Origin of the sequence: Rubripirellula obstinata (genome assembly GCF_001642955.1) — a bacterium.
Lineage (GTDB): Bacteria > Planctomycetota > Planctomycetia > Pirellulales > Pirellulaceae > Rubripirellula > Rubripirellula obstinata.
The window spans coordinates 1-53,141 of record NZ_LWSK01000030.1 but is presented as its reverse complement, the minus strand read 5'-3'; the positions used below and the strand labels follow the sequence as shown (position 1 = coordinate 53,141).

At 55.0% G+C, this 53,141-nt stretch carries 15 protein-coding genes; 8 read left to right on the top strand and 7 right to left on the bottom strand.

Translation table 11 applies throughout. The features are described 5' to 3' along the window. The first annotated feature begins 257 nt into the window (after nt 1–257). On the top strand, nt 258–962 hold the full coding sequence (locus RC85_RS10000; protein ID WP_068261938.1) for an N-formylglutamate amidohydrolase: 705 nt from the start codon (nt 258–260) through the stop codon (nt 960–962). 1 nt (nt 963) lies between these two features. Here RC85_RS10000 and RC85_RS09995 read toward each other — a convergent pair whose 3' ends face one another. Both RC85_RS09995 and RC85_RS09990 read right to left on the bottom strand, forming a co-directional pair. After that, nucleotides 964–4,122 carry a protein kinase domain-containing protein gene (locus RC85_RS09995; RefSeq protein WP_068261937.1) on the bottom strand — a complete coding sequence of 1,053 codons (3,159 nt, stop codon included), beginning with the start codon at nt 4,120–4,122 and terminating at the stop codon, nt 964–966. A gap of 11 nt (nt 4,123–4,133) precedes the next feature. Continuing rightward, nucleotides 4,134–5,474: an AAA family ATPase gene (locus RC85_RS09990; protein WP_068261936.1), complete on the bottom strand. Its 1,341-nt coding sequence runs from the start codon at nt 5,472–5,474 to the stop codon at nt 4,134–4,136. Nucleotides 5,475–6,064: 590 nt separating this feature from the next. Between RC85_RS09990 and RC85_RS09985 the strand changes: the two genes are divergently transcribed. Next, nucleotides 6,065–7,186, top strand: a complete 1,122-nt coding sequence (locus RC85_RS09985; RefSeq protein ID WP_068261942.1) for an EAL domain-containing protein — start codon at nt 6,065–6,067, stop codon at nt 7,184–7,186. Nucleotides 7,187–7,204: 18 nt separating this feature from the next. On the opposite strand, the gene RC85_RS09980 is transcribed toward RC85_RS09985, so the two are convergent. The 3 genes from RC85_RS09980 to RC85_RS09970 all read right to left on the bottom strand — a co-directional run bounded on the left by RC85_RS09980 (nt 7,205) and on the right by RC85_RS09970 (nt 10,191). Then, a complete protein-coding gene (locus tag RC85_RS09980; protein WP_068261935.1) occupies nt 7,205–8,404 on the bottom strand; it encodes a GIY-YIG nuclease family protein in 1,200 nt (399 codons plus the stop codon). 165 nt (nt 8,405–8,569) lie between these two features. Next, on the bottom strand, nt 8,570–9,169 hold the full coding sequence (locus RC85_RS28435; protein WP_235033142.1) for a 4a-hydroxytetrahydrobiopterin dehydratase: 600 nt from the start codon (nt 9,167–9,169) through the stop codon (nt 8,570–8,572). Next, on the bottom strand, nt 9,166–10,191 hold the full coding sequence (locus tag RC85_RS09970) for a D-2-hydroxyacid dehydrogenase (RefSeq protein ID WP_068261933.1): 1,026 nt from the start codon (nt 10,189–10,191) through the stop codon (nt 9,166–9,168). Before RC85_RS09970 ends, RC85_RS28435 begins: the two co-directional genes overlap by 4 nt. Before the next feature lie 70 nt (nt 10,192–10,261). On the opposite strand from RC85_RS09970, the gene RC85_RS09965 reads away from it, so the two are divergent. After that, nucleotides 10,262–11,167, top strand: coding sequence for a GIY-YIG nuclease family protein (locus RC85_RS09965; RefSeq protein WP_068261930.1), 906 nt, complete (start codon nt 10,262–10,264; stop codon nt 11,165–11,167). A 10-nt stretch (nt 11,168–11,177) separates the two neighbouring features. Here the strand turns inward: RC85_RS09965 and RC85_RS09960 are convergent, their stop codons facing one another. Further along, the gene (locus RC85_RS09960; protein WP_235033141.1) at nt 11,178–11,627 is read right to left on the bottom strand and encodes a hypothetical protein; all 450 of its coding nucleotides are present in this window, start codon (nt 11,625–11,627) and stop codon (nt 11,178–11,180) included. Nucleotides 11,628–11,751: 124 nt separating this feature from the next. Continuing rightward, nucleotides 11,752–12,495, bottom strand: coding sequence for a hypothetical protein (locus RC85_RS09955; RefSeq protein WP_068261929.1), 744 nt, complete (start codon nt 12,493–12,495; stop codon nt 11,752–11,754). Between the two features lie 307 nt (nt 12,496–12,802). On the opposite strand from RC85_RS09955, the gene RC85_RS09950 reads away from it, so the two are divergent. The 5 genes from RC85_RS09950 (at nt 12,803) to RC85_RS09930 (ending at nt 52,713) form a co-directional block, all read left to right on the top strand. Next, complete coding sequence (locus RC85_RS09950) at nt 12,803–13,642, top strand: RDD family protein (RefSeq protein WP_084422530.1); 840 nt, start codon at nt 12,803–12,805, stop codon at nt 13,640–13,642. A 192-nt stretch (nt 13,643–13,834) separates the two neighbouring features. Beyond that, a complete protein-coding gene (locus RC85_RS09945; protein ID WP_068261923.1) occupies nt 13,835–14,848 on the top strand; it encodes a helix-turn-helix transcriptional regulator in 1,014 nt (337 codons plus the stop codon). Between the two features lie 570 nt (nt 14,849–15,418). Then, complete coding sequence (locus tag RC85_RS09940; protein ID WP_068261920.1) at nt 15,419–33,109, top strand: tandem-95 repeat protein; 17,691 nt, start codon at nt 15,419–15,421, stop codon at nt 33,107–33,109. Nucleotides 33,110–33,174: 65 nt separating this feature from the next. Beyond that, nucleotides 33,175–51,819 carry a tandem-95 repeat protein gene (locus RC85_RS09935; RefSeq protein WP_068261917.1) on the top strand — a complete coding sequence of 6,215 codons (18,645 nt, stop codon included), beginning with the start codon at nt 33,175–33,177 and terminating at the stop codon, nt 51,817–51,819. A gap of 189 nt (nt 51,820–52,008) precedes the next feature. Next, nucleotides 52,009–52,713, top strand: a complete 705-nt coding sequence (locus RC85_RS09930; RefSeq protein ID WP_068261914.1) for a spermidine synthase — start codon at nt 52,009–52,011, stop codon at nt 52,711–52,713. Nucleotides 52,714–53,141: the final 428 nt, after the last annotated feature.

Sequence of the window (53,141 nt, the reverse complement as noted above, 5' to 3'; positions counted from 1 at the left end):
AACAAGCCGTTGGCGAGTTCCGCTACCCGAAAATTGAGGTGACGCGGAATACTAGCGAACCTTGAAAGTAGGCCGTAGCGAGCCATAGCGAGTTACGGCGGTGCGCAAATTGCCGTAACTCGCTGGGGCTCGCTACGGCCTACTTTTTGTGCCCGCACTGCGAATGCTATCAATTCTGGAATCAAGGTTGTGTCGTGGCGTTTAGGCCTTCTAGACTTTGGGGCAATTCCGGGTGGTTTTTAGATTTCAGGATTTTCATGAGCGTTTTACTTAGTTGCGAACAAGGTGGGCAATCGATCCCGCCGGAACTAAGTTTTCGTGAAGACCTGGAAATCCCGGCTGTATGCCATGATCCGGCTTCAGAGGTTGCTGGCGAATTATCGCGTCTGCTTCGCGTTCCGCTGATTCAAAACAAACATGCGTCATCGCTGATCGATGTTCGGCTTTCCAGTCACCACCGTGACCTGTTTGGAAAGCAGACTCGAAAATGGAAACCTGATGATCGGCAACGGTTGTTGGACACGATCTATTTTCCGTATCGCGAAAAAGTCCGCAGCGCGATTTCGCATCAGCTTTCGCGTCAACCGTACGTGGTGCATTTGTCGGTTCAGACATTTGGACTTCGCAGCAAGTCAGGCAAGATACGACGCACCGACGTTGGACTTTCATACGATCCGTCGCATGACGATGAAGTCGATTTCTGCCTAGATTTGATCGACGAAATGTACGATGCGGCACCGATGCTGCGCGTTCGCCGCAACTATCCACGACGCGGGTCAAGCGATTCGATCACCAAGTCCATGCGATCGGAATTCCGGAACCAACCCTACATCGGCATCGAATTGATGCTCAATCGAGCTTGGTCAGAGCGAAAAACGGCACTGCGCGCCGAAGCGATCCGCGGGATAACGCTGGCGATTAGTCAGATTGTGAATATCACAGCCGTGGCAAACGCGGCATAAACTACCAAGCAACGTCGGTACGACTGGATAGCCGCGCGGTGACGTGTTCGTTTCCGCCATTGAGTGCACTGAGTCTGGACAGCACATTTTTGAGTTCAATTTGCTGAGCTTCATGAACCAGCTTGGGTGCTGCCCCCGGAATCACAGCCACGGTGACGGCTCCGTCATAGATCGCTCTTAGCTCTGACTCCATCCGTCCTCGTTCAATTTCATTGCTGACGACCAAAACCAATCGCTGCATTCCGCCTAGCGAAAGCAGTTCGGGACGCGCCAGTTCAAGTGCTTCTTCGATTGTTACCGGCGAGTCCGTTAAACGCTGACCAGAATCCGGCATCGTTTGCGTTGCATCGATCGAATGCTGCACCATTTTGGCTGTGTTGAACGCTTTTGTACCGTCGCTTTGCACAGAATCATGCTTCATTTCCTTCCCCAGTTCAACAACCAACAGGTTGTTGTGTTGCTGCACAACCGGGATGACCAAATCTGTTGCCTGACGCGATAATTCGGTGATCAAATATCGAGCGTCAACGTTGGAACTTTGGTCGTTCAGCGGTCGAACCAAATAGGAGTTCACAGCGGCATCGTGCAGGCAATTTTTTAGCTCTGGCAGGTAAGCCTTAATCTCATCAGGCATCGAAGCCCAGGGATTCTCTTCTCTTGAATTCTGTTTTGATTCATTGATCGCAATCGCCAAGATTGTCGAAAAGCGTTCGAGTCTTTCTTCCAGGAACTTAATGCTGCGTGACAAGTGATCAAACTGAACTGCAGTCACTGCACGCACGGTTCGACAAACAAAATCACGATCTGATTTGCTTTGCGGCCGCGAATTTCCAGATGTGTTTGGTAAGTCCGTCAAAGAATCGAAAGCGTGAGCTTTCATTTTCGCTGCTTGGTCTTTGATCAATTTAAGAGATTCAACCGCGGTCACTAAATCGACGCGGCGATCGGAAAGGCCAACTGAAATTTCACGATACAGATTGTTAATCCAACCCGCACACATCCAATCAAATCGACCTCCGTTGGCAAGAGCCTCGATTTGCAGCGTGACGGGATCGGGCTTGGCAACGCCAGCGTCGGAATCCTGCGAGCTGCCTTTTGATTCAACTGCAGCGTCGGTTGTGATTTGTTTTTCGGTGAGAAAGTTTTGGATTTGAGCCGTAATCGCGTCAGGCGACAATCCAATTCTTCGCATCAAACGTTGCACGACAAAGGACGCACGGTTTGACGCCGTGGCCGGATTGCCGATCCACGCCATCATCACTTCGCGAACCAATGCCGGTGCAAGTAATCCTTGTTCTAAGCGATGCGAATCGCCCAAAGGAACCACGCCGACGCTTCGGAATCCAAGCTTCGATACCGTTCCCTTTTCTTGCTTGGCGGGACTTCTTGCTTGTTCAAAAAGTTCGTCGCACTCGTTCACGTCTGCCCACAAGTATTCAACGATCGTATCGACTGGCGAAATTCCAAACCGGCTGTTCGACGCACCTGCGACAAGATAAATGTCATGCAGCGGCGTTCGTGCAGCAGGAACGCTGGGCCACCCCGCGCCTTCGTCGCCCGGGTATCCGTTGCCAGCTTTTAGAAAATGTTCGATTTCCACAAGTGCTGCTTGCGTGTCGTGCGCCGCAATTGGATTTCGTTGATCAACCAGTAACGGTGCCGAAGTCAACAAAGACAGAATTTTCGTGTCGGCCAGACCGGATTTGTCCATCAGATCGCGTAGTAAATGCACGACGTCGATGTACATTCCGCTGCATGTTCCACCCGCCAATGAACCGACCACATAAACGTCAACCGATTCTTGCCCGACTTCTTCAATCAATTGGTGGATCGATTCAGACAGTTTCTTGGTCACCATCTCGCCATGATCCACTAGCGCAAGTCGTCCCAAGGGACGCATACCCTCGGTCGCTCCGCTTCGAGGAACGTTGTAGATCCAACGACGCGAAATCGAACGCAGTTTCTCGGTTCCATTTTCGCGGTACTGGTGAGCTGTTTTCAACGGTGTGTGGATTAGATTGCACTTGGGCACGCGGTCGGATGCTTCGGCCAAACGCATCGAGTGAATGGTCCGCATGTCGGTATCAATCAACACGCTGTGCAGTTTCAATCCGCTGGACATTCTTGGGTCCGCTACCCGGCGGCGAAGTTCGCGAACACATTCTGCACCACTTCCGCCAATGGCGATCACGAGTGCATGCTTGGTTGCTGACTCCGTTTTAGCTTTTTCTGGCAGCAACCCACCGCCGTCGGCAAGCAGCGGCAAGTCGGCGACGTCGGCTTTTGCTTCCTGCTGGCCAAAGATTGGCGTGTCAGTAGAACTGGCGACCGAAACTGGACGCTTACGTGCATCACGAAGTGCTTCAACGAACTCGCGGCAACTCGGGAAACGCCGCTCTGGAGTCTTTTCAAAAGCCTTCGCCAAAACTGGTCGATCGCTGGGCGGCAGCGGTTCTAAATTTGGCGGGCTGTGAACATGTTGGCTTGCCAATTGGGCAATCGTACGACCGCTAAATGGACGAGTCCCGGTCAGCAATTCTTGATACATCACTGCCAGCGAATACTGATCGCTGTGGATGCTGGGGCGACCATCAAAAAGTTCCGGCGGCGCGTAAACGGGCGTCAAACCACCGACAACGCTGCATTCAACGTCACGAAGATCTTTCAGCAAACCAAAGTCGGCAACTTTGACGTGCCCACCCACCATCAACAGGTTGCCAGGCTTGATGTCCAGGTGCTGAAGCTTGTAGGAATCATGCAGATAGTCCAGCGCATCGGCTGAGTCATTCAAATACGACAGCAGCTTTTCGCGTGGAATTCCGCACGATCCGTTTTTACGATAACGGGCCTGCACATCTTCCAGCGATTCGTCGGCAAGCTCCGTCACAATCACCAATTGATCATCAATGATCTCGAATCGTTCGAGTGTCAGCAGAAAAGGGTGTCGGACACCTTTAATGCGTTCGAGCGATCGCATTTCTCGCGTCGCACGCGATTGGTCATGGCTGCCGAAGACAAACTTGATTGCCTTCTTCATTCCACCTGGCGAACCGGCTCTCCACACTTCACCAAAACCACCTTGGCCGATCCGTTTTTCTAAACGGTAACCAGGCAGCGGTTCGTATCCCGCTTGGATCTTCGGAGCTTGAAGTGTAGTCATCGAAGTGGTTTCTACAGTTGGCTAAAGTAACTACGGCAGGCTTGATCCAGGTACTCTGGTCGAACCGTCATCGGCATCTTGCGATAGCGACAGAAGTTGGCGACTTGCGTCATCAAGTCACGCGGGTGACAACGACGCAGCGGGCGCTCGGTTTCTTTGTAGTAGCGAAAGAGGTGTTCGGAAGCTTCGGGAGTCGATGGGAATCCGAGTTTTTCGCTTACTTCGTTCATCAACGCACGAAATTCGTCTTCGGTCGGATCGCCAACAAAAATCTTGTAAGGCACGCGGAGAAGAAAGGCTTCATCGACCAATTCGTCGGGATCCAAGTTGGTCGAAAAGATGATCAATTGCTCAAACGGAATTTGAATCTTCTTTCCCGTTGGCAGCGTCAGATAATCGCAACTGTTTTCAAGCGGCACGATCCAACGATTCAGCAATTCCTCGGGTGCAATGCGTTGTCTTCCAAAGTCATCGATCAACAGGCATCCGCAATTGCTCTTCATTTGCAACGGAGCTTCACAGATATTGGATCGTGGATCGTGACGAACTTCTAGGTTTTCCATTACCAATTCACCACCAACGACCACGGTGGGACGTTGAATTCGAAGCCATCGCTTGTCCCATTCCTGGGTCTTCAGGATATTGCCGCTGGACGAATCCGATCCGGCTTCTGAAATCGGTGCGGGACGGTGAAAGGCGTCGTCTTGAAGTTTGATCAGGTTTCCGTCATCCATGATCGCATGCGGAATCCAGATTTCTTGGCCCAGACATTGAGTCAGGCAGCGGGCGATCGTTGTTTTTCCGTTTCCGGGAGGCCCGAACAGGAACAAGCCCGTGTTGCTGTTGATCGCTGGTCCCAATTGGTCCAACAAATCGTCTTGGTAAGATATTCGCGACAGTGCTTGTTGCAGTTGATCGCGGTCGATGGGATCGAGTCCCGCTGCTTGTGCTTCGACGCTCAAAACGTAGTCGGCCAAAGGCACGGGTGCCGGGCCAACGTAGCTGCAGTTTTGCATGTGTGTTTGGGCGCGTTGCTGGCCGGCTTCGGTCAATGAGTAGTAATAGTCATTGAATGCGGCGGGACGCACATGCGACAACAATTTGCGTGTGCGTAGGACATCCATCAACGGTTCGATCACGCGAAACGCCAAACCGGTGCGATCAGAGATCGATCGGCCACTGACGGTTCCGGCAATCAGGACTGTTTTCAGCACGAGTGCTTCGATGAACGATTCACTTAGACCCGTTTCGCCAACGTTTTGCGGTTGCGAAGGCCAAAAGGTGTCGTCGGACAGCAGGCCGCCCAAAAGGCTTGGTTCGAATGAATGCGTTTCGTTAGCTAAAAGCGTCATGACGGTTTTGCAGCTTGTTCAGGTTATTCGATTTTTGTGATTCAAATTTTCACAGCGGATGATGCCCCGCGTCGGTGGATCTGGTTCTCCAGCCCGAACAAACCTAGCTCGCAATTAGTCAACGCAAGGAAAGTTCGTTGCATTTTTGCGTTTGACGCCTGTTGTAAGCGGAACAAGCGCAGCGCAGTTCCGGTAATCCAACCTAGCAACGTGCGACTTTTTATAGTCGCCTTTCGCTCCGCGAAAGCAGCGAATTCGCTACTTTCGCGGAGCGAAAGGCGACATTAATTTCCCGCTCGTTCCTTAGCACCTTGTCATTGCCGGAACTGCGATGCGCTTATTCCGGCCTACAACTTCGACCTAGCGATTGGCCGGTGGAAACCGAACCTGCCTATTTACAACGGTCATCTTGAAAAAAATTCGTCTGTTCACCAATTACTGACCTAGGTTTGCACGAAGGACTGATGAAAGGAAGCATTTTGCCGATTTGGCGTGACGTTTCAGCGACAGACCTTTTACCCAATCTCATTTACGTTTCAGAATTTTGTCTCAGAAGCAAACCACTTTTGAGATCCTCGGAAGAACCGACCATGCCAACTGTTGATAGCGCATCGATCGACCGTATTCGTCGCAGTACCGTCGTCACCGAAGACGTCTGGTTTTTGTCCGGCCCAACACAGCCAGGCGAGAGCGTTCTGCACGCGCACATTGACGGCAACCCTTACATCGTTGGTCGAAAGACTGGCGTGTCGATGAAGTTGCAATTCCGAACCGTCAGCGGCAATCACGCCGCGCTGTGGGTGGAATCGGGTGCGCTTTACTTGCGTGACCTGGGCAGCACCAATGGTACCTACATCAACGGTAACCGAATCGAACAAGGCGAAACCTGCAAGCTTTCCGAAGAAGACCTAATTCACTTTGCCGAAGCTCCGTTCCGCGTTCGTCGGCAATCGCCCACCGGAATGACCAACGGCACCATCGCTGAAAACGTCTGCGATCAAGCACTGGCGCTTGTCCAGTTTGATCGGCTGATGAGCGAACGTCTTGTTAAACCTCACTTTCAAGTCATCGTCGATGTTGCGGGTGCAAAGGGCGTCGGTTTTGAAATCCTTGGTCGCGGCAGTGTCTTTGGCCTCGAATCGGTCGGAGCAATGTTCCAAGCCGCCGAACAACTCAACCTAGAAGTCGAACTTAGCCGCCTGCTTCGCTGGGAAGGCATCCGAGTGGGCCGCGATTTGCCGGACCGACCATCGCTGTTCGTGAACACTCACCCACGCGAAATGGAAGACATCGCCGGTCTAATCGATTCGCTGGTCAAGGTGCGAGACATGACCGGTGGCACCGATTTGGTTTTGGAGATTCACGAATCATCGGTCACCAATCCAAAATCCATGAACACGCTTCATTCGGCGTTGCGAGATTTGAACATCCGATTGGCGTACGACGATTTTGGTTCCGGCCAAGCTCGATTGGCTGAATTGATCGAAGCCCGACCGGACTACGTCAAGTTTGACATCTCGCTGATTCGCGGAATCGACAAGGCGAGTGACGAACGACGTCGAATGCTAGAAACGCTGGTTCAAATGGTGCGAGATTTAGATATCGCCGCACTGGCCGAAGGCATCGAGACTCCCGAGGAAGCTTTGGCGTGTCGCGAACTCGGTTTCGATCTCGCGCAAGGCTTCTACTACGGTCGCCCATCACCGGCGTGAGCGGGCAGCGGCGGCGATTCAGGCCGTAATGCCGGATGTCGCTTTGGCTCCATTCGGCCTACTTTTCACAACATCGCCGGGCACAAAAGTTGACTCGGCTAGCTCTTCGCGATTCTTGCGAAACCACGACGCGACCAAAGACAACGTGTACGGATAAGTTCCGTGTCCGCGGTGAAGATGGTCGGCGGTTGTCTTCTGCCATCGTTTCAGTGTTGGCATCAACGCACGACGCTCCGGTGCATTGCGTGGTGCTGCGACGGCTTCTGCAATTTCGCCGCTGTGGATCAGGTACCAGATTCCGCATCCGTCGTATCCGGCGACGTTGTACACAAACGTGTATCTTCGTCGGGCCCGATTTAACATCGCCAATTTGCGATCCACGTATTCCAATGACTTGATCGCTGCATGATGCCGCTGAGCCAGTTCGTATTGGCGGTTCTGCATGGCTGAATCGAATTGCCGGCGAAGTTTGACCAGCGGTTCGTGGTTGAACCCGTCCAGAAAACTCTCGGCCGCCGATGTCGCCATCGCATACTCGTCTTGGCTGCATGCGGCCGCGCAAGGACCAAGGCAGGTGCCGACTTCTAATCGCAGGCAACCTGGTCGTAGTTCAAGATCAAACAATTGCATCTGTTCAGAGAACTGGAAAACCTGTTTCTGACCGCAATCACGCAGCTTGAACACTTTGTTCAGCGCATCGACCGCCGCGTTCATCCGATTCGCACCAAAGAACGGTCCTTCGATCGCTTGGCAATCCTGCGGAGGAACGGCTGATATGAAAAACGTCGCCGGACTTCGTCCTAAACACAAATAGACCGCTCGCTGCCGCTTGGGAACTTCTTTGACGTTCCAACGAGGCGAAAAACGGCGGATCAATTGCTGTTCGCGGACCAGCGACGCAAATTCACTCGGTTGAGTTTCCCATTGGATCGCACGCGTCCCTTCAATGATCCGACCGCCTTTTTCGCGAGCGTTTGAATCCGCAAAGTAACTTAGCAAACGCGACCGCAGCGATTTACTCTTGCCGACGTAGATCAATTCGCCCTTGGGGTTCAGCATCCCGTAGACGCCTGGAACGCGCGGGCAGGACTGAGTCAACTGGTCGCGAAGTTGCCGTTTGCATTTCCCACCAATGACATCGATCGGCCGCAGCGAATACGGGTACAGCGGATCGGTGCCGAAACCGAGTTGAGGATCTGTGTTGAAGATTGCGTCCATGCAAAACCGTCGAATGAGATTGTCGATCCTGTGAAAGACCCTAAGTGTGACAGATCTTTGTCTTTGCTTTTGATAGTAGCCGAGGTTGTCCCAACCTCGAAGCACCGACGAGTTTGGGACAAACTCGGCTACATTTTGCTGGAATGTTGGCTTTAACAAGAACCGCTACGCCAGCAGTGTATCAATTTTTGCTGCAACGACAAAATCGTTTTCACTCAAACCGCCGATCGCGTGGGTGGTCATCTCGATGGTTAGGGTTCGGTAGCCGGTCAAATGCAGGTCTGGATGATGCTGTTCTGATTCAGCCAAGTCGGCGATTTGCTGCATGATTGCCATCGCCTTTACAAAGTTGCCTGCGTTGACTTTGCGTGAAATCGTTTTTCCTTCGTCGTCGAGCGTCCAGCCCGTCAGCGAATTCAAGTACTGTTGCGCCGATTCGGCACTGATCAACGGCACTCCGCCTTCGCATGGCACGCACTTTTTTTCTCGCAACGATTCAGGTGTTATGTCAGTGTCCATCGCGGTCTTTTGGAGATTGAGATTTGAAACCAATGAACCAGAATTCTCGGCGACCTGCAGACTCAAACCAATCGACGCGTAGATGCGATTGAATCGGGCAACAAAGGACTCGGGATTTTTTAGCGGCAACCGCAGCGGTCCGACAGCAGAGCGAGTGGTCGCCGAAGATGTTGGATCAGCCGCACCGACACTCAACACGGCGTCGCATTGTCCCGGCGTTCGGTTGCTGCTGCTGGAGGAAATCATTCGCTTTGTCCTCGATACGCCTTGGACGGATGCGGAAACCCGAGTTGTTTGTCAACCAAATTGTAGGGCGACTTGCCCGCAAAGAAACGTTTCAAATTGATGCATGCCAAGTCGGTGGAATCATCGACTCTGCGATACGATTGTGCGCCGACATGCGGCGTAATGATCACTCGATCGTCGTCCCAAAGTTTGCTCGATTCGGAAAGCGGTTCGACTTCGGTCACGTCCAATCCGCATCCGGCAATTTGCCCGGCATCCAGTGCTTCCACCAGGGCCGATTCGACCACCACCGATCCGCGAGCCACATTGACCAGGTAGCTGCCGCATTTCATTTGGCGAAACACTTCGTCATCAAACAAGCCAAGCGTTTGCGAGTTGAGCGGCAAAGTCAAAATCACAATGTCGCTGTCGGCCAACAAGCGTTGCAACCGATCGGCAGGCCACAATTCGTCCACCGAATCAGGTTTTTCAACGGGGAAGTAATCGGTGGCGATGATGCGAACGTCCCAAGGCGACAACATGTCCGCAATCGCGCGGCCGTTGCCACCCATGCCAACGATCCCAACCGTCTTGCCTCGCAGATCGTCGGTGGGCAAACGAATGAATTCCCGTTTCGCTTCGGCTCGGAAGAACAAAGGCAACCGACGCAGCAATCCGAACAGCAACGCAAAGGTCTGTTCGGCGACTTGTGGAGCAAACAAGCCCGATGCACTGCTGACGATGATGTCCGAATCGATCACGCCCGGCACCAAGCAATGGTCCAAGCCAGCGGCGGACGATTGGATCCATTTCAATTTGCCGGCGGCCAACACTCGGTCCCAATCGACGGGGACTTTTGCGTGGCCGATAAACACATCGGCACTGGGCAACAGTTCGTCAATCCGTTCTTGACCGGCATCGATGATTTCGGCGTCAACGACTCCGGCGTCTGAAGCCGCGGCTTGGATCTGCTCAGTGTGATGAGGCAAGACGGGATAACAGAGAACGATACGCACTTGATTGCTATCCAGTTTATGTGTCATTCGGAGTTGAAAACAGTTAAGCTGCAAAGTGTAACGTTCTGTTTCCTAGTCGCGAAGTCGTCCCGTTTCTATGCCATGCAACCGCTTCGCTGTTAGTTCGTACGCTGTTTTTTCGTTCGGTGTTGCTTTTTCCTGCGCTGCGACAATCACCAACGCATTTGCGGTCGAGAAGATCGCCGCCAGTATTTCGCCCGCGGTTTTGGATCGGGCGCTCGGCGAATCGGCGGACGGTTACAGCACGGATGAGGTGATCCTGAGAGACGACTTGCGTTCGGCGTTTTTTGATTCGATCGCCGAGCAGACGGCGACTGAAATCTCGCTTGATGATCAGGCGGGGGTGTTGTTGGATCTGTTGAAGGCACGCAAAGCCGGAAAGCTGACCTACCGATCAGTTCGCCGTAGTCGGCGGATCAAAGACGACTGTTCAGCGGTGGCCGAAATTGCCGCTCGAGTCGTTTCGGATCGGCATCGGGTGACTGTTGACACGATGTTGGTGAATCCAACGCTGCGTGCTGAACTGCAACAAGAAGCGGAATTGATTTCGCCTGGTGTGGATGCTTATGCGGTTCGCAAGTCGATTTTGGGTCTAAGGAAGAAGCGTTCGTTGAAACCTGAACTGGTTTTGCAGGTCGCCGATTGGGATCGCGAAGTGATGACATGGTCGTTGGCGGAATTGCGTGCCAAGGTCGCTGCTGATGAAGTGCCACATCAACCGGGCATTTATCTGTTCCGAACCGACGAAGGCTATCTGTACATCGGCGAAGCGGTGGATCTGTCGGACCGGTTGGCACAGCACACCGCCGATAGCGACCGCATTGCACTTGCAGATCATTTGTCGAAGGCGGCCGCGGGCGAGGTTTCCGTCGAACTGCATGTCTTTCCGAAAAACAGTCCCGCGGCGAAGGTCGGAATGCGGCGAGCTTACGAAAGCGAGTTGATTCGAAGTCGCCATCCGAAGCTGAATGTGAGACCGTAGGGCGACGACGTCATCCTTCCATGACGGCTTCTTTGATCGCGGCGACCAGGGCGGCGCGGCCGAGTGATTGTTGTTGCAGCCTTCCCACGTCGATGCCTAACGATTCGCCTAGCTTGGCGGCCAAGTCAACGTCGCGAATGCCATGGAACTGGTTGGTTTTTTGTTCGTTGAAGTAGATCGTGTCGCGGTCGTGATCAAAGCTCGATTCGAACGCGTCGCTGAGTTCGTCGATCCACGGCTTCGGGATGGACTTGTCGATGCATAGGTCGATCGGCCAAATCGTTTCGCCGGTGCACTGGGTTAACAAGGCGAGTGCGCGGTCGCGTGCGATCATGTGAAAACGGGTTGGCGAAGTAACTTGATTGAGTAAGGCGCGGAGCGGTGCAACGCTGTGAAGTGTTTTTTCCGGCGTTGTGGGCGGTTTGACGTAGCGGAACTCGCCAAGAGTTTCGGCCTCCATTGGCATCACCGAAAGTCTTGGCGACTTCCGCTACAAAGTGCTCTGTCTACAAAGTGCTCAGGGCATTGCCCGCTGAGGCTTCACGACCTAGCGGCTCGCAGCCAATCGACCGCCCACCTTCCAACTACCGCATCGAAATGGCTTCTTGCAATGGGCGCAGGACCGCGGACACCAGATGCTCGTCGGCCAAGTCGCGGCATAAACTTGCTAGGCGGCGGAATTCTTTTGCGTAGTCTTCGTTCGGTCCCATGCTGTCGTAGCGACGGACCATTAGATAGACGCTGATTTGTTCCTCGCCAAACTCGCCGGTGCGAACTTGGAAAGCGTTGGTGCGAGATTCCAAACTGACTCGGCATTGAGTCTTGCAATCTTCGTCGAGCGAAAATTGGATCGCGGGTTCGTGGGACAACAGTTTGGCTTCGGGGACGTCGGCAAAGGCTTGAAATCCGGTCGGCACGCCAACGACTTCGGCGATGATTTCGTTGTGGTTGCCGGAATAGGCGAAGTCGAATCCCAACATCACGCTAAGCGATTCGCAATCCAGCGGCGTGATCGACAGATCGTAGGGCACTCGTTCCAGGACTTCAGCGTGCAGATCGACGGCGGCGTCGTAGCTTTCGGGGTTGATGACGCCGCTGTTGACTCGGCGGGGTTCCAGCGAGGTCCAACGGTAGGAACCGGCCTCCTTTTCTTCCTCCAGGACATATTCGCCTTTGTCCCGCGAGTAAAAATTGACCATTTTTGGGAACCGGCGACGCATCTGCTCAAAATAATGCAGCACCGATTCGCGGCCGGTCGGCAGGTCCATTTCGGTCGACAGATTCATATTCAAGTAATAATCGTCGCTGAATGCACCGTATTCACTCATCGTTTGTCCCAGGGTCCACCGGATTCGCAGAAAGTTCTCTCGCCATGATTTTAGGTGCAAAGAAGGCTCGGCGACAGGTCCACGCCAATTGATTAGGATTTAGTGGCACTGGAGCAAATTGTTTTTCAAGTTTTGAAGTGATCCTTTTGTGAGCCGTGACGCGTAAGCGGCCGGGCCAGCGTGGTTGCCCGAGAGCTCTGGTTGCCCGAGGCCTCACGGCCAGCGGCTCACAAGAATATCGCCACATCTGAAAAATTTGATTTGTCTTGTTACGGGCTCGCATCTTCCTTGGAATCGTTTTCGACTGATGAAAATTAAGTGTCCCGCCTGCTCGAACGTGCTCAGTATTCCTGATGCGGCTGCGGGCAAAGTGGTAAAATGCCCGTGCGGCAAACAATTGAGGGCTCCTGCGGCCGCCGGCCCGCCCGCTGCGGCAACACCTTCCGCGACCAGACCACCCGCCACCAGACCACCCTCACCAGCACGACGTCCCGCCGCGGCCCCATCCAATTTCGATGGCGATGGGTTTTTCGATGAGCTAACCGAATCGGATCTTCAGCCGGTCAAAGCCGTCAACAAGCCTGGCCGCGCCGAAGTGCGTGACCATTCGGCTGGCGCGAAATTACTGAACCAGTACTCGCCCGGTTCGGGCGGTGCAGCCGCGGCCGGCGGGCAACGCGTGGCCGACATGACCTTGGCGACGCCCGGAAGTCGAATTCTTGCAACGTTGCTGGATGGTTTGATGTACGCGGTCATCATCGGCGCAGGATTCGGAATCGGGATCGCGATTCTTGCGATCTTTGGTGCTGGTCCAAACGGCGAGCCCTCGGCAGGCGTCTTTTTGGCTTTCAACATTGTGACCTGGGCGTCGATCGCGATCGCTTACCTGATCAACATTGTCTTGATTTCAAAATCAGGAATGTCGGTCGGGAAAAAAGCGATGGGAATCCGAATGGTCAACAGTCAAACGGGCGTCACAGCGTCGTTCGCGGATGGCTGGTTTACTCGCAACGTCGTTTTTGGTTTCCTAACCGGGATACCGGTGATTGGCTTCATCATCGCGATCGTTGACCTCGTTTACCTATTCATGGACGGGCACGAAACGCTGCACGACAAATTGGCGAAAACGATGGTCGTACAAAACTAACACTCTAAGGAATTGTCCTGAAAAAACTTCACGAGATTGGATTTCCCAAAATCCCAACCCGAACGCGTTAGCGAGGGATTTACGGGGCAAGCAAGATCCCTCGCTTACGCGTTCGGGTTTGGAAAACGTAGAATTGTTTCGGGACAATTGCTAAAACAGCAACCACTTCACACGGATGGAAGACGTCACACGATGGCTCGTAACGAACAATTGATTCGCCAGCACAAGTTGCTGCAACTGCTGGAATTTTCGCGGTTTGGACGGACGCTGGAAGAATTGCGGTTGGACCTGATCGCCGATCTTGGATTGACGGCGCTGCATGAACGTACGGTTCGCCGGGATGTCGAAGCGTTGCAAGCGGCTGGTTTTGACATTCAAACCGACACCGTCGAACGCGGCAAAGTGTTGAAGCTGGGCCAAGCGACGACCGGCGTTCACGAGGTCGGGATTTCGGCGTCCGAAATGATCGCGTTGTCGATCGGTCGCGAATTGCTGTACCCGCTGGTCGGGACACAGTATTGGCGAGGCATCGAGTCGTTCTGGAACAAGGTCCAGGAAACGGTTCCCGATGGAGTGTTCGATCACTACGCCCGCTATCGCAAAACGTTGCACGTGTTTGGGACGCCCAGTAAGTCGTACGCCGAACACGAAGGCATGTTGAAGACGATCAACCGAGCGATCGTCGAACATCGCGTCGTTGAAATTCAGTACGAGTCGGTCGGCAAGCCGATGACCAAGCGGCTGATCGAACCGTACGGTTTGGCGGTTTACCAGAGCAGCATTTATGTGGTCGCGGCCGCGCACGAAATCGAAGACCCCAAGGAACGGCTGCGGAATTGGAAATTGGATCGTTTCCGCAAGGCGACGGCGCTGGACGAATACTTCAAGGCCGATGAATTGGACCTGTCCAAACATCTGGGCCGCAGTATCGGGATTTTCAGCGGTGACGAGGCGACGATGGTCAAAATTCGCCTGGGCGGACGAGCGGCTGCGTATGTCCGCGAAGACCCCTGGCACCCCGAACAAAAACTCGATCCGACCGACGATGGCGGGTCGATCCTGACGGTTCCCGTGTCCCATCCCCGCGAAGTCCTGCCGAAAGTCCTGTCCCTGGGCAGCGACGCCGAGGTTATCGAACCGGCGTCGTTCCGCGACGCGGTCAGCGAGGCGGTGGCCAAAATGGCGGCGAAATACCAGCAATCATGACGTTGGACCAGATTTACGTAGGCCGGAACAAGCGCAGCGAAGTTCCGGCAATCCGATGCGTCGGTCATGCCATTGCCGGAACTGCGCAGAGCTTGTTCCGGCCTACGTTTGCTTGCATTTTGCCCTATGTAAGGAACTTTTATCCCCTTCAACCGTCAAAAGTCCACGTAGGAATACGCTCCGAATCAGAAACCCCCTCTGTGGAATTCCGCAATCGGGGCGATGGGGACAGAGGTGGAGATGGCGATGGAAACGGAGATCAGGCCGATGTTACGACCGGCTTGTTCGTCAACATTGACACTGAAACGGTCCAATAAGAACAGAGAAAAGGAAGCAAAGTGCCAATTGTTTGCGGGTATTTTCGCCCCAACTATACTCGTGCCTCGACTGTCTTTGGGGCGGGCTGCGCGCCCACCACGACGGCTGACGCAGCAAAGACCCGATTTGAACTCGAAGCCAAGACAGTCTCAGAACCCCTTCAAGCGAACCGTCACCCTTCGTCTTGAAGCCCATTATTAATCATTAACCGCTTGGGCAAGTTGCCCGTTTAGCATTTCAAAGGTTTGGTCTATGACCTCTCGCCCGCGTCCTTCCAGCAAGCAAAAAGCTGACAAACGCTCCGCCAAGACGACTCGATCCAACAAGCCGAGTCATCAAAAGCGACGCCGCAACCTGCTGGAAACCTTGGAACCACGCCAATTATTGGCAGGGCCCCAATTGGTTGGCATCCAACCCAACGAAGGCGACCTGATTGTCGAAGGCAGCGTGCGGAATGAGGCACCGCGTGCGTTGACGTTCCGGTTCGACGAAGTCCAACAAATCGACGACGCAAACCTAAGCGGCATCCAGTTGCAACGAGCGGGCGGTGACGGCCTGTTCGGGACCGCCGATGATGTGACGATTCAACCCGGCTTGGTGACGCTGGGTGACAACGCACAAAACGAAGTCGTGGTTCGCTTCGCCGATTCGCTGCCTGATGATCTGTATCGCGCCACCGTTTTTGGCGTGGATAGCCCCAGCCAAGGCATCGAAGCGATTCGCAACGTCGACGGCGAATCATTCCAGCCCTCCATCGCGGGCCAGGGTGCCCAATCGGTTAATTTTGAACTTCGACTTGGTGCGTTGATCGAAGCCGTCGTTCCACAACCGGTCGTGCGAACCGAAGACGGATCGCTGGTGCAAAACCGCAACGAGATCGTTGTTTACTTCAACGAAGATCCGTTGTTTGTCGAAGACTCATCGGCCACCGGCACCATCACCGTCGGTGCTCAGCAGATCGCCGTGACCGGCAACCTGGTCGATGGCAGTTTCGACGATACGCAAATCAACTTTGCCCCCAGCACCACCGCAACCCGAGTCGCCGCGACGCTGGACCCGGCAACTCGCACGATCACGGTTTCGTACCCCACCGGCATTACCACTGTTTCAGCGATCGCGGTCGCGATTGATACGTTGGCCGATTTTAGTGCCAGCGTCGTTGCGGGCAATCCCAATGTGCCGTTTGTTGCACCCGCGGGCGGTGCCAAAGTCAGCGGCAGTCCCACCGCACGCTCCGCTGAAAACCCTCGCTTTTACCAACTGCTGTTAACGCAAGACACTGTTCGCACGACCGACGACGCGTTGTACTTCCCCGAAACCGTGGTCTACGACGAAGCCACGCATACCGCGCGATTGATCTTCGCCGACGACATCAACAACCTGGGGCCCGATGCCGACGGCAATGCAGGCGTTGGCATCGGCGGCGGAACATTCCGTCTGCGAATCGGCACCGCGGTTGACGATCGAATCGACTTGATCTTGCCACCAACAACGACCGATCTGACTGGCATTGATGCAGGCGAGACTTTGACGACGGCTTTTGACGTTGGCGTGTTGGACAATTCCAACGGAATCACCAGCTTGGTGCTTAGCGAATCGATTTCGCCGCAACCTTTCGACATTGAACTTCCCGGTGGCAATGACGATCCCGGTCGCCGCGAGATTCCTGAATTGGCTGGCGGTGGATTGGTTCAATTCGTCAACGCAGCCTTCGGCGATCCTAATTCCGAATCGGCTGCCGACGTGACCGATGGCATCACCGAAATCGCTTACAATTTCCAAGGAATCTTTGCTTCCAATGGCGGCAATTCGTTCCTGAACCAGATTACCCAGCGGCAACGAACTCGAGTTCGCGAAGCCTTGGATTTGTGGTCGCGCAGCGTCGGTGTTCAGTTCCGCGAAACCGTTGATTCAGGAATCACGTTTGCCGTCGGTGACCCATCGGTACTGCCAGCATTGCCCGACACTCGGCTGCAATCCTACCCCGTTTTGAACGCGTCACTGCGTATCGATCCGACCTTTGCTGAACCGGCGATTGTGTTCAGTAATCAAGCAAACTTTGGCACCGCGTTTGGCGAAGACTTCTCGCGTAAGACCGCGGCCGGAATCGGATTCCTGTTGGGATTGGAACAGGCCCCTGGTTTGCCGCTGCAAACGTTGATGACTCTGTCGCCCCAGTTCCTGAACGCATCGATCAACTCGGTCCAAAGCCGCGCGACACCGGAAGACATCAACGCCTTTGATCCGTTCTACCCCGATTTTGGTTTCCCGAACCCGTTTGAAATTCCGTCGGAACAGCAAGAACTGCAATTCTTGGAACCAACGTTCCCAGGCAACTATGACACGCTGCACGGTCAATTCATTCACCGTCCCGACAGCAACGATATCGACCTGTTTCGATTTGTGGTCGACTTGGATGACGCCGATCGATTGGGCACGCTGACCGCCGAAACGTTCGCCGAACGTCTGCCCGATTCAAGCTCGCTCGATTCAACATTAACACTGTTCCAAGAAACCAAAGCAACCGCCGTCACCAGCTTCGGTGTCGGAGTTGCTTTATCGGTTGAATTTGAATCGCTTCGCAACGGCAAGCTTGGCAACAACACGACGATTGAATTTGTCAGCAACGATGGTGGCGCTGTTTCGGTCACCCAGAAAATCGATGCACAAGGAAACGCGATCAGCAACGGTTTGATCGTCAACATTCCACGCAGCGGCGTGAGTGCTGATGCAGTTGTCGCGGCAATCAACAATAGCCCACTGTCCGCCGGCCTGTTGACCGGCACCGTGGTCCGAGGCGGCGGAGAAATCGTCGGCACGGCGGACCTGAACTTGCAACCAGTCCAATTGACCGGTGGTGATGTTGAACAACTGCGCCGCAACGATGATTACTTCAGCGAAGATTCACGCATCATCGCGTCGCTTGGCGAAGGCACCTACTACATTGGCGTCGCCGCCAGCGGCAATGACACCTACGACCCAACGATTCCAGAGAGCGGTTTTGGCGGACTGACTCAAGGTCGATACGACCTCAGTTTGCGTTTCGAGCCGCAAGTTGATGAAGTCAACGTGATCCGTGACACCGACGATCCACGCACCGGTGTGCCGGGCACTCCGATCGATGGCGACGGTGATGGACTAGCCGGTGGAGTTCACAATTTTTGGTTCCAAACGCGTCCCGAAAATCGATTGCTTTCCATCACCGGTGACGGAACCGCAATCACCAACGGTCAAACGTTGGCGGTAACCGGTGCAAACGGCGTCACGCAAACATTCCAGTTCGTTACGTCTGTGTCCATGCTGACGCCCGGCAACATTCCCGTCATCTTTGACGATGGATCCGTCGGCGCTGTCGCCACGCCCGCAGACGGTTTGGTGGAAGAACTTCGCACGGCAATCAACAGCCGACCGATCTCCGAAACCGGCGTTCGCGTTTTGGTTTCCGGTCAAACACTTGAATTCACCGGAGAACAAACGATCGCGTTGTCCGGCGATTTCCAAGGCGGCGAAGCGTTCGGACGCAACATCTTCGTGGACAAGACCGCTGGCCCCAACGCCGATGGCAGCCTCGATAATCCGTTCAACAACATCGCCGGAATCACCACCGCCAACGCGTTCGGATCAGCAATCTCCGGTGACATCGTGCGAATCGTCGGTAACGGCGGTTTGGACGGCGACATCACGACCGAAGAAGACAATTTCAGCTACCAAGTCGGCGTGTCCAACTTTGGCGGCTTTGAATTGGAAGACGGACGCAACCTGGAAGTCCCACAAGGCGTCACCGCAATCTTTGACGCTGGTGCGATTGTCAAACTGCGCAGTGCCCGAATCGCGGCAGGCAGTAGCACACTTTTGGAAGACCGCAGCCAGAGCGTGATCCAGGTTTTCGGTACACCTCGATTGGTCCAGCTTTCACCCGAAGGTTCGCCGATCACGACCACCTTGCTGGGTCAAGACAACGCCCGCCATCCCGATTTTAACGACGGCAGTGTCATCTTTACCAGCATCCAAGATCCCAATGCGGATGCGGCGACCGTGCAGAGTCCACTGCTTGCACCGGAGCCTGGTGATTGGGGCGGTCTGGTTTTCCGACGCGACTTGGACATCAGCGAAGGACGCTTTGATCTGGAAGACGAAGGCATCTTCCTGCGTCACGTCAACCATGCCCAAATCCGCTACGGCGGAACCAGCGATCTGTTGATCGACAGCGTTCAGCAATTGGTCAACCCGATTCAGATTTTTGACACACGGCCAACGGTTAGCTTTAGCGAAATCAGTTTTAGCGCCGATTCAGCGATCAGTGCATCGCCCAACAGTTTCGAGGAAACTAGTTATCTGTCGCCACGTTTCCAACAAGCGGGATCGTTCAACCCTGATTACGCACGGATTGGACCTGATTTTCACAACAATGTGATCACCAATAACAGCGTCAATGGGCTGTTCATTCGCATCGAAACGTCACCCGAATTGCCGCCACAACAATTGTCGTTGTCGGCTCGGTTTGATGACGTCAGCGTCGTTCACTACGTCGCTGAAAACATCTTCATCACCGGCACACCGGGCGGTTCGATCCAAGACGGCATCCAGCCTGATTTGGTTTCGGCTTCGTTCCAACCGATCAGCGGCGGAACGCTGGACGCTGGCACCTATAACTATCGCCTAACGTTCGTCGATGCAGGTGGTTTTGAATCATTGGCAAGCGAGCCATCGTCCAACGTTGTCGTCGGTGCCGATTCGTCGATCCGAGTAGCGAACCTGCAGCCGATCGCCGCGAATTCGGACTACGTTTCGCGACGTTTGTATCGTTTGGATCCTGCGACCAACCAATACTTCTTCATTGCCGACTTGGACGCGACCGATGTTGACTTCCTGGACAACGGCACGACATCGACTGGCGTTTTGGATCTAACGCGAACCGGCATTCGCGGTCGTTTGGACGCTTCGCTGGTGATCGATCCAGGTGCGGTGTTGAAGTTCCGTGGAACGCGGATTGAATTGGGCCAGGGCACTCAGTTGATCGCCGAAGGAACGCAAAGTCGTCCGGTGATTTTTACCAGTTGGGCCGACGATCGTTTTGGTGCGGGCGGGACGTTCGACACCACCAACGACGCCAATTCACCGTCCGGTTCCACCGCCCCAGATCGTGGCGATTGGTCGGGCATTTACGCCAGCCCCAATGCGTTTGTGTCGCTGGACAATGCAACGATTGCCTACGGCGGCGGCGTCAGTTTGATTACCGGCGGACAGAGCCGTGGTTTCGCGGCACTAGAACTGCATCAAGCCGATGCACGGGTGACCAACAGCCAATTCCAATTCAACGAAGACGGACAAGACGGTTCCGGCCCGGTTGGCCGATTCGGTCGCTTGGGTGTTGCACCATCGACAATTTTTGTTCAAGGATCACAGCCGACGATTGTTGGCAATGAGTTTGTCGATAACCGCGGCAGCATCATCGATATCGATGTGGACTCGATGACGGACGAGCGGATTGTGGACCTGGGCCGACAAACCGGCGACAGCGACCGATTCGCATCGCTTGATGACAACTACGGGCCACTGATTCGATTGAATCGTTACGAAAATGTTCCGGCACTGAACGTTAACGAACGCCAGATTTCTGGGTTGGAAATTCGCGGCGGGCAATTGACCACGGCCAGCGTTTGGGACGATACCGACATCGTTCACTTGCTGTTCGACACGGTCGATGTAGGCAACTTGCATTCGGTTGGCGGTCTGCGATTGATCAGCCGCGATGACGAAAGCTTGGTCGTCAAACTTGATGGCGAAGGTTCACCGTTTAGCGCCCGATCGGGAACCGGCATCAGTGCCAGCGGAACCAGATCCAGCATCGAAGATCGCATCGGTGGTTCGGTTCAGATTGTCGGTTTGCCAGGTGCTCCGGTGATCCTGACCAGCTTTGCCGACGACACCGCCGGTGCTGGGTTAACGCCCGATGGTCAAGCCTTTACGGACACCAACGGCGACAGTTTCAATTCGCGTCCCGAAGGAAATGATTGGCGCAGCATCTTGCTGGACGAATACAGCAACGATCGCAACTTTGATTACATTCTGGAACGCAACATCACGTCCAGCGTCGCGCCAGGCCTGAACGGATTGGCTGCCAATTCACAGGTGCTTGGCGACCTGGCACCCAACGTCAACTACGGCGATGACCAACATCGACTTGGGTTCGAGGTCGAAGGTTTCTTGTCGTCCGATGACGACGTCGATACCTACAGTTTCACTGCCGAAGCCGGCACACGGATCTGGGTCGATGTCGATAAGACCAGCTTCACGCTGGATTCGGTCATTGAAATTCTGGACGCCGACGGCAACGTGATCGCTCGCAGCGACAACAGCTTTGACGAAATCGCGGGAACGCCATTGCAAGCGGTTCAGCCGATCTTGGGCGGCACCGCAAGCTCACTCGAAGGCGGCACGCCCGGCGACAGCCGATTTGGTGCGGGCGGATTGTACGAAGATTACGCATCAACCAATCCGCGTGACGCTGGAATCTCACTTTCGTTGCCCGGCAACCGCGGCACACGAAGCGTTTTCTTTTTCCGCATTCGCAGTGCTTCACAAAATCCAAATGACGCGTCCGGCGGCATCACCAACGGTGGATACCGTTTCCAATTGCGACTGCGCGAAGCCCAGGAATTCCCCGGCAGCATCGTCCGTCACGCTGACATTCGTTACGCCAACCACGGAATCCACGTTCGTGGCTTGATGGCCGATTCGCCATTGCTTGGTGACGCACAGGAAAACGAAAGCGTCGTATTTAGCAACGCGGAAGGTGGCACCCCCTCGTTCATTTCCAGCAACAACTCGATTACATCGAATCCGTTGGTTCCGGGACAACGTGCCCAGTACATCGGCGATTTGCTGCACAGCAAAAACAAGACGTTTAGCGTGGGTGGGGAATTGTCCAATTTCTTTGACATCGACTTCTACCAAATCGACGTTCTTGGCGGGCCAGAAGACAACCTGCAAGGCATCCAAGATCTGCAAACGCCGACGGTTTTCGATATCGATTACGCCGACGGTTTCAGTCGCCCCAACACATCGCTGGTCGTCTTTTATGACGCCGACGGCGAATTCGGCGACCAAACGCCACAGCTCGTATTCTTTGGTGAATCCAGCAACGTGTTGGACGATCAAGCCAGCACGATCTCAACCGATTCGCTTGACATTCTGACTCGCGGATCGATCTCGACCGGGGATCCGTTGATCGGCCCAGTCTCGTTGACTCGCGGCACCTACTACGTCGGCGTTGTCGCCGATGGTGCGGTTCCTGATGCCCTGAATTCACCCACCGTTCGCCGCGAACCGATCGAATCACTGGTGCGGATTTTTGACGACCACGTTGAAACCAACGGTGGCAGCACCGCGGTGGACCCGATCCAACCAAGCTTTACTGATCCCGCCGAACTAAATCCAGGTTGGACGATCACGACCGATCGTGCATTGGATGTTGGCCACCAGATCACCAGCACGTTCAATCGCTCGCGAACCTTTGCTGATTCCCAGCCCAGCATCCAATTTGAACAGAACATTATCGGTGACACGATCTTGAACTTCCAAGATCTGACCGCTGGCGATCCAACGTTCAGTTTGTCCAGCGATCCCAACGTCGGTGATGCAGCGGCCAACACGTCAAACATCATTCCGCATACCAAGGTGTTCGGAACCACGGCCAACGAAGTCGTCGATATCTATCGCTTTGAAGTCTTCGCCGACGGATCACAAGTTATTTTGGATGTTGATAATGGTTTCAATCCATCTTCGCTAAACGGCGGTGAATTGCCCGAGGGAACTCCCGAAGGCATCGAAGCGACGGACGATCCCAACAGTGTTGACCTGCAATTGCATTTGCTTGACGCAACCGGCAACATCGCTGGATTCAACACCACCAGCCTGGCGACCGACGGTGCATTGGGTAGCGCCCGAAACCGAACATCGTTCTTCGATCCATCGACATCAACACCGTTTACCAACGACCCGTACATCGAAACCACGCTGGCAACCGGTGTTTACTTTGTCGCCGTTTCGCCCGAAGGAACCACCTATGATCCGGTGACCGGTTCGTTCACGCTTGCCGAAGCAGAGCGTCCAGCATCCGGGAGCTATGAACTGAATGTGTCAGTCCAAAATCACCCAAGTGATTCGGGCGACATTGGCAACCAATCCTATCGATTCGATCGCAGCGTTGATTCGGGAACGCTGGCCAGCCGCAACTTTGACCTCAGCGGCTACAGCGCCGGCGACCAACCACGTTTCTACTTCAACTACTTCTTCAACCGCGCCGCCGGCGACGATGTCACGATCCAAGTGCGCCAGGTCGTCGGTGAACCCGACGTGGACGGTCTGGACCCGATCGATCCAATCGATGGTGCGGACATCGTGACCGCGATCAGCCCGTTTGATTTCCAGCTAATCCCATCGGCAACCGGTGACAACGTTTGGCGTCAGGGGATTATCTCGCTGGAACAGTTCGCGGGCATGGACAACCTGTCAATCGAGTTTGTTTACACCACTGATTCAGCGGACATCGGTCCGGAAGGTCTGTACCTGGACGACTTGGTGGTCGGGTTTGCTGAACGCGGTGAATTGATCACCAACTCGGCTCCTGGCGTGACGACGGTCAGCGGTGCCAACGCAGGTTTCCTGGCCGGTGAATACCAATTGGAAGTCCGACCATCGACGGCTTATGGAAGTTCCGTTGTCGATCCATTGTTTGGAACCGACACCTTTGTATTGACTCAGTCGTTCGACACCAACGATCGCCAGATCGAAGGTTCCGCATCGATCATCGCGCCTCACGCTGATCAACTCAGCGACGGTGATTCGTTTGTGCTTAGCGATGGCGTCCGCAGCGTCCGATTTGAATTCGACCTAATTGGTTCGCCAGCCGCGACCGCGGGAAGCATCCGAATTCCTTACCAAATCGATGATCCGGCAACTCCGGACGTCAACGAAGCCAGCACGCAATCGCAAATTGCCGACGCGATTCGCGACGCGATCAATTTGCCAGTCGTCCGATCGATCATCGAAGTATCCGCATCGGATTCGACCGGTTCAGCGACCGGCGGTTTCGGCGACAATCAAGTCGCGATTTCGGGAACGATCGTTGGCGACTTCAACGTCTTAAACAGCCCCAATGACCTGCCCGAATCGGGAACGCCGCTTAACGCCAATGACGATTTTAAACTGCCCGTCGTCTTCACCAGCGGCACCGGTGATTCCAATGTCACTCGTTCGCAAAGCATGGTGATTGTCGAAAACAATCGCATCAGCGACGTCCGGGGAATCGGCATCTGGAGCGAAACGAGCGACCGCGGTGTCGATCCAGAAGACCCGTTCAATTTCTCGGTTAGCCGTTCGCCGGTTGGCACAACCAACCCAGGTGCAGTTCGCAACCTGCCGACGCTTAACAATTCCGTCATCGGCGGCGAAGCCCCCGGGATCGTTGTTCGCAACAACACGATTGATCAAGCGGGTTATGCGGGCGTAAAAGTCGAAGGCGACATTCGTCCCTATGTGATCGATTCCAGTGAGTTCGCGTTTGAGGACGTGGACATTTCCAACTTGTTTGGCGATTTGATCGTTGACGGTTTGGCGATGACGATTGACGCCAACGGCGTCCGGGTGGTGTTCGAGTTTGACGACATCAATGGCGATGCAGCACCTCTGGGCAGTGGAACTGTTGACGGTGACGGGGTTGCCGATGGTCACGTTCCAATTCATTACCGTCGTTCCAGCGGTGTTGGTCCGGCTGATTCGCGATACGAAGTCATGGCGGCGATTATCTCGTCGATCCAAGGCAGCATTTTAGTCACCAACGGGATTGTTCCGTTGATCGAAGCGACGCTGGGCACGTCGTTACAAGTGGCAGATCCAAACGCTGGAACCATCTTCGAAACCCCTCAAAATGGTAACGCTGCTGTTTACCTCGAAGGTGCGACCAACATCCAGTATGACACTGATTTCCAAGACGTCCGAGCACGCGATTTCGGTCCGTTCGACTTGACTGGTCTGGCCGCTGTGTTTGACGCGCCGCAACCAGTGTCTCGAATCGTCAACAACACGATTTACGGAAACGACGGTACCGAATCAACGTTCGTCGAAGCCGCTGATGACACGCTGAACGATCTGATCAGCCAAGCGGTCAACACCAGGGCCGGCAGTGCTCACACCGGACCTTACGTCGATACCGGAACGATCGCTGGCCCCGGCGATGTCGATCTGTTCCAAGTCGAATTGGGATCGGGTGATCGTTTGATCGCCGACATCGACACTTTGGTCGCCGATGGTGCGTTGCCAGCAGGTGTTGATACGACGCTACGAGTGTTCAATTCCAATGGTGTTGAAGTAGCGATCAACGAATTCACGGTCGCTCGAGCCCAATTTGATCTCGGCATCGCGGATTCCGATGACGATGGTGCGGACGCATCGACGGTTGACCCGTTTATCGATTTCACCGCTACGATTCCGGGAACTTACTACGTCGGCGTTTCGTCAGCCGTCAACGCGGCCTACGATCCAAATTCGATTTCTGGCCGCGGTGCCTTAGCGGACGCCAGTGCGTTTGATTACACGGTTGGTTTGGAAGTTTACGCACCGCGAACGTTCGTGTTGTCAATCGATGATCTCAACAACAATCGCACCGGAAACAACCAGGGCAGTCGCGGGTCGGATCTGATCGGGACATCGTTCACGATCACTCAAATTGCCGATCTATCCAACGCCGATACACCGTCCAACCAACAAACGTTTACGTTTTCTGGTCCCGTGGGCGGTCAACGGTTAGGCAATGGCGACATCAACATTCCCATCCCTACCCAGAACCCAAACACCTACTTCGTTCCTGAAACGATTGCTGCGATTGCCAACGCGATCAGTGGTGCGCCATTCGTTACCAACCCTAATACGACAAACCCTCCGTTGCCTAACCACACGTTTGGCAACGGTCCCGACGGACTCTCTGGCCCGATCGGTCCGGTGACCGCACTTGGATTGGGCGGTCCTGATGGCAATGGACCTGGTCTTGAATTGTTCAATCCATTCTTTGGCCGAGTTTCAGACGGCAACGACAGCGCTGGCACGGCAAACTTTTCTGACTTCACGGGCTTTGGATACAACCGCAGCTCCGGGATGCCGGTCTTCTCAGTCGGGCTCGCTGGAACATCGTCGCTTGGTGACGGAACAACGGAACTGTATGTCTACGTTGAAAATGCAGCCGAAATTACGATCAGCCCCGAAGCCGCAGCGGCCGGTTTGCGATTGGATCCTGTCGCCGGAAACAACATCGATCAACTGATTCCAGAAACCGGAATCCTGTTTACCGGTGGCAGCAGCGGTACGGCATTGAACAATGTCCTATCGAACCTGCATCAAGGCATCGTGCTGGAAGAGACCAAGTTCGGTGGCTTCTTCCCTGGTCCTGCGGACATTCATCCCAAGCCAGCGATCGCGATTGCAACGGCGAACACGTTCCAACATATCGAGCCGGACAACAACGTCTTCCGCACCAACATGACCCAACCGTTTTCCGGCAACGGGAACATTGGAATCATCGACGGCCCCAGCAACATCAATGCGACCAATGACGATTTCAACGTCACATTGGGCAACGAGGATCCCCTGTTCGTCAACGCCGCTGGTGGAGATTTCGTTCCCACCTTCGATACGACGATCATCGACAGCAGCGTCAACGCGGTCACTCAACGCGACCGTTTGACCGACGTGCTGCAATCGGTCGGTTTGTCGATGAGCAACGTGCTGGCACCTAACCGTGACATCAACGGCGTCCTTCGCGCCGACGATCCAAACGTCGCCCCACCACCGGGATTGGGCAGCCAGATCTTCAAGGATCGTGGGTCCACCGAACGCGCCGACTTTGTTGGCCCGGTCGCGCTGGCGTTGAACCCAGCCGATAACGAATCGGTGACCGGCGAAACGGATCCATTCGTCAGCGTCATTCAATTGCCCGAAGGCATCTACGACGAATTCCGAATCCAATTACGTGACACTGGCGACGCGTCGGATCCGTTTAACGGCCAAGGGATCGATGACAACACGGTCGTTGTTTCGGTCATCGATGGACTTCGCAGCAGCGGTGCCAACGTGACGCTGTTTGAAAATGATCAACTGCTAACCGAAGGCGTCGATTACAGCTTTGGTTATGACCCGAATCAGAACGTGATCACGCTGACGCCGCTGGCCGGAATTTGGCGTAGCGATCGGTCATACCGAGCATTGCTGAACAACCAAGATCGCAGCGTCGTCGTGGTTCCTTCGGCCGCTGATTTGAATGATGGCGACCAATTGTCAATCGTCGATTCACGCGGCGGTGAATTGGTTTTTGAATTCGAGACCGGATACTCGCTGTTCGCTCCTCAACCGATCACGTTGCAAGTCCCCGCGGTGGGTGCCGGTGCAGGCGGATTGCTGGACGGCGATACGTTCCAAATTGATGATGGCGTTAACCCGCCTGTCACCTTTGAATTCAACAACGATGCGTTGACATTGCCCGGTACCGTTCCGGTTCCGTTGGAAGCAGTCCCCGCGGGCGTTTCGGATTTAAGTGCCTATCTGGGCCGCATCGCAGCCGAAATTTTCGCTGCGATTCAGCGACAAGTCGATGCTGCGACGTTGGACGTCGATGCACGTGTGATCGGAACAGAAGTCATCATTGGTGCGGATCGCGGTGCGACGGCGGTGACCTCCGGCAGTGCGTTGGACCAACCCGCACGAACACTGGCCGTCCAGGTTCCTTCGATCGCGAACATTGCCGATGGCGATCAAATCATCATCAGCGACGGACAGATTACTCAAGGGTTTGAATTCACCACCGACGGCAATGTTGCCGCGGCAAACAATCTGCCCATCAACATCGCCGGGCTGATCACCAGCACCGAAATCGCGACTGCGATGCGTGAAGCCATCAACGATTCGCCACTGATGCTCGGTTCGGCTGTCGCAGGCATCGAAGCTGACATCCTGTATTTGAATCTGCCCGCCGGCGGAACCGTTGATGCATCGGACAGCCAGTTGACGGTCGTCGGTCTCAGCCGCACGCCAGTCGATGGGGAAACGATCACGATCACGCCTTCGGACAGTGTCGATGGCGAAACCGTCTTTACGCTGGAACTAGACAACGATGGCGTTATCGATGCGACCATCGACAACAACGCTCCCGTGGCGTTCACGCGTTCGATGACCGCCGACGAAATCAATCTTGCGATCAACAACGCGATCGATGCTTTGCCAGCGATCGCGGGCTTGAACACCAATGACATTCAACAAGTGCCCGGCGGACAATTGTCGATCGGCGGCTTGGAAGGTCTGGAAATCAACGCCAGCGGCCCATCGCTTGCAGTGACCGGCGAACCATCGGTTGCGGGGCGTACCGGGATCGAAGTCTTTGGCCCGTTGTTGCTTTCCGTGCCAGCCGATGGCGGCCGAGTGATCATTCCCGGCGCAGTCTTTTCAGTGATCGATAACCAGGGCGTCGAACAGTTCTTTGAATTCCGCATCGAAGGCGGAACCGCTCTGCCGAATCTGCCCGATGCCAACTTCATTGACTACACGTCCTTTGATTCCGCCGAAGTCATTCGTGACGCGATCATCGCGTCCGTCAATGCGAACGCGGCCGGCGTCGACACCGAACAGGGCGGTCCCGGAATCGTTTCCTTTGGACGAATCGAAGATGGCCGAGTCAACACGGCTGGTCGTACGATCGACGGAGTTCCCGTCCCTGGTTTGTTGGGATCGAGCGTTCGTCGTGGCACAGTCGCCGATGGCGAAGTGCTGACGATCACCCAAGCCGACATCACCGTCAATTACGAATTCGAAGCCGCGGTTGGCGGCAATGGTGTCATGCCGGGCAACGTTCGCGTCGCATTCACGGCCGCCAGCACTGCACAAGACATTGCGCAAGCCTTGGCAGCCGCGATCGATAACAACAAGAACGGTTTGTTGTTGGATCCAGTCGCGACGGATGACGGCATCGTCGAATTGAATGACGTTCCTGGAACGATCGTTGACGTCTCCGCCGCACCGACGCTTAGCCGCTTTGGTGTCCCCGGTGGTGCAACGCCAGTGCGAATCCTGCCTAGCTTTGGATCAACGGAAGTCAAACGAGCCCTGATCAATGCGATCAACTCGATCAACCAACCTGGACAACCTGCGCTGACCACTTTGGTCGCCGAAGACCGCGGCGGTAACACGCTGTTTGTTTCCGGTGCAGTTTCCTTTGGCGAAGGCATCAGCAATTTCGCCTTGCCCGCAATCAGCGATCTGTCAGGCAACCCGCTGGAACCCAATCGCAACGACGACACGACTCAGTTCACGTACCTGTTGCCAACGATCGGCCTGGATTACGGCGACGCACCTGATCCCGTTGCAGGTGTCGCCGGTCGCTACCCAACCAGCTTGGAATTCGACGGTGCAAGACACATCGTCGGCGGCGGTTTGACACTCGGAACCACCGTTGACACCAACCTGGACGGCATTCCAACCGCAGCAGCCGATGGTGACGATGCGACGTTGGTGATCAGCGAAACAGGAACCCTGTTTACGATCAGCAATGTTGGCGGAGTTGCAACGGTCAACATCAACACCGGCACGGTTGCCCCGCTGACGCGTGACGGTGACACGATTGTGATCGACACGGGCGTTGCTCAGGCGACACTTGAATTCGACACCAACGGACGATTCGACGAAGACAACTTCGCGATCAGCCCGACGAACCCGTCATCCGCGGCATCGATTGCCGAAGCGATTCGTGACGCGATTGCAATCAGTCCGCTGAACCCCGCCAGCGTGACGACAACGTCCACCTCGGTCACGATCAGTGGCGACGATGAAGACGGTGTTCAATTCCTTGGCACCAATGGAAACATCATCAATGCCGGAATTGCGACTCCGATCGAAGTCACCGTGACCGGGTCAGGTGTCTTGGAAGCGTGGATCGATTTCAATGCCGATGGTGATTGGACCGACCCAGGCGAACAGATCATTCCGATGGACCCAAGCAGTCCGTTTGCCGCACGTCGCGACGAACTTTGCCCCGTCGGTTTGACCGGTGAAACCGATAACAACTTTGGTGGCACCGGCATGCCGGAAACGCGAACGTTCTGTATCATCGTCCCACCGACGACGACGGCACCGATCGCATCGACAGAAACCTACGCTCGGTTCCGAGTGTCCGCGACCGGTGGACTTAGCCCGACCGGTTTGGCTCTTAGCGGTGAAGTCGAAGACTACGCTTTGCAACTGACCGACGGATTACCACCAACGGTTTCCGATGCACAAGCCAACCAAACCTTTAACACCAACGAAGACACCGCATTGGTGGTCGTTTCGCCGGGCGGTTTGTTGTCCGGGATCGTGGACCCCAACGGCGACCCCGTGTCGATCAATCCAAACGACGTGACGGTTCCCGGAACGCCGCGTGAACTGTTCACCGTCGGCGGAATGTTGGCAGGTGAATTGAATCTGTCATCCGACGGAAGCTTTGACTTCACCCCCGCGGCTGAATTCAACGGCGTGGTCCAATTCACGGCTGGCGTCACCGACGGTCAACTCAATTCGCCGCGTCCGATCACGGTCACGATCACGGTCGATCCGATCAACGACATGCCAGAACGTGGATCGGGTTACCAAGTCATCAATCGAACCATCGCCGAAGATGCAGTGCAGATCTTCACCGCCGATGAATTGATCTTTAACACCGCAAACAGCGCGGCCGGACCGATCTTTGTCGCTGGCCCGATGAACGAACTCGGACAAGGCCTGATCTTTGATTCGGTTTCCAGCGTTCGCGGCATGAACATGTCCGAACTGGGCGGCACACTGGTCATTTCGTCTGACGGAACTGAAATCCAGTACACGCCACCGCAAGATTACGACGGCGCGATTCCGGATACGTTCAACTATTCAGTCGTCGATGTTCCCACCGACGGCACGACGCCGGAAACGTCTTCCCCAGCCGACCAAGGCTTTGTCGAGATCAGCATCACCGCTGTCAACGATGCACCGATCGCTCGGGACGACAATTTCCAAGGTCAAGAAGACCAAGAGCTGACGATTCCGATCCTAAGTGCGACGGCTCCCTTTGGCATTCTGAACAACGACTCAGGCGGCCCGGCTGGCGAAAACCAAACGGTCAGTCTGGTCACCAGCGGATTCCCAATGCAAACCACCGCTGGCGGCAACGTCCGATTGGGCAACGGCAACACGTTGATCTACACACCGCGTGGGCTGTTTAGCGGAATCGATACGTTCCAGTACAGCGTTACTGATAGCGATGGCGAAATCGGAACCGCGACCGTTTCGATCAACCTGTCCAACGTCAACAACAACCCGATCTTTGAAGGTGTCAACGGAGCCAAACAGAATGGTTCGACGCTTGAAAATCCTTTGCCGGTCAACATGTTCCAACGCGAGGAAAGCAAGACGGTTCCCAACACGGAAACGTTCGACCTAAACACTTGGTTTAGCGATCCCGAGAACGCACCGTTGACCTACGCCGTTATCAGCGACAACCCGTCGGTTGCCACGGTTTCGCTTGGGGCGACCGCGAATAACCTGTTGCGAATCGAGTATCCGTCGTTTGGATTCGGCACCGCCAACTTGACGATCACGGCAACCGATCCCGAGGGCGCTTCGACGACTGTCGTGGTCACCGCTAACGTGCAAAACACCGAAGACGCACCGACGCGAATCGACACGCTGGATCCGCTTAGCGGCGTCGAAGACCAAATCGTTACGGCTGATCTGCGAACGATCTTCAACGATCCCGACAACACGCCACTGACCTATTCGGTGCTGCGTCTGGGAACGACGTTCAATCCAACACCGGCACAGATCGCCAATCACCCGTTGATCCAGAGCATCACCTTTGTCGGTGACCAGCTTCGTATCGAACTGAAACCAAACCAGTCCGGCACGGTTGACCTGATCGAAATTGCTGCTAGCGATGGCCTGTCACAAGCGACGGACTCGTTCAGCTTGAATATCGCCAGTGTTCCCGATGCACCGGTCGCAGGCGACGATGCATACTTCTTGCCGATTGGTTCGTCGTTGACGTTTGCCAGTCCAGCGGGCGGGTTACTGCGAAACGATGTCGATCCGGATGGCGATGCAATTTCGATTCAGCTTGAAACGGTTGCCGGTTCAGCCGCCGCGGGAATCGCATTGAATGCCGATGGCACGTTCACTTACCAAAGCCCAGTCGGCGGATCAGTCGGTGACCAAGCTGATTTGACCTATCGAATCGTCGATTCGACTGGCCGCGTCAGCAATACCGCGACGGTGACCTTCACGCTAAATCAATCGCGTTATCAAAACCCGATTGCCTCGCTTCGCGAAGACGTCACGGCCGACGGAAACATTTCGGCCCTGGATGCCCTGCGAGTCCTGAACTTCCTGCAACGACGTTCGTCCGCGACCGGTGGCACAGGTTCAGTACCGGTTAGCACCATCGTGACGGCTCCGCCAGACTTCCTGGACGTCAACGGCGACGGACAGATTTCGGCTTTTGATGCTTTGTTGGTGATCAATCACCTGCGAGAGGTCAATAACGCTCCAAGCCAATTTGAGCCCGAATTCATTGCCCCCGCTGACACGGCTTCGACATCGGTAACGACAACAATCGCGTCCTCGGCAATCACCTCGTCGATTGTTTCACCAGATTCGTCCGGGATGCCATCACGGCAACTAGAATTGGTCGAAAGCGTGCAATCGGAATCCGAATCGACGATCACCACCGATCAAGCGACCGACAAGTTGCTGGCGTCGGGAATGTCGATCGACACGACCGGTAACGATTCGGCAACCGACTGGTTGAGCAACACTGAAGGCCCGACCGTTTCAGCAGACGAACATGACGAAGCTCTGGCGTCAGTTTTTGACGAAATTGGCTTTGACGAAATTTAGAAGTAACGACTGAACTTACAACATTTATTCTTCACTTGAATCCTACCCGCAAGGTTGGGTCAACTATGACCAAACGACGAAACCTACGTCACCAATCACGTAGCCAATCACGCAGCCGATCCAAATCGCTTTCATCGCGAAACCTGCATCACGAAACGCTCGAAAAGCGTGAATTGTTGGCGTTCGACTTGGTTAGTGTCGCGGCTGATGTGACCGAGCAATTCAATCTCGGCGGCGTCACGCAATTGGATTCGCCACCGCGTGAATTGACATTCCGGTTTGGCGGTTCAACGGGATTCAATGCAACCGCCTTGGCTTCGTTCACCTTCACCGCATCCGGCGGCGACGGGAACTTTGACAGCGGCAATGAAACCACCGTCACACCCGACTTCCTGGGACTCGGCGACACCGATCGAATCGTGGTCGCTCGTTTCGCGGGCGACTTGCCACAAGACAGCTATCGCGTCAGCATCCCCCAAGACACCATTGGTCTAGGGACGACACTGGTAGACTTTGATCTGCAACTCGGCCCCCGCGTCTTGGCCGTCGTTCCGCAACCCGTGACCGGCGGTGTCGGATCACGCGTGCAAGCGACCAACCAAATCGAAGTTTTCTTTAACGACGATCCACTCAGCCGCGTATCGGCCGGCGTGGTCAGCTACACCGCTGGGCCTGGCCAACCGCCACCGGTATTGCCAGTCGTTGACCCAGCGAATTACCGACTGTTTGCGACCAAGGGAACCGTCGAATCGACGGACGACACCGAAGTCATGATCACGGCAGTCAGCTATGACCCCATCAGTGGCAAAGCGACGCTGACGACCGCTGGCGATTTGTCGACGTTGGCCCCGGGCGAAACTTATCGGCTGCGCATCGGGTCTGGACAAGACACCAATGATGCTCCGGTGCAAAGCGTTGTCAGCGAGACATCCACCCCGGGCGACACGTTTGCGGAAGCTCTCAGTGGCACGGGCGCGGTTTCGATCGACTTCACGCCCGGCGATGGGCTGCAAAGTCACGTCTTGGTCGGTGGCGAAATCCGTAACGACAGCTCCTATGTCTTGCCATGGCCCGGTTCTTACCAGAATCCCGGAATCCGTGACCAACGCCGCGATGCCAAGTTCACTCGCCAATCCGATTCGACGATCGGAACCAACGTTTACCCGTACAACTTTGCTGACCTGTACGGACGCGACGCGACTGGCCAATCGCTAGACAATGCGATCACGCCCGCCCAGCGACAACGGGTTCGCGAAGTGCTGGATCTGTACGAGGAAAATCTAGGCGTTCGATTCGTCGAAACCGCCGATTCTGGTTTGCAAATCGTCACCGGCGACCTGCGCGGGTTGCAGCAAACCGCTGACGTCAGCGCGGGTGATGGCACTCCGAAATCGCTGTATCGCATCAATGAACGTGACCCGTCGCGCGGCACGTTGGTGCTGGATGCGTCCGAGAATTTCTTTGACAGTTACGGTTTGTCGCCCGATACACGACCAAGCTACTTTGTCGAAGCCATCCGCGGCATCGGCAGCGTTCTTGGCATCGGCGATTTGTTTGAACTGCCGACCGGAACCGACGGCGCAATCGGTTCGCAAGACGAACCCAACAGCGAATTGTTTAGCAGCGACGGCGACGGGGGTGGAAACCCGTTGGGGATCGCCGGTTTCCCCGCGACGCCAGCCGAACCAGATTTCCTGTCGCACGCTGCGAAGGTGATCGGTCAAGCAGTCAATCGTCCCGAAGTCGATGATGTCGATTTCTACGCCTTTAACGTCGCACAAAGTGCCGGCTTGGATGCTGGCGGGATCGTCACGATCGAAACCTACGCTCAGCGACTCGGCGAAGCATCGTTGTTGGATTCGGTCATCCGGTTGTACCGCGTCAACGGTCAACCTGGCAGCGAAACATTTGAACTGGTTGCACGCAATGATGACTCGTTTGGTGACGACAGCCACCTGCGATTGGATTTGCAACCCGGGCGTTACGTCGTCGGCGTCAGCAGCACCGGCCACGAAGATTACTACGGCGAAAAAGACGGCGATGATTCAGCCACCGGTGGACGAACCGAAGGACGATATGACCTGCGCATCACGTTTGATTCTCGCAGCCAAAGCGAATCGACTGCCCCGACCGGCTTGACCGATCAATTCGGCGTCCCGCTTGATGGTGATGCCGATGGACAAGCCGGTGGCGATTTCAATTTCTGGTTCAACGCCGCACCGAATCAACTGAATTCACCGCGAACGATCTTTGTCGATCCCGATGCCAACGGCGGTAACGGATTGCTGCAAACACCGTTCAGCCGCATTGACGATGCGCTAGCCGCAGCACAACCGGGCGACGTGGTGCGATTGCTTCCATCACTCGGTGACGACGGCGATCTGGCAACCACCGATGACAACGTTGCCTACAACATCGGTCGCGGCGGCCCCAACAATGCGATCTTGCGAGACGGCGAAACGTTCGAAGTGCCGCAAGGCGTGACGGTGATGATCGACGCCGGTGCAATCTTGAAGTTCAGCGATTCCAAAATTGTCGCCGGTAGCGAATCCGTCAGCGAAGATCGTTCGCTGGCCGCCGTGCAAGTCTTGGGAACGCCCGCGAACAACGTGATTTTGACTTCGTTGTCTGATGAAAGTGTTGGTGTTGATGAATTTCCCAACATCATCACGACGCCACAGTCGGCACAGTGGGGCGGGATTGAATTTCGCGACGACGTTGACTTGGCCGAAGGCCGCGACGTTTATCAAAACGAAGGCATCTTCGTAAACTATGTTTCGCACGCCGACATCCGCTTTGGCGGTGGACGTGTACGTCCATCCGATCCGCCAACCGCGGCGATCAAGATCGACGATGCACGACCGACGATCATCTACAACTCGATCACCGATTCGGCCGGAGCGGCGATCTCGGCGACACCCAACTCGTTCCGCGAAGACACTTTTAATTCGCCGCGTTACCAACGTTTTGCCAACGACGTTGAAAACGGTTTGTTCTACGCCTTCACCAGCGACTACGACCGAGTCGGCCCCGAAATTGTGGGCAACGATCTGCAAAGAAACTCAGTCAACGGTCTAGCCGTCTTGGTATCAACACCAACAGGCGGATCAACTGGCGAATTGCTGGTCAGCGGACGCTTTGACGACACCGACATCGCCCACGTCATCACCGATTCGCTAGTAGTCGCAGGCAACCCTGGCGGCGCTACGTTGCAGGAAGATCGTCCCGATGTCAATTCGGTCACTGGGATCACTCGCAGCACCGGTACACTCGCCGCTGGAACGTACCGTTACATCGTGACGTTTGTGACATTGGAAGGCCAAGAATCCTTGTCCAGCGTTCCAACTCGCGGATTCACCAGCAACGGTGCCATTGAGCTGCGAAACCTACCGACTGCACCGGATGGATTTGTTGGCCGACGCATCTATCGCGGCTTGGACACCGGCGGAACCATTGAATACGGATTCGTGGACCAAATCGATCGCAGCGGCACACGTTTCACTGACGTTGGCGCAGCAACACGCGGTTCGGTTCAATCGATCGTCGTTCCAAGCGTGGCCGGTGTTACGCTGGACCGAGCGCCGGTGGATGACTTTGGTGATCCCGTGGATGGTGTCATGGTCGCCGGTCGCGGATACGATTACCGGTTTACGTTCCGCGACGTCTTTGGCGGCGAATCGCAAGCCAGCGTCGCGACCAGTACCGTGTTTGCGTTGCAAGACGGTGCAATCGAGATCGACGGCATTCCCCAGCCGCCACTTCGCGACAACAGCGCGGCAATCTTCACCGGTACCAACGTTTACCGACGTGACGCGGTGTCCGGAAACTACTTGCTGATCGCTGAACTCAACGAAGGCATCACGACTCTGGTCGACACTGGGATTCAACCCGAATCCGATGCTACCGCACTCAACAGCACACTGGGGCTCGACGCCCAACGATCATCCAAATTGTTGCCTCGCTACGACGCTCGGTTGACCATCGATCCCGGTTCGGTCTTGAAGTTCGACACGTCGCGAATCGAAGTCAACTTTGGTGCTGATTTCTACGCCGAGGGAACGCCCGGCGCGCCGATCACTTTCACCTCGCTTAACGATGCGACGGCGGGTGGCCGTACCGTGGTCACCAATGCGCTACCAACCGCTGGCGATTGGGGCGGCATTTCGATCCGTCAAAGCAGCACCGCGTCGCTGGACTACGCCGACATCCGATTCGGCGGCGGCAGTGCGGTCTTGGAAGGTCAATTGCGTGATTCCAATGCGTTGGAGATTTTGCAAGCCGACGTTCGAGTCACCAACAGTCGTTTCACCGACAACGCTGACGGTTTCCGTGACGAAGCCGCTGCGAACGAAACACGTTTGGGGCGTGGTTTTAACGCGCCGGCGACGATCTTTGTTCGAGGTTCGCAACCGATCATCGTCGATAACGTGATCGATCGCGGCGAAGGCGCAGCGATCAGCATCAACCCGGACTCGTTCACTCCCGATGCAAACATTGACCACGGCCGCAGCACCGGCCTTGTTGACCTTTACACACAAGAACTTGACAACCAAGGTCCATTGATCGCCGGCAACCAGATCGCTGGTCATGGCATCAATGGCTTAGACATTCGCAGCGAAATTGTCACCGTCGATTCCACCTGGGACGACACCGACATCACTCACGTCGTTCGTGCGCCGATCCATTCGCTGACCAACGCCTACGGCGGCGCGTTGCGTTTGCGCAGCGATAGCGATGCGTCGTTGGTGGTCAAGTTTGGCCCCGACGGAACGCTGAACGCCGACGGGCGTCCGCTTGATATCGATGACCGCATCGGTGGAACGCTGCAAATTCTTGGTTCGCCAGGTTTCCCCGTCGTGTTGACCAGCTTGAATGACGACACGATCGGTGGTGGATTCACGCCCGATGGAATTCCAAACGTCGATACCGTTGGACCAGAAACACTGGACATTGACGGCAACCCGATCACGCCTGCGCCAGGCGATTGGATTGGTGTTCGCATCGGTACGTTCGCCAACGATCGCAACGTGGCCTACCGCTACGAAAACGAATTGCCGATCGCCGCTGATGAATCGACCAACGATCGTCCCGATGATGCCCAAGCACTCGGGATCCTGGCGGCTCGCGAAAATGCCAGCGATGAAAACCAACGATTGGGTTTCAATGTTCGCGGGTTATTGTCAGCTCCATCGGACGTCGATGTTTACTCGTTCACCGCCTCGGGCGGCACCGAAGTCATTTTCGACATCGACGAAACTTCGTCTGGACTCGACACGGTCTTGGAATTGGTAACGGTTGATGGACGCATCATCGCATCCAGCGACAACAGCCGCGCCGAATCGGTCGGTACTGAATCTTTGTTCGTAGATGAAACTCTGCCCGAAGGCGTCTTAGACGAAGATGTTCGTCCAACGGTGACAACGATTACTTCGACCAACGTCGAAAGTCCCAACTTGGCCGATGCGGGTTTCAAAGTCCGCTTACCCGGAAGTTCGCTGGCCGACCTGGATTATTACATCCGGGTCCGAACCGCCGATGGAATCACGTCAGGTCAGTACACTTTGTCGCTGCGTCTGCAAGACGGTAACGAGATCGCTGGGTCGAACATTCGACGCGCCGAAATTCGTTACGCAACCACTGCGATTGATGTCGTCGCGGCACCGCTGCACAGTCCGCTTGCCGGTGACGTCGGCGAAATTGTCGATGTGATCGACCCAACGCCTGGCGATCGCAACAGCGGTGATGAATCGACACGCGAAGTCGTTGATTTACGTTTGAATCAGAACTTTGCGGGTGCCGCCCAGCCGATTGGCAACCTGTTGACTTCTGATCGCGGTTCGTTGGTCGTAACGGGCGAAATCGGTAACCTGAACGACAGCCTTTCCGTTCCCGCTCTGTTTAACAGCCTATTAGATGAACGCCTTGAAGACGTCGATATCTATCGCGTCGATCTGTTCGCTCAACAATTAGAACCAGATACGTTTGACAGCGAAAATCGCTTCGTCACCACCACCTTTGACATCGACTACGCCGATCAACTCGGACGTCCCGACACGCGTTTGAGCATCTATGACGCGCAAGGTCGCTTGATCTTGGTTGGACACGATTCCAACGTGACCGACGACAGCGCGCGTCCGGTCGAAGGCGTCGATAGCACTAATCTTAGCGGCGGATCATCCGGAATTTCGGACGCGTACATTGGCCCCGTCGAATTGCCCGAAGGTACTTACTTTGTTGCCGTCAGCAGCGCGGCAACGGTGCCTCAGTTCTTAGACCAATTCTTTGACGAAACGCCAACCAACCCGTTGGTGCGTTTGATGCCGATCAACTCCACGCGAACGATTTCGCGTGATTCGTTTGAGGAATTGACGTTCGAGGGAATCCCCGGTTCAACGATTGGGTTTGCGGACCAATTCCTCGACTACACCGCCGAAGCAGCCTACATCGTTCCAAACTTCGATGTCAATTCCGCGGTCCCCTATTCACTCGACGACATCACACTGTTCGTCTCCTACAGCAACGGCATTCCCGGAAACGGCGGCAACGATGTCAAGTCGCTGGCCGCGTTCAATCCGTTTACTGGAACGATGACGCGTTTGATCGGTGAAAGTCAACAACCCGTCGGCGACATTGCGATCCGACGTGACGGAGCTTTGTTCTCGTACACGCTTGGGCCAAACAATGGTCAACAGAACAGTGGGAATACGGGAAACTTTCAACGAATTAGCAGCACTGACGCCGACGTTCTAGGTAGCAGTGAAGATGGAATCGTTTTCCAGCAAAGCAACGAAGCGGGAACAGGTAACGAAGTTAGCGGTGGTGCGCAGTTGTTGATCCAAGGGATGGCGTTCGTGCCAAACCTTGGTACTGCTTTGATCCCCACCAACAACATTCCCGCCCAGGAAAGGTTGTTTGTCGTCGGTACGCGAGACAACACGGGACGTGGCGGCGAGATTCCAGTGTCTTTGACGCGCAACATCCTTTACCTGGCCGCAGCAAACGATGGTGAAATCACTTCGTTCGGCAGCTTGGATGGTGACGATGACCGCGACTTCGGCAACGTACCGTACAACACAAGTTTCGGACCTGCGTCGGACGAGGAGGAATTGGGCGTCGTTGATACAGGACAAATCGACACGCAATTGGGTGGAGATGGTGGCGACTTAACGGGTGTTGCAGTTCGCGTTTCAGACGAAGTTGTCTTTGACAATGAATTGGTTGCTGTCACTAACCTGGGCGGCGTTCACGTCATCAATCCATCGGTCACTCAGCCCGCGCCGATCGGCGGCCCCGAAGAAGGATACAACCGCGTCATCCCAACCGATTTCTACGGTTTGCTGGAACCAACACCGGATCACGTTGCCCGCAATGGTTCGACCTTCCTGCAGTTTTCCGGGCTCACTTACGCTCCGCAATCGATCGAAGAAGGCCGGTACGACGACACTTATTTCGCAACGACGAGCGACGGTTGGTTGTATGCGTTCACGCTAGACAACAATGAAGTCACCGGTGAGTTCGATGTTGTTCCTGCGCCCGTTTTCTTTGATGGAAACTATGGCGTTGAACTTTCGTTTGTTTCCGACTTTGGATTTACCTCCCCGGTAGGGAATGTTACGAATGGTTTGGCGTTCAGCACGCTTCAAATCAATCCGTTCCAGATCAATGGCGAACGTTTTGCCGATCCAGGGCATGGACTGGTCACGCCATACGACCGATCACGACAACCCTTGGGACTTGGTGGCGGAAACTCACTGTACTTTGGGTTTAGCACCGCTGGCGGCACCGATGATAACACGCTCGGCAGCCCGGAAACTGGACGCCAGCTATCGCCCGGCGGGTTGCAGGGATCAACCATTTCAGACTCGATTGACCTCAGCAACTATTCCGCTGGCGATCGTCCGACGTTGTACTTCACTTACTTTATCGAAGTGGAAGCCGATGATGACTTCGATCCGATTGGTGGTGACGCCCAACCGCAACGCGATAGTTTCCGTGTCTTTGGTAGCGGCGAAGACGGTCAGTACCGCTTGCTGGCCACCAACAACGAATTTCGCAACGTGGCATTCGATGACGAGTTTGACGAATTCAACCGAGCGTTGACTCGCGACCTTGACAACGATCCAGGATTTGAAGCGGGCATTCCTGTCCAAGAAATCTTTGACGACATTCCCAACGGTCAATGGCGTCAAGCACGCGTTGATTTGTCACCCTTTGCTGGCGATCGCGACGTAAAGATTCGTTTCGATTTTAGCTCCGCGGGTGCTCGATTGGATCAGATCGGTAGCGTGGAATTGGTTGCACGCGATGCCGTGGTGATTCCTGACAATGACATTGCGTTGTTAACCAATGATCGCGATCAAGGCGCAGCCCTGCAAACGATCGTGGGCAGCGACATCGTGTTCGCACCAGGCGTCAATTACAACGCCGGCGATTCACTGATCATCACTGGTGCTGATGGTGAATTGACGACCGTTTTGTTTGTCGATTCACTCGGCGGAGCAGTCGCCGCAGGAACGGTGCCGGTGTTAATTGATCCAGCCGCCAGTGCAAACGATGTCGCCAGAGCCGTTGGTGCGGCAGTCCCAAGTTCGTTGGCACCCACCATCGACGGCAACGGGCGACTTAGCTTGCTGCGAGCCGTCAATGTGTCAGTCGATGAAGCGATCGCAGCCGGTCTGGCGACGCCACAACCGTTTGCTGATCCCGGTTCACCGCTTTTGATTACACCAAACGCCCAAGCCGCGGTCGATGGCGAAACCTTCACTGTCGATCTGTTCGGCTTTGGTGGCTTCGGCGTCGAAACTTTTACGTACCGACGTCTAGGCAACGAAACCGGTGACACAAACGAAATCATCTTCGACGATACCATCACTGATCCGATCATCAGCGACGTGTCGGTTGCGACCGAAGCCAGTCGCGTGATCAATTCAGTCTTTGGTGCCCAAGGATTCGGTTTGGTTTCCTTTGTCGTCGGTGGTGATGTTCAGTTCAATAGCTTGGATGTTCAGTTAAGCGTTACCGCTGGCCCAACCGTATTAGCCAGACGAACGGTTGATGATCCACGAGTACGCGTCGAATTCTCCGAAGGAATCGTCACCAACGACGACGAAACCGTTCAATTGACCGATGCGTTTGGTGACACCTTTGTGATCGTGCTAAACGATGACAACAATATCCCCGGAAACATCATTCCCGCCGGCGCGACTGTCATTGATGTTGCGTTTGCCAATGGCGATACCGTTGAACAGATTCGCGACGCGGTGGTCGCCGCGGTCACCACCGCCGCGCCGTCACTGGATGCCGCTGCGGCGCTGGATGAATTCGGCCTGCCGACTGCAGTGACGTTTGACGCATCGGTGTTCGCGCAAACCCAGCGGCCCAATCCGTTCTTCTCCGTTGCCGCAGACGCAGTTCGATTCGACTTCCCAACGGCCAACCAGATCATTGACGGGGAAACCATCACGATCGAAACGCCGACCGGAACGGTTGAAATTCTGTTCAATGCAGCCAATGGACCAAGCGATGTGGGGACAGTCGTGTTCCGAAACAATTCGGTTCCAGGCAACGTGGTCACCAGCGTGCGTGCAATCGTCGATGACTTCATCGATGTTGCATTGGAAGGAAACTTTGAGATCGGTCGCGATGGCGGCAGTCTGATTTTCTACGGCATTGACGTTACCAATGTGACGTTTAGCGAAGAAAACACGAACTTTGAAATCTTTGACGTCCAAGCTAGACGAATCAACGTTCCCTCTGGAAACGAGCTAAACGACCGTGACACAATCGAAGTCACAGCAACACCGCCAACATCCGATTCGGCCAACGAGGATTTGATCACGTTTGTTGACGAAGGTGCAAACCCAGCGGCTGATGAGATTGGCGAAATTGGTTTCGAGCGATTAGATTCTGCCGAAGACATCCGCGATGACCTCGACGCAATCTATCGTTTCGCTTTCCAAGCAACCGGTCAAGCGGGCCAGGTTCAATTGTTGATCGCTGGCGATGAATTGAATACGACGTCACCGGATCCGGCTGTGACGACACTGCGTTTCGAGCCGTTCATTGAGATCGATCTGCCGACAATCACTGAAACCGGACGCGGACTGCGTACCGGCGAAACGATTGACCTCAGCCTGCCAACCGGCGAAGCACTGACGTTGGTATTTGTTCGCACCGGATCGACTTTCAACGTCCCAGCCGGACAGCTTGCGATTCCGTTTGACGAAACCAGCACAGCCATCGACGTCGGACGTGACATAGCGCAACGCGTCAATCAAATTGATCCTGCATTCGTCGCCGTGGGAACATTGACCGGCTTTGGCTTGGCCGTTGACGGTGCCGATGCAGTCCTTAGCTTTGATCCGCAAGCAACCCAGATTGATGTCAGTGACGAGTCGTTTACCTATTCGGTTCCGATCACGGTTCCACGTGGTGAGTTGATCAACGAAGGCGAAACGCTGACCATTTTCCGCCGCGATCGTCCCTTTGAACAAGTTGGCGAAGTCTACACCTTCACGACCGATCCGGTCGCCGCAGCGGCAGGTGTGAACCAGATTTTGTTTGCTCCATCGGAATCAGCCAGCGTGATTGCCGAACGTTTGCTGGGACAGTTGGCCGGCGACCTGCGATCGCAGTTTGCTGATGGTTCAGATCGAGTTCTGTTGTTATCGAATGCATCCAGTGTGATCGTTGGCAACTCGGGTTCCACTCCACCGATCGTGTCGTTCCAAGCAGCGGAAAATACGACCTTGGAACCGGGTGACTTCTTTGACGATGCACGAGTGATCCGAGCGACGCCGGTGTTGATCAATCAATCGCAGGATTCGACCGAAGTCGCCGAAGCATTGCAGATTGGACTTGCCGATGCTCTAGGCCCGCTAGCCAACGATCCTACACCAGAACCAGGTTTCTTTGTTCCGACTGAACCGTCGCGTCGTGCGGCTACTTCCGCGTCTGCGATCAACTACAAGATCGAAGCTGGTGACCGAGTTCGTTTGTTCAATTCGCAAGTGGTGGATGCCGGTCGATACGGATTGAACACGTTCCTGCCTGGTGACAATTTTGGCGTCAGCTTGCCCGATGCTTTTACCAACAACCAAGTTAGCACGGTCGCGGCGTCAGGTAACCAATTCGAGGGCGTCTACATTGACGACATCATTGTTGGCTTTGCCGAACGTGGGGAAGCCGTCATTTATGACAACTTCCTTGGATCTGCTGCCAATGCCAACTTTGTTCTCAACCCCGAATACACGCCAGATTCCCGTGGATCGGGTCTACAACGAGTCGCTGGAAACACGGACCAACCAGAAAACCCTGATCAGATTTTGGTCGGTCAGTATTCGCTCGAAATCCGCACTGCGGACAACTACGGCGTGCCGCAAGATTTCGATCCCATCAACCTGGTTCTCGACGAATCGACCGGTTCCGGCCGAACGTTTGATACCAACGACCGACTTCGCGATGGTGGCGTGACCATGATCGTGCCCGCGGGCATCAATTTGATCGATGGCGATCGTTTTACCATCGACGATGGCACTCGATCATTAACGTTTGAATTCAACAATACGCTGGTCGATCCAGAATCGTCTGACACCAGCGTTGATCCCAGCAATGTGCCAATCAACTTTGAACCAAGCGATACCGATTTCGACATTGCCGGAAAGATCCGTGATGCGATCAACAACGAACAGTTTACGTCTAGTGATGGTGAACAAGCCAACGAAGGCGGACTTCGCGTCCGCGCTTTGTCTGGCGACGGCGCAGAGGTCGGTGTCACTTCATCAAACCGAGTGGAATTGATCGGCGAAAACATCGTGGTCAATCCCACCTTTGCCGCTCGTTCCAACGGACAAACCGGAGACGTCGGACGAACAATCAAGATCGATGGTGTTGCAACTGAAACGCCGTTTGGCGACTTCACCAATCGACGCTTCCCCGTGGTCGATCAAGACCTGCGAACGGTCGCATATTTGCAAATCAACAACGAATCTGCCGCACTGACGGACTACGTTCCTGGTGACACCTTGGTGGTCGATGGAAAGATTGGCGATCGAGTATCCAAGGGCATCCAAAACAATACTGCGGCGGACGATGGATCAATTGTTGTTTCTGATCCGCAGCAAGATCTCGACATCTACCGGATTTATTTGACCGCTGGATCGTCGATCGATCTGGACGTCGATACAACCGGCTTGTTCCGCGACACGTCGCGGTTAGTCGCACCAGTGATCGCGGTCTTGCGTGCTGGAACTCCGTTCTCAAACTCGTTGGAATTCGATCAAAACCTGATCGGATTCAGTGACTTCGCTAACATCGAATCCGGAAACGGTGAATCGGCCGGCGGAGCATTCGCGACGGCCGTTGCGGATGTCGATGGATACTACGACGTCGTGATCAGCAGCCGCTTTGCGTACGACGGTGGCTTCTTTGCCCAGAATCCAGATTTTGATTTCAATGAACCATTCGATGATGACAATCCGTTTACCGATCCGGCCGACGCTGGGTTTGGTGAATACCAACTGACGATTCGGCCAACGGCATCCGTCGCGCCGGGTGCGTCACAATCATCCACTGGTGTGCCATCGCGTGACGTGTTGTTTGTTGATTACCAATTTGGCAAAACCGACGTCAACCGTGTCGATGATCAAGGACAAATCTTGATCGAAAGCAACATCATTCGCGATTCATTGGACTTCGCGATTGATGCCTCGATCGGTGCGCGTGGCCAGACTGCAACCTCGCCAGTCACCGTGGACGGTTTGACTCGCCCCGGTTCGGCAGCACTTCTTCGCAACATCAACTCGTCGGCTTTGGTCACCGGTACCGTGATCGTCAACAACTTGATCATCGATAGCACGATCACCGACGGAACCGCCGACGATGCGTCCGCGACCGCGATTCGGTTTGCGGGTGGAACATTTGCCGACGGCGATGTGCCATCACCCAATGTCTTCGGTCGGATTCTAAACAATACGATCATCGGCGATGGCGACGGGACAGCGATCGATATCGCTGGGCGTGCCGCACCAGCAATCCTGAACAACGTCATTGTCGGAACAGCTCTTGGCGTGAACGTTGACACGGTGACAGCGAATCAGACGGTGTCTGCATCGAATGTGTTTGCAGCGATTGTGACAACACCTTCCAATGTCACCGAAGATCAATCGATCATTTTGCCAACGGCTGACAACTTGTTCTCCACCGCGACCAACGGCGATCAACCGATCTTTGTTCCTGCGGCCGGCAGCGTGTTGGTGGATTCGTCGCTGGAAACGCTTCGCGACCGATTGGACTTTGTCGATTCTGTCAAAGGCCCCGTGAACATCGCACCATCACCCGTTTTGGCTCCTACCTTTGACGCGTTGGGCAATCGCCGCATCGACAGCCCCGGTGTTGGTGCCGGTGGAACAGGTGGCAACGTGTTTGTTGACCGAGGTGCCTTGGAACAGTCGGACACACGTCGGCCAACGGCGCGGTTGTCGTCGCCATTGGACGCGGTTGGATCAGCGAACCTGTCAGGTGACAACGAGCCCGCGCCGGCAGTGGTGCGGTTGGGGTCACCACAACCACTTCCGTTTATCGAAGTGGAATTGTCAGATGTCGGGATCGGCATTGCACTGGACACGGTAACACCAAGCGCTGTGACGCTGCTTGAAAACGGTACACCGCTCGTTCGCGGACGTGATTACACGTTTGCATTCTCGCCCGCCGGAACGACCATTCGCTTGACATCGACTCGCGGTGAATTCCGTGGTGATGCGACTTATGAAGTTCTGCTCAGCCAAACCATTCGCGACTTGGCTGGTAACGCGATCGCGCCGACGAACGATCAAAACGAAACTTTGCTGACCATCATCACCGCTGGTGTTGAGGTCGATTTTGGTGACGCACCCGCATCGTATGGAACATCGTCGTCCGACGGTGGACCAGTGCATTCGTTGCCTGCGAACGCTTCTGTCCGTTTGGGCAGTCGTTTGGATACGGAGGCTGCTGGAATTCCATCGGCGATGGCTGATTCCGATGACAACGTGGCTGCCATCGCGGTCAATGTTGCTTCGGCACCAAGCTTGACTTCATCGTTGGTTGGCGGTCAGACTTTGATTACCGTTTCAGCGGTTCCAGCGGTCGGTGAAGTCGTCTTCATGAGCTTGGATGGTCGCGGATTTGTGGTTCAGTTCTCTGACCCGACTCAGAATATCGGCATCGGGCGTGTCGCCATCAACGTGGACGGATCATCGACGGTGGAAAGCGTGACTGCGGACCTGAGCAGTGCGTTGGAATCGTTCTTGACCGCAAACCAAAGCGGCGTTGCCGTGGCTGCGGCACCAGCAACCGACACGGTCGCTCTTGAATCGTTTGACGATGAAGATGGCGTTCAGATTGGACGAATCAACCGAACCGGACGCGACTACTTTGTCTTCGGTACGCCGCAAGCAGACGGAGTTGTCAGTGCCGCCGATGTTGATGGGATCTTGGTTCCTGGGACGACCACGGCGATCAATGTCGTCGCTACCGGCGACGGTTTCTTGGACGCCTGGATCGATTTCGATGGCGATGGCAGCTTCGATGAACAAGACCGAATCGCTGCGTCGATTCCCGTCACCACTGGCAACAATATCATCAGCGTTACGACGCCGGCCGGATTGACGACACCGATCGATACGTTCGCACGTTTCCGCGTTTCTGAAACCGGTGGCTTGCTGCCGACCGGGTTCGCACTGGGCGGTGAAGTCGAAGATTATCAAATCTCGATCGCACCCACTGATTTCGGTCTGCCGTTCAACACGCCACCTTCGTTCACCATGACGGGAACAAGCATCGAATTGCGTGAAGGCGATACCAGTGACGTGCAAACGATTACCAACTTCCTGACCAACTTGTTGCCGGGTAACCCGAACAAGGTGGTCGAGCTTCAATCGCAAACCGTGGCCTCAGTCAACATTTCGTCGATCGGTGGAACACCTGGCTTGTTGATTCCGGGATCGTTGCAAATCGTCACTCCGGGAACCGGCGGCGACTTGACCGCTGATCTGCAGTACGCAACCGTGCCCGATGGCAACGGCGTGATCACGTTTACGTTGACAGCAACTGATAACGTGGGACTGACCAGCGCACCGATCACCGTCACGCTGAACGTTCGCCCCCAAAACGATGCACCACGCATCAAGGATCCTTTGGGCGTCCCCGCGGCCGATCAACGCAATGCAGATGACGCGTACAGTGTCGCCGCCAACGGCGAAATCGCTTACACGTTGAAAGAAGACAACACCGAATTGCTTGGCGTGGTCGGCGATCCGTTCTTCATTCCGTTCACCACCGGAACCTCGGTCGGTTACAACCGCATCGGATTGCTTAGCGTCTTTGAAGCCGGTGCCGCCGACGAATTGGACCCAAGCAATCCAACCGGCAACCAAGTCTTGAACTTCGTGGAAGCGTTCAGTGATCGCGGCGTCGGCATCACCGCGCTTGGCGGTACGCTGACACCACGCATGGAAGCTGGCGTTTTGGTTGGCTTGGACTACGTTCCGCCGACTGACCTGAACACCAACTTTGGCAGCGGTGGAATCGATTCGTTCTTCTATACCGTCTTGGATGACAATCCGAGTGGCGGTGAGTCCTTTGATCCAGATTTGGGAATCATCATTCCTCAACCGCTGACCAGCACCAATCGAGTTGAACTGCGATTAAACCCGGTCAACGATCGACCGGTTTTCGACACAACGACTCTGGAATTGTCGGTTCAGGAAGACGCACAACTGACCGAGATCGAAGCTTACGCGTCGGGAATCTTTGCAGGTCCGGTTCGCACGGCGTTTGACGAAGTCAGTTCGACGACCGGCCAATCGCTGGAATTCACCTTGGTTTCACTGGACTTCCCGCAAGCCGATGCGGATGACTTCTTTGAGGTCTATCCTGAAATCGACGAATCGACGGGATTGTTGGCCTTCCAACCGGCGGCCAACATCTTCGGTGACTTCCGATTTGAAGTCACACTGAATGATGATGGACCAGAAAACTCGACCCGTGGTGACTTGATCTCATCGGTTCCAGTGACGTTGACCATCGGTGTTCGGCCAACCAATGATCCGCCGCAAGTAGCACCCGGTGCCGATCCGTTGGTGTTCGAGATTGACGAAGACAATCAAGCCGTCATCTTGGTCAATGGAACGGCAACCGAAGACGGATTGCTGGACGTGTTTAGGCCTGGCCCATCGGTCGGTCGAACCGACGAAGCCGCTGATATCGCACCTGCACCCGGTGGAAACCAAACCGTCGCACTGCGAACCCCGATCACCAACCGCAGCACCGAAGGCGGAACGATTGAGTTTGATGATTCAGGTGCAACGCCTCAGTTGATCTACACACCGCGACCCAACTTTGTCGGCACCGACACGTTCATCTACAGCGTGTTTGATGACGGACAATCGGTTGATGCCGACGGCGTCGCCTTTACCGATTCGCGAATCGCATCGAATACCGTGACCATCGTTGTTGCTCCGGTCAACGACGCTCCGCTGTTCAGCGGCGGTGACAATGTCACGACTCCGGAACAATCCCTCGTTACGGACGTTTCGATTCCCAATTGGGCGTCGATCGTTCAAGCCGGACCACCCACGGCGATCGATGAAATCAACGGCACGATTAACGCGCCCGCCCAAGGTTTGGAGTTCGTGTTCAATCAGGTTTCTGGCGACACCGGACTGTTCGCCACACCGGTAACCGCTCCGATTGACGCCGCGACGGGAACAGCATCGCTGACCTTTCAGCAAATTCCACAGGCCAACGGCGTCGCAGTCTTCGAGGTCTTCCTGCAAGACGATGGCCCTGGCAGCGAAACCGGTGCAAATGATCCGACCGGCGACAAGTTCCGCAGCGAACCCGCTGGCACGTTTACGATCACTGTCGAATCCGTCAACGATCCGCCACAGGCGACAATCGTGAATCCGACCGTGGTCGTTGACGAAGATGAAGGACCAATTTCGGTTCAGCAATTCGATCCGTTCAGCCCTGGACCTGCGGAAGCAACCGACGAACAAAGCCAAACGGTTTCGTTTGAAGTGCAACCGTTGGCACCTGTCTTCGCTGACCTGTTCTCGGTTCAACCAACGGTTGACGAATCAGGATTCCTGCGATTCACTACCGCACCGAACGCTAATTCGTTTATCACTGGTCCTATACCGATTGTCGTCACGGCTCGCGATTCGGGCGGAACCGATAACGGTGGCAATGATGCCAGCACATTCACGTTCAACATCGTGATTACTGAGGTCAATGATTCGCCGCGAGCACGGTTGGACGAATTCAGCACCGACGAGGACACTCCGTTAACGTTGACTGTTGCCGACTTGATCGCCAACGACACCGACCCGGACACGCTGACCAACCCAGGCGAAACGCTTAGCCTAAACCTGCAGCCGGAATTTACATCCGCAAGTGGTGCCAGAGTTCGGTACGATGCCGCGACGGGAACGATCACCTACGATCCAACCGATCGCTTTGCATCACCGACGCTTCAAGCCTTGATGAACGACGGCGTCACCGCGGAAAGCCTAACCGATTCGTTCACCTATTCGCTGATCGATTCGACCGGCTTGGTTAGTAACGTTGCCCGCGTCGCGATCGATGTTTCCGGAATCAACGACGCTCCGATCCTGGTTCCCGACACGCCGACGCTAAACTCCGACGGCACGACGATTATCACGCCGCTGGAAAACGACTTTGACATTGACGGAACGATCGATGCGACGTCGATCGAAATCACTTTGTTGCCCGCCTTCGGATCGTTGGACGTGCTAGACGATGGAACAATCATCTACACACCGTTCAATGATTCCGATGCCGACGACGTGTTCCGATACACCGTGGCGGACAACTTCGGTTTGCGAAGCGAAGAGGCATTGGTAACGATTTCAGCGAACGCCAGCCCGATCGCGGTGAGCGACAACGAAACGACGTTCATCAATGAATCGGTGTTTATCGACGTTGCCGAAAATGATTCGGATCCAAATGGATCGTTGGATCTGGATTCGATCACCATCGTACGGACACCGTTGTTCGGCGAAGCAATGGCTCAGCCCGATGGCACGGTTCAGTACATTCCCGACGCTGGCTTTGTCGGCATCGATACTTTCGAGTACCGAATCGCTGACGACCAAGGCCGGCTTAGCAACGTCGCAACGACGCGGGTTCAAGTGGTGGCAAGCCGCATGCAGAACCCGGATCGATTCAGCGACGTCAACGCGGATGGGTTGATCACCGCCATCGATGCTTTGTTGATCGTCAACTTCATCGGACGTGAAGGAACAAACCTGGCAGTCAATGACGCGATCACTCGAATTCCAGATGAACTCAGAAGATTCCGATTCTTGGACGTCAGTGGTGACCAAGTGGTTAGCGTGCGTGATGCGTTGGATGTGATTAACGAACTGGAGCGTATCAATAACGTCAGTCAAAACAGCTTTGGAGCCGAACGTGAGCAGGTGTTTGCGTCAGGCATTGATGTGGGGACTGAAAGCCGATTGGCGTCAGGCTCAGTGACCTCGGTTGCTAACGATCCAATCAACAACCAGGTCGCTGAAAAGCTGGTCGATGTGTCTGATTCATCCAGCGAATATGACGACATCATCGATTCAATCGTCATCGATTCGTCATCGTCAGATTCTGATTCAGAGACATCAGCGATTGACGAAGTGTTGACTGGTTTGTTTTAAGATTCGCGAAGGAACGAACGACTTTTTATAGTCGCCTTTCGCTCCGCGAAAGCAGCGGATTCGCTACTTTCGCGGAGCGAAAGGCGACTATGAATTGTATTTCTGGCGGCCTGAAAAAGTGATTTCCCCAAGGATCAACGCCAGAGCAACTCCCTGCACGCGTCGTGTTGTCGTTAGACTAAACCAACCATGACAAAACCGTACTTGAAGATTCTGGCCTACGAGGACACGTGCCTTGGGCCGCTGTGTTTGCGTGAGCGTGAGTTGTTGTCCCAGCCTGGGACGATCGTAACTGAGGTGACGCTGAACCACGAATTCCTGATGAGTAGTTTTAACACGGATTCGGAGCGTGTGATTTCTAACCGCAGCGTTGAAATCCACGGCGACAAAAACATCGATGCATTGGTTGGTGGATTAGGACTCGGTTACACAGCAGCAGAGTTACTGAAACACGACAACGTTGCTTCGGTCGAAGTGATCGAGTTCTTGCCGCCGGTGATTGATTGGATGAACCAAGGTTTAGTCCCGCTTTCGGGCAACCTAGCTAATAATGGAAAGCTAACGATTGTTGAAGCCGACGTGTACGCTTATTTGTGGTCGCCGCCGGCAAAAACGTTTGACCTGATCGTGATTGATGTGGACCATTCGCCAAGCGACCAACTGGACGAACAAGAACATTCGTTCTACACGATGGCGGGCCTGCAACGTGCAAAGGCGCATCTGAAACCGGGCGGCGTCCTGGCCGTGTGGTCTTACGCTCAGTCAAGCGATTTTGCAGACGCGCTGCGAAACACATTTCAATCCGTCAGCGTCGAACCGGTGACGACCCTAAACACACTCGTCGGTCACGAACAAACCGACTGGTTATTCTTCGGCCGCGATGATGAGCCGTGAAACGGAATCCCCCTGCCAGTTGCGCGACGGCCCACCAATCAAAGTGAGCCGCGACGCGTAAGCGGCCGGGCCCTACCGCATTAAAGTGAGCCGCGACGCGTAAGCGGCCGGGCCTACCGCATCAAAGTGAGCCGCGACGCGTAAGCGGCCGGGCCCACCGCATCAAAGTGAGCCGCGACGCGTAAGCGGCCGGGCCCACCGCATCAAAGTGAGCCGCGACGCGTAAGCGGCCGGCCCACCGCATAAAGTGAGCCGCGACGCGTAAGCGGCCGGGCCCACCGCATAAAGGGCCCCACCGCATTGCCTGGGCTGACGAAAATGTTTGCGTGGAGGGAAACTGGACGACTTTGGGGGTTTGTGGCTGACCGGCCTCGGTGTTGATTGCAAATTGCAAAATGAACACTGAAAAATGTAAATTGACCAGCAAA

Bases quoted from the DNA above. Each gene is read 5' to 3' on its own strand.
- RC85_RS09960 (WP_235033141.1), bottom strand. From the start codon at position 11,627: ATGGAGGCCGAAACTCTTGGCGAGTTCCGCTACGTCAAACCGCCCACA.
- RC85_RS09950 (WP_084422530.1), top strand. From the start codon at position 12,803: ATGAAAATTAAGTGTCCCGCCTGCTCGAACGTGCTCAGTATTCCTGAT.
- RC85_RS09965 (WP_068261930.1), top strand. From the start codon at position 10,262: ATGCCATGCAACCGCTTCGCTGTTAGTTCGTACGCTGTTTTTTCGTTC.
- RC85_RS09945 (WP_068261923.1), top strand. From the start codon at position 13,835: ATGGCTCGTAACGAACAATTGATTCGCCAGCACAAGTTGCTGCAACTG.
- RC85_RS09995 (WP_068261937.1), bottom strand. From the start codon at position 4,122: ATGACTACACTTCAAGCTCCGAAGATCCAAGCGGGATACGAACCGCTG.
- RC85_RS09935 (WP_068261917.1), top strand. From the start codon at position 33,175: ATGACCAAACGACGAAACCTACGTCACCAATCACGTAGCCAATCACGC.
- RC85_RS09970 (WP_068261933.1), bottom strand. From the start codon at position 10,191: ATGACACATAAACTGGATAGCAATCAAGTGCGTATCGTTCTCTGTTAT.
- RC85_RS09980 (WP_068261935.1), bottom strand. From the start codon at position 8,404: ATGGACGCAATCTTCAACACAGATCCTCAACTCGGTTTCGGCACCGAT.
- RC85_RS10000 (WP_068261938.1), top strand. From the start codon at position 258: ATGAGCGTTTTACTTAGTTGCGAACAAGGTGGGCAATCGATCCCGCCG.
- RC85_RS09930 (WP_068261914.1), top strand. From the start codon at position 52,009: ATGACAAAACCGTACTTGAAGATTCTGGCCTACGAGGACACGTGCCTT.
- RC85_RS09955 (WP_068261929.1), bottom strand. From the start codon at position 12,495: ATGAGTGAATACGGTGCATTCAGCGACGATTATTACTTGAATATGAAT.
- RC85_RS09990 (WP_068261936.1), bottom strand. From the start codon at position 5,474: ATGACGCTTTTAGCTAACGAAACGCATTCATTCGAACCAAGCCTTTTG.
- RC85_RS09985 (WP_068261942.1), top strand. From the start codon at position 6,065: ATGCCAACTGTTGATAGCGCATCGATCGACCGTATTCGTCGCAGTACC.
- RC85_RS28435 (WP_235033142.1), bottom strand. From the start codon at position 9,169: ATGATTTCCTCCAGCAGCAGCAACCGAACGCCGGGACAATGCGACGCC.
- RC85_RS09940 (WP_068261920.1), top strand. From the start codon at position 15,419: ATGACCTCTCGCCCGCGTCCTTCCAGCAAGCAAAAAGCTGACAAACGC.